This is a genomic window from Pseudomonas sp. Ma2-10, from assembly GCF_054330215.1.
This window is the reverse complement of the sequence record NZ_JBTEYL010000002.1, coordinates 363,982-418,315: the sequence shown is the minus strand read 5'-3', so window position 1 is coordinate 418,315 and position 54,334 is coordinate 363,982. Positions and strand designations below refer to the sequence as shown.

At 59.7% G+C, this 54,334-nt stretch carries 55 protein-coding genes and 2 pseudogenes (2 of these 57 running past the window's edge); 33 read left to right on the top strand and 24 right to left on the bottom strand.

Going from position 1 to position 54,334, the window contains the following annotated elements; genetic code table 11:
- On the bottom strand, positions 1-1,432 hold the 5' portion of the coding sequence (locus ACXPVS_RS04575; protein ID WP_458508863.1) for an aminotransferase-like domain-containing protein. The gene continues 2 nt to the left of window position 1, outside the view; 1,432 of the gene's 1,434 nt are visible here — the first part of the coding sequence; its start codon is at positions 1,430-1,432; the stop codon is cut by the window's left edge — 1 of its three bases falls inside, at position 1.
- Positions 1,433-1,611: 179 nt separating this feature from the next.
- Between ACXPVS_RS04575 and ACXPVS_RS04570 the strand changes: the two genes are divergently transcribed.
- Positions 1,612-1,857 carry a DUF1127 domain-containing protein gene (locus ACXPVS_RS04570; protein ID WP_458508862.1) on the top strand — a complete coding sequence of 82 codons (246 nt, stop codon included), beginning with the start codon at positions 1,612-1,614 and terminating at the stop codon, positions 1,855-1,857.
- Between the two features lie 43 nt (positions 1,858-1,900).
- Here ACXPVS_RS04570 and ACXPVS_RS04565 read toward each other — a convergent pair whose 3' ends face one another.
- Complete coding sequence (locus ACXPVS_RS04565; RefSeq protein WP_458508861.1) at positions 1,901-3,214, bottom strand: NAD(P)/FAD-dependent oxidoreductase; 1,314 nt, start codon at positions 3,212-3,214, stop codon at positions 1,901-1,903.
- Between the two features lie 147 nt (positions 3,215-3,361).
- Between ACXPVS_RS04565 and ACXPVS_RS04560 the strand changes: the two genes are divergently transcribed.
- Complete coding sequence (locus ACXPVS_RS04560) at positions 3,362-3,715, top strand: YkgJ family cysteine cluster protein (protein ID WP_458508860.1); 354 nt, start codon at positions 3,362-3,364, stop codon at positions 3,713-3,715.
- A gap of 35 nt (positions 3,716-3,750) precedes the next feature.
- On the opposite strand, the gene ACXPVS_RS04555 is transcribed toward ACXPVS_RS04560, so the two are convergent.
- Positions 3,751-4,239 (bottom strand): Lrp/AsnC ligand binding domain-containing protein, encoded by a 489-nt coding sequence (locus ACXPVS_RS04555; RefSeq protein ID WP_003206849.1) that lies wholly within the window; start codon positions 4,237-4,239, stop codon positions 3,751-3,753.
- A gap of 157 nt (positions 4,240-4,396) precedes the next feature.
- Here ACXPVS_RS04555 and dadA point away from each other — a divergent pair, with 157 nt between their 5' ends.
- The 6 genes from dadA to ACXPVS_RS04525 all read left to right on the top strand — a co-directional run bounded on the left by dadA (position 4,397) and on the right by ACXPVS_RS04525 (position 10,498).
- Entirely contained in the window at positions 4,397-5,701 is a 1,305-nt protein-coding gene (gene dadA / locus ACXPVS_RS04550) for a D-amino acid dehydrogenase (protein WP_458508859.1), read from the top strand.
- Positions 5,673-6,026: a RidA family protein gene (locus tag ACXPVS_RS04545; RefSeq protein WP_458508858.1), complete on the top strand. Its 354-nt coding sequence runs from the start codon at positions 5,673-5,675 to the stop codon at positions 6,024-6,026. Before dadA ends, ACXPVS_RS04545 begins: the two co-directional genes overlap by 29 nt.
- 64 nt (positions 6,027-6,090) lie before the next feature.
- Positions 6,091-7,164 (top strand): alanine racemase, encoded by a 1,074-nt coding sequence (gene alr / locus ACXPVS_RS04540; RefSeq protein WP_458508857.1) that lies wholly within the window; start codon positions 6,091-6,093, stop codon positions 7,162-7,164.
- Between the two features lie 127 nt (positions 7,165-7,291).
- The gene (locus ACXPVS_RS04535) at positions 7,292-7,840 is read left to right on the top strand and encodes a cupin domain-containing protein (protein WP_008150195.1); all 549 of its coding nucleotides are present in this window, start codon (positions 7,292-7,294) and stop codon (positions 7,838-7,840) included.
- A 181-nt stretch (positions 7,841-8,021) separates the two neighbouring features.
- The gene (locus tag ACXPVS_RS04530; protein ID WP_458508944.1) at positions 8,022-8,438 is read left to right on the top strand and encodes a c-type cytochrome; all 417 of its coding nucleotides are present in this window, start codon (positions 8,022-8,024) and stop codon (positions 8,436-8,438) included.
- A gap of 134 nt (positions 8,439-8,572) precedes the next feature.
- The gene (locus ACXPVS_RS04525; RefSeq protein WP_458508856.1) at positions 8,573-10,498 is read left to right on the top strand and encodes an acetyl-CoA hydrolase/transferase C-terminal domain-containing protein; all 1,926 of its coding nucleotides are present in this window, start codon (positions 8,573-8,575) and stop codon (positions 10,496-10,498) included.
- A gap of 38 nt (positions 10,499-10,536) precedes the next feature.
- On the opposite strand, the gene ACXPVS_RS04520 is transcribed toward ACXPVS_RS04525, so the two are convergent.
- Together ACXPVS_RS04520 and rep are read right to left on the bottom strand one after the other, a co-directional pair.
- Positions 10,537-11,109 (bottom strand): xanthine phosphoribosyltransferase, encoded by a 573-nt coding sequence (locus ACXPVS_RS04520; RefSeq protein WP_020799401.1) that lies wholly within the window; start codon positions 11,107-11,109, stop codon positions 10,537-10,539.
- Between the two features lie 57 nt (positions 11,110-11,166).
- Entirely contained in the window at positions 11,167-13,176 is a 2,010-nt protein-coding gene (gene rep, locus ACXPVS_RS04515) for a DNA helicase Rep (RefSeq protein WP_458508855.1), read from the bottom strand.
- Between the two features lie 263 nt (positions 13,177-13,439).
- On the opposite strand from rep, the gene ACXPVS_RS04510 reads away from it, so the two are divergent.
- Positions 13,440-15,113 (top strand): putative bifunctional diguanylate cyclase/phosphodiesterase, encoded by a 1,674-nt coding sequence (locus ACXPVS_RS04510; protein WP_458508854.1) that lies wholly within the window; start codon positions 13,440-13,442, stop codon positions 15,111-15,113.
- Between the two features lie 42 nt (positions 15,114-15,155).
- Here ACXPVS_RS04510 and ACXPVS_RS04505 read toward each other — a convergent pair whose 3' ends face one another.
- The gene (locus tag ACXPVS_RS04505) at positions 15,156-16,553 is read right to left on the bottom strand and encodes a NorM family multidrug efflux MATE transporter (protein ID WP_458508853.1); all 1,398 of its coding nucleotides are present in this window, start codon (positions 16,551-16,553) and stop codon (positions 15,156-15,158) included.
- A 158-nt stretch (positions 16,554-16,711) separates the two neighbouring features.
- On the opposite strand from ACXPVS_RS04505, the gene ACXPVS_RS04500 reads away from it, so the two are divergent.
- The 3 genes and pseudogenes from ACXPVS_RS04500 to ACXPVS_RS04490 all read left to right on the top strand — a co-directional run.
- Complete coding sequence (locus tag ACXPVS_RS04500; protein WP_458508852.1) at positions 16,712-17,632, top strand: LysR substrate-binding domain-containing protein; 921 nt, start codon at positions 16,712-16,714, stop codon at positions 17,630-17,632.
- Between the two features lie 183 nt (positions 17,633-17,815).
- Positions 17,816-19,792, top strand: coding sequence for a methyl-accepting chemotaxis protein (locus ACXPVS_RS04495; protein WP_458508851.1), 1,977 nt, complete (start codon positions 17,816-17,818; stop codon positions 19,790-19,792).
- A gap of 242 nt (positions 19,793-20,034) precedes the next feature.
- Positions 20,035-20,217 (top strand): annotated as a pseudogene (locus tag ACXPVS_RS04490) (DUF4432 domain-containing protein); the annotation flags it as partial.
- 31 nt (positions 20,218-20,248) lie between these two features.
- Here ACXPVS_RS04490 and ACXPVS_RS04485 read toward each other — a convergent pair.
- Positions 20,249-21,742, bottom strand: a complete 1,494-nt coding sequence (locus tag ACXPVS_RS04485; protein WP_458508850.1) for a YifB family Mg chelatase-like AAA ATPase — start codon at positions 21,740-21,742, stop codon at positions 20,249-20,251.
- A 215-nt stretch (positions 21,743-21,957) separates the two neighbouring features.
- A complete protein-coding gene (locus ACXPVS_RS04480; RefSeq protein ID WP_008076132.1) occupies positions 21,958-22,218 on the bottom strand; it encodes an accessory factor UbiK family protein in 261 nt (86 codons plus the stop codon).
- A 419-nt stretch (positions 22,219-22,637) separates the two neighbouring features.
- Between ACXPVS_RS04480 and glnK the strand changes: the two genes are divergently transcribed.
- From glnK to sutA, 4 genes are all read left to right on the top strand, one after another.
- Positions 22,638-22,976, top strand: a complete 339-nt coding sequence (glnK, locus tag ACXPVS_RS04475; RefSeq protein WP_002555808.1) for a P-II family nitrogen regulator — start codon at positions 22,638-22,640, stop codon at positions 22,974-22,976.
- Positions 22,977-23,011: 35 nt separating this feature from the next.
- Entirely contained in the window at positions 23,012-24,349 is a 1,338-nt protein-coding gene (locus ACXPVS_RS04470; RefSeq protein ID WP_458508849.1) for an ammonium transporter, read from the top strand.
- 213 nt (positions 24,350-24,562) lie between these two features.
- Positions 24,563-24,988: a secondary thiamine-phosphate synthase enzyme YjbQ gene (locus ACXPVS_RS04465; RefSeq protein ID WP_458508848.1), complete on the top strand. Its 426-nt coding sequence runs from the start codon at positions 24,563-24,565 to the stop codon at positions 24,986-24,988.
- A 101-nt stretch (positions 24,989-25,089) separates the two neighbouring features.
- Positions 25,090-25,410, top strand: coding sequence for a transcriptional regulator SutA (sutA, locus tag ACXPVS_RS04460; RefSeq protein WP_458508847.1), 321 nt, complete (start codon positions 25,090-25,092; stop codon positions 25,408-25,410).
- Positions 25,411-25,543: 133 nt separating this feature from the next.
- On the opposite strand, the gene ACXPVS_RS04455 is transcribed toward sutA, so the two are convergent.
- From ACXPVS_RS04455 to lptM, 6 genes are read right to left on the bottom strand one after another with little or no spacing between them, the layout of a single operon-like run.
- A complete protein-coding gene (locus ACXPVS_RS04455; RefSeq protein WP_458508846.1) occupies positions 25,544-26,248 on the bottom strand; it encodes an HAD family hydrolase in 705 nt (234 codons plus the stop codon).
- Positions 26,245-27,144, bottom strand: a complete 900-nt coding sequence (gene xerC, locus ACXPVS_RS04450; RefSeq protein WP_458508845.1) for a tyrosine recombinase XerC — start codon at positions 27,142-27,144, stop codon at positions 26,245-26,247. The genes ACXPVS_RS04455 and xerC overlap by 4 nt, the downstream gene beginning before the upstream one ends.
- Before the next feature lie 2 nt (positions 27,145-27,146).
- Positions 27,147-27,872, bottom strand: a complete 726-nt coding sequence (locus tag ACXPVS_RS04445; RefSeq protein WP_458508844.1) for a DUF484 family protein — start codon at positions 27,870-27,872, stop codon at positions 27,147-27,149.
- A gap of 13 nt (positions 27,873-27,885) precedes the next feature.
- The gene (gene dapF, locus ACXPVS_RS04440; protein WP_458508843.1) at positions 27,886-28,716 is read right to left on the bottom strand and encodes a diaminopimelate epimerase; all 831 of its coding nucleotides are present in this window, start codon (positions 28,714-28,716) and stop codon (positions 27,886-27,888) included.
- Between the two features lie 4 nt (positions 28,717-28,720).
- Entirely contained in the window at positions 28,721-29,968 is a 1,248-nt protein-coding gene (lysA, locus tag ACXPVS_RS04435; protein ID WP_458508842.1) for a diaminopimelate decarboxylase, read from the bottom strand.
- A 9-nt stretch (positions 29,969-29,977) separates the two neighbouring features.
- On the bottom strand, positions 29,978-30,160 hold the full coding sequence (lptM, locus tag ACXPVS_RS04430; protein ID WP_131060735.1) for an LPS translocon maturation chaperone LptM: 183 nt from the start codon (positions 30,158-30,160) through the stop codon (positions 29,978-29,980).
- A gap of 239 nt (positions 30,161-30,399) precedes the next feature.
- Here lptM and cyaY point away from each other — a divergent pair, with 239 nt between their 5' ends.
- The 3 genes from cyaY (at position 30,400) to rnk (ending at position 31,498) form a co-directional block, all read left to right on the top strand.
- Positions 30,400-30,732 carry an iron donor protein CyaY gene (gene cyaY / locus ACXPVS_RS04425; RefSeq protein ID WP_458508841.1) on the top strand — a complete coding sequence of 111 codons (333 nt, stop codon included), beginning with the start codon at positions 30,400-30,402 and terminating at the stop codon, positions 30,730-30,732.
- A 4-nt stretch (positions 30,733-30,736) separates the two neighbouring features.
- A complete protein-coding gene (locus tag ACXPVS_RS04420; RefSeq protein ID WP_458508840.1) occupies positions 30,737-30,961 on the top strand; it encodes a DUF1289 domain-containing protein in 225 nt (74 codons plus the stop codon).
- Positions 30,962-31,087: 126 nt separating this feature from the next.
- A complete protein-coding gene (gene rnk / locus ACXPVS_RS04415; RefSeq protein WP_123365074.1) occupies positions 31,088-31,498 on the top strand; it encodes a nucleoside diphosphate kinase regulator in 411 nt (136 codons plus the stop codon).
- A 7-nt stretch (positions 31,499-31,505) separates the two neighbouring features.
- On the opposite strand, the gene ACXPVS_RS04410 is transcribed toward rnk, so the two are convergent.
- The 3 genes from ACXPVS_RS04410 to ACXPVS_RS04400 all read right to left on the bottom strand — a co-directional run bounded on the left by ACXPVS_RS04410 (position 31,506) and on the right by ACXPVS_RS04400 (position 35,276).
- The gene (locus ACXPVS_RS04410; RefSeq protein ID WP_458508839.1) at positions 31,506-34,352 is read right to left on the bottom strand and encodes a class I adenylate cyclase; all 2,847 of its coding nucleotides are present in this window, start codon (positions 34,350-34,352) and stop codon (positions 31,506-31,508) included.
- 206 nt (positions 34,353-34,558) lie between these two features.
- Positions 34,559-34,804 (bottom strand): TIGR02647 family protein, encoded by a 246-nt coding sequence (locus ACXPVS_RS04405; protein ID WP_458508838.1) that lies wholly within the window; start codon positions 34,802-34,804, stop codon positions 34,559-34,561.
- 175 nt (positions 34,805-34,979) lie between these two features.
- Positions 34,980-35,276, bottom strand: coding sequence for a hypothetical protein (locus ACXPVS_RS04400; RefSeq protein WP_458508837.1), 297 nt, complete (start codon positions 35,274-35,276; stop codon positions 34,980-34,982).
- A 125-nt stretch (positions 35,277-35,401) separates the two neighbouring features.
- Between ACXPVS_RS04400 and ACXPVS_RS04395 the strand changes: the two genes are divergently transcribed.
- Positions 35,402-36,061, top strand: coding sequence for a glutathione S-transferase family protein (locus ACXPVS_RS04395; RefSeq protein WP_458508836.1), 660 nt, complete (start codon positions 35,402-35,404; stop codon positions 36,059-36,061).
- 114 nt (positions 36,062-36,175) lie between these two features.
- On the opposite strand, the gene argH is transcribed toward ACXPVS_RS04395, so the two are convergent.
- Entirely contained in the window at positions 36,176-37,570 is a 1,395-nt protein-coding gene (gene argH / locus ACXPVS_RS04390; protein ID WP_458508835.1) for an argininosuccinate lyase, read from the bottom strand.
- Between the two features lie 143 nt (positions 37,571-37,713).
- Between argH and ACXPVS_RS04385 the strand changes: the two are divergent.
- The 8 genes and pseudogenes from ACXPVS_RS04385 to rsd all read left to right on the top strand — a co-directional run.
- A pseudogene (locus tag ACXPVS_RS04385) lies at positions 37,714-38,033 on the top strand (sensor histidine kinase); the annotation flags it as partial.
- Positions 38,030-38,776, top strand: a complete 747-nt coding sequence (locus ACXPVS_RS04380; RefSeq protein ID WP_046045093.1) for a LytR/AlgR family response regulator transcription factor — start codon at positions 38,030-38,032, stop codon at positions 38,774-38,776. The pseudogene ACXPVS_RS04385 and the gene ACXPVS_RS04380, both read left to right, overlap by 4 nt.
- A 137-nt stretch (positions 38,777-38,913) precedes the next feature.
- Positions 38,914-39,855: a hydroxymethylbilane synthase gene (gene hemC / locus ACXPVS_RS04375; protein ID WP_458508834.1), complete on the top strand. Its 942-nt coding sequence runs from the start codon at positions 38,914-38,916 to the stop codon at positions 39,853-39,855.
- Positions 39,852-40,619, top strand: a complete 768-nt coding sequence (locus tag ACXPVS_RS04370; protein WP_458508833.1) for a uroporphyrinogen-III synthase — start codon at positions 39,852-39,854, stop codon at positions 40,617-40,619. The genes hemC and ACXPVS_RS04370 overlap by 4 nt, the downstream gene beginning before the upstream one ends.
- A gap of 16 nt (positions 40,620-40,635) precedes the next feature.
- Positions 40,636-41,790 carry a uroporphyrinogen-III C-methyltransferase gene (locus tag ACXPVS_RS04365; protein ID WP_458508832.1) on the top strand — a complete coding sequence of 385 codons (1,155 nt, stop codon included), beginning with the start codon at positions 40,636-40,638 and terminating at the stop codon, positions 41,788-41,790.
- A complete protein-coding gene (locus ACXPVS_RS04360; RefSeq protein ID WP_458508831.1) occupies positions 41,787-43,025 on the top strand; it encodes a heme biosynthesis HemY N-terminal domain-containing protein in 1,239 nt (412 codons plus the stop codon). Before ACXPVS_RS04365 ends, ACXPVS_RS04360 begins: the two co-directional genes overlap by 4 nt.
- A gap of 229 nt (positions 43,026-43,254) precedes the next feature.
- Complete coding sequence (locus ACXPVS_RS04355) at positions 43,255-43,806, top strand: disulfide bond formation protein B (protein WP_458508830.1); 552 nt, start codon at positions 43,255-43,257, stop codon at positions 43,804-43,806.
- A 179-nt stretch (positions 43,807-43,985) separates the two neighbouring features.
- Positions 43,986-44,444 carry a sigma D regulator gene (gene rsd / locus ACXPVS_RS04350; RefSeq protein WP_458508829.1) on the top strand — a complete coding sequence of 153 codons (459 nt, stop codon included), beginning with the start codon at positions 43,986-43,988 and terminating at the stop codon, positions 44,442-44,444.
- Between the two features lie 62 nt (positions 44,445-44,506).
- On the opposite strand, the gene ACXPVS_RS04345 is transcribed toward rsd, so the two are convergent.
- A complete protein-coding gene (locus tag ACXPVS_RS04345; protein ID WP_458508828.1) occupies positions 44,507-45,172 on the bottom strand; it encodes an FKBP-type peptidyl-prolyl cis-trans isomerase in 666 nt (221 codons plus the stop codon).
- Positions 45,173-45,364: 192 nt separating this feature from the next.
- Between ACXPVS_RS04345 and ACXPVS_RS04340 the strand changes: the two genes are divergently transcribed.
- Entirely contained in the window at positions 45,365-46,327 is a 963-nt protein-coding gene (locus tag ACXPVS_RS04340) for an AlgP family protein (protein ID WP_458508827.1), read from the top strand.
- On the opposite strand, the gene ACXPVS_RS04335 is transcribed toward ACXPVS_RS04340, so the two are convergent.
- Positions 46,324-46,788, bottom strand: a complete 465-nt coding sequence (locus ACXPVS_RS04335; RefSeq protein ID WP_458508826.1) for a TIGR02444 family protein — start codon at positions 46,786-46,788, stop codon at positions 46,324-46,326. The two genes, ACXPVS_RS04340 and ACXPVS_RS04335, sit on opposite strands and share 4 nt — an antisense overlap.
- 50 nt (positions 46,789-46,838) lie before the next feature.
- Between ACXPVS_RS04335 and ACXPVS_RS04330 the strand changes: the two genes are divergently transcribed.
- From ACXPVS_RS04330 to ACXPVS_RS04320, 3 genes are all read left to right on the top strand, one after another.
- Positions 46,839-48,749 (top strand): ATP-binding cassette domain-containing protein, encoded by a 1,911-nt coding sequence (locus tag ACXPVS_RS04330; RefSeq protein WP_458508825.1) that lies wholly within the window; start codon positions 46,839-46,841, stop codon positions 48,747-48,749.
- Entirely contained in the window at positions 48,749-49,330 is a 582-nt protein-coding gene (locus ACXPVS_RS04325; protein ID WP_458508824.1) for a mechanosensitive ion channel domain-containing protein, read from the top strand. Before ACXPVS_RS04330 ends, ACXPVS_RS04325 begins: the two co-directional genes overlap by 1 nt.
- Before the next feature lie 115 nt (positions 49,331-49,445).
- On the top strand, positions 49,446-50,078 hold the full coding sequence (locus ACXPVS_RS04320; protein WP_458508823.1) for a LysE family transporter: 633 nt from the start codon (positions 49,446-49,448) through the stop codon (positions 50,076-50,078).
- A 53-nt stretch (positions 50,079-50,131) separates the two neighbouring features.
- On the opposite strand, the gene ACXPVS_RS04315 is transcribed toward ACXPVS_RS04320, so the two are convergent.
- Genes ACXPVS_RS04315 through ACXPVS_RS04300 form a run of 4 tightly spaced genes read right to left on the bottom strand, consistent with a single transcriptional unit; the run spans position 50,132 to position 53,287 of the window.
- Positions 50,132-50,875 carry a penicillin-binding protein activator LpoB gene (locus ACXPVS_RS04315; RefSeq protein ID WP_458508822.1) on the bottom strand — a complete coding sequence of 248 codons (744 nt, stop codon included), beginning with the start codon at positions 50,873-50,875 and terminating at the stop codon, positions 50,132-50,134.
- A gap of 3 nt (positions 50,876-50,878) precedes the next feature.
- A complete protein-coding gene (lpoB, locus tag ACXPVS_RS04310) occupies positions 50,879-51,466 on the bottom strand; it encodes a penicillin-binding protein activator LpoB (RefSeq protein ID WP_282376149.1) in 588 nt (195 codons plus the stop codon).
- Between the two features lie 39 nt (positions 51,467-51,505).
- Positions 51,506-51,877 (bottom strand): DUF1425 domain-containing protein, encoded by a 372-nt coding sequence (locus ACXPVS_RS04305; protein WP_458508821.1) that lies wholly within the window; start codon positions 51,875-51,877, stop codon positions 51,506-51,508.
- Between the two features lie 15 nt (positions 51,878-51,892).
- Entirely contained in the window at positions 51,893-53,287 is a 1,395-nt protein-coding gene (locus ACXPVS_RS04300) for a COG3014 family protein (protein ID WP_458508820.1), read from the bottom strand.
- A 330-nt stretch (positions 53,288-53,617) separates the two neighbouring features.
- On the opposite strand from ACXPVS_RS04300, the gene ACXPVS_RS04295 reads away from it, so the two are divergent.
- A protein-coding gene (locus ACXPVS_RS04295) for an FTR1 family protein (protein ID WP_458508819.1) crosses the window boundary here: on the top strand, positions 53,618-54,334 show its beginning. It continues 1,182 nt past the right edge of the window; 717 of the gene's 1,899 nt are visible here — the first part of the coding sequence; the start codon lies at positions 53,618-53,620; the stop codon falls past the right edge of the window.

Sequence of the window (54,334 nt, the reverse complement as noted above, 5' to 3'; positions counted from 1 at the left end):
AGCTGCTCACACCGTCGATGTCTGCCAACAGCCTGATAGCTGCCGCGCCGACCTTGCGCACCGCGTCTTCGATCTGCGGTGTGGGCTTGGCGGCGTAGTTCATCCGCAGGCAATTGCGGTATTTGCCGGAGGCGGAAAAGATGCTGCCGACGGCAATCTGTACGCCTTGGTCGTGCAACGCACGATTCAGTTTCAGGGTGTCGAAGCCTTCTGGCAGTTCCACCCACAGCATGAAACTGCCTTGAGGGCGGCTGGCGCGAGTGCCCGGAGGGAAGTAGCGACTGACCCAATCGATCATCACGTCGCGATTACGCTGGTAATGCGAACGCATCCGTCGTAAATGCGGCTCGAAGTGCCCTGCTTTGAGGAATTCGGCGATGGCAATCTGCGGCTGCGGCGCGGTGGAGCCGGTGCTGATGTATTTCATGTGCAGCACACGTTCCAGATAGCGACCCGGCGCCACCCAACCAATGCGCAGTCCCGGCGCCAATGTCTTGGAAAACGAGCTGCAAAGCAGGACCCGGCCGTCTTCGTCGAAGGATTTGATCGTGCGCGGGCGCGGGTAGGTGTAGGCCAGTTCGCCATACACATCGTCCTCGATGATCGCCACGTCGAAGCGCTGTGCGAGTGTCAACAACGCGCGTTTGCGCGACTCCGGCATGATGTAGCCCAGCGGGTTGTTGCAGTTGGGGGTCAACTGTATGGCCTTGATTGGCCATTGTTCCAGGGCCAGCTCTAGGGCATCGAGGCTGATTCCGGTGAGCGGGTCGGTGGGGATTTCCAGGGCTTTCATGCCCAAGCCCTTGAGGGTCTGCATGGCGCCGTGAAAGCTCGGCGAGTCCACAGCCACAATATCCCCCGGCTCGCAGATGGCGCGAATACTGGTGGACAGCGCTTCGTGGCAACCGGTAGTGATCACCAGATCGTGGGCCGTCAATTGGCAACCGGAATCCAGCATCAGGCGGGCGATCTGTTCGCGCAGTTCGAGGGTGCCGTAGATGTTGTCGTAATACAGGCCGGGCATGTCCTGCCGGCGGCTGATCCGTGCCAGGTTGCGCAGCAACGGTTTCATGGTCGGCGTGGTGATGTCCGGCATGCCGCGGCCCAGTTGCACGACGTCTTTGCGTGGCACGGCGCGAATCAACTCCAGCACCTGATCCCACTGGGAAATATCCACCGGACGCTGGGCCGGGCGACCAATGGCCGGCAGCTCCGGCAGCTCGCGACCCACCGGAACGAAGTAGCCGGATTTGGGTTTAGGTGTTGCCAACCCGCTGTCTTCCAGCACGCGATACGCCTGTTGCACCGTGCTCAGGCTGACGCCGTGTTCAACACTCAACGCGCGCACCGACGGCAACCGGTCACCTGGGCGATAGAAGCCCTGTTCGATACGCGTGCCGAGTAGTTCGGCGAGGTTGACGTAAAGGGTCATGGCGCAGTCTCAGTGTGGGTGAGTCGATTAACCAGTACAGATTGGATGAAAATACGCGATTCAGACACTGAAATGCAAAATCTGTATGGAACTAATACATCACCGTTGAATCTGTAATGCTTTTTGCCGTCGACGCATCATGAAAGCTCTGGCGACCCAAGTAAACAGGAGCAATCAAAATGAACGGCTTGAGCGATGTGCGGCTGACGTTACACAGTCAGGAACTGGCGGCAGGGCAAAACAGCGGTGCACGCGAGGCGGTCATGCGTAACGCACCGTCAGGCCTGAGCCGCTGGGGTCTGTTCTGGCATCGTCTGCACACGCGCAAGGCATTGCTGGAGCTCACGACTGAGCAGCTTAAGGACATCGGATTGAGTCGGGAGCAGGCGCGGGAGGAGGGGCTTAAACCGTTCTGGCGGATCTGATGTCTGATGATCGTTCCCACGAGCGTGGGATCGATCGTCTCCCTCAAGCCAACGCTTTAAGCCGATGCCACAACATCCCAAGCGCCAACAACGGCGAGCGCAAATGCTTGCCGCCAGGGAACGTGATATGCGGCACCTTGGCAAACAGATCGAACCCTCCACTCTGCTGGCCACTGATAGCCTCAGCCAACAACTTTCCCGCCAGGTGCGTGGCATTCACGCCATGACCGGAATAAGCCTGGGCGTAATACACATTCGGTTGGTCCTTGATCCGGCCGATCTGCGGCAGACGGTTGGCGCCGATGCCGATCATCCCGCCCCATTGATAGTCGATCTTGACCCCGGCCAGTCGCGGAAAAACCTCCAGCATCTTCGGCCGCATGTAGGCGGCGATGTCTTTCGGGTCGCGACCTGAATAGTGACAGGCGCCACCAAACAGCAAGCGTCGGTCCGCCGAGAGCCGGTAGTAGTCCAGCGCCACCCGTTGATCGCAGACCGCCATATTCTGTGGCAGCAGCGAGTGAGCCAGCGCTTCACTCAACGGTTCGGTGGCGATGATGTAGCTGCCAGCGGGCAGCACCTTGCCGCCGAGTTCGGGATTGAGCTCATTGAGGTAGGCGTTGCAGCCCAGCACCAGCGTCTTGGCGCGGACCGAACCCTGGGCGGTGTAGACCTTGACCTCGGGGCCATAATCGATGCGGGTGACTGCCGATTGTTCGAACAGCTTCACCCCGAGTTGCTGGGCCGCAGCCGCTTCGCCCAGTGCCAGATTCAGCGGGTGCAGATGCCCTGAGCCCCTATCGATCAAACCGCCGACGTAGCGATCGGACCCCACAACGGAGTGCATTTCACTGGCTTGCAGCAGGCGAGTTTCGTAACGGTAGCCGAGGCTGCGCAGCTCTTCGGCATCTTCAGCGAAACCTTCGAGGTCTCGAGGTTTGTTGGCCAGATCGCAGTAGCCCCATGTGAGGTCGCAAGGGATCTGAAAACGCTCGACGCGCTGTCGGACGATTTCCACCGCTTCCAGGCCCATGAGTTTCATCTGACGCACGCCGTCCGTACCGATCACGTTAGCGAACTGATCGAGGCCATGGCCGACGCCACGAATCAACTGTCCGCCATTGCGTCCGCTGGCACCCCAACCGATTTTGTGGGCTTCGAGCAGGATCACACTGAAACCGCGTTCGGCCAGCTCGAGCGCCGTGTTCAACCCGGAGAACCCGCCACCGACCACGCAAACGTCAGCCATCTGGTCGCCTGTGAGCAGCGGATGATCGGGCTGCGGCAGGCTGCTGGCGGCGTAGTAAGAAGCAGCGTGCTGATGGTTCGGGGCAGGTTGCTGAGCACGGGCATTCATGTGCGTGTTCCTGATTCGTGTGTTTAGAAAATTTGACGGAGCATAAGCCGGACCTTCGGACACGGGCAACACTGGTCGGTTGGTGCTGTCTGGATCGTGGCTTTTGCGGCAGAATCCCACTCTATTCCGCTTTTGGTTACCGCTTCGATGAGCTGCAACAGTCAGAAAGTTCGTACGCTACGGCAGCAAATTCCCTCGTTCGAGTGCGTGCCCGGCTGCCATGACTGTTGTGGGCCGGTGACCACCTCACCGGAAGAGATGTCCCGCCTGCCGCGCAAGACCCGGGCCGAGCAGGACGCTGCAATGGACGAACTCAATTGCGTGCACCTCGGACCCAGCGGCTGCACCGTGTATGACGAGCGGCCGTTGATCTGTCGACTGTTCGGCACCACCAAGACCTTGCCATGCCCGAATGAGCGGGGGCCGGTGGAGCTGATTCATCCGCGGGTCGAAAAGCAGATTCATGAGTACATGGCCAGCACCCGGCAGGTGCTGGTTTGATCGTTCCCACGCTGCGTGGGACGATCTGTGTAGGCTCAATCCGGAATCGGCAGATTCAAGCTCTCTTTCACTTCTTCCATGACGATGTAGCTCTTGGATTCGCGCACATGCGGCAGCTTGAGCAGAATGTCGCCCAGCAGTTTGCGGTACGAGGCCATCTCGGAAATCCGCGCCTTCACCAGATAGTCGAAATCCCCTGACACCAAATGGCACTCCAGCACGTGGGGAAGTTTCAGGACCGCGCGTCGGAACTCTTCGAAAGTATCGCCGGATTTGTAGTCGAGACTGATCTCGACGAATACCAGAAGACTACCCTTGAGGTGCTGCGGATTGAGCCGGGCGTTGTAGCCCATGATGATCCCTTCGCGCTCCAGCCGCCGGACCCGCTCGGTACACGGCGTGGTCGATAGCCCGACCTTTTCCCCCAGTTCAGTGAAGGAGATGCGTCCGTCCGCTTGCAAGATCCGAAGGATGTTGCGGTCGATCTTGTCCAGCTCACGTTTGGTCTGAGTGTTGGTACGCATAGGGGATGCGCCTCCGTGAAAAGCGTTTTTGCCGAGAATACTCGCCAAATATAGGCACTTATATAGTGAAAAGCACTGCCTAATCTTTTTTACACTGCGAACATCAATGCTCGACAACTGCGAACGTCAGCGGCACGCCGCGATGAGGGATATGAAAATGCGCGTTATGGTTTTGGGTAGCGGCGTCATCGGTACCACCAGTGCCTATTATCTGGCACGTGCCGGGTTTGAAGTAGTGGTCGTGGACCGTCAGCCGGCCGCTGCCATGGAGACCAGTTTCGCCAACGCCGGGCAGGTTTCGCCGGGTTATGCCTCGCCGTGGGCTGCGCCGGGTGTTCCGCTTAAAGCCATTAAGTGGTTGTTGCAGCGGCATGCACCGCTGGCGATCAAGGCCACCGCCGACATCGACCAATACCTGTGGATGGCGCAGATGCTGCGTAACTGCACCGCCAGTCGTTATGCGGTGAACAAAGAGCGTATGGTCCGTCTGTCCGAGTACAGTCGTGATTGCCTCGACGAATTGCGCGCCGAAACCGGCATTGCCTACGAAGGCCGTAGCCTCGGTACTACGCAGCTGTTCCGCACCCAGGCTCAACTTGACGGGGCCTGGAAAGACATCGCCGTGCTGAAAGAGTCCGGCGTGCCGTTCGAACTGCTCGACCGCGCCGGCATTGCCCGCGTTGAGCCGGCGCTGGCCAGCGTCACCGACATCCTCGCCGGTGCCCTGCGCCTGCCGAACGACCAGACTGGCGATTGCCAGATGTTCACCTCCCGCCTGGTCGAAATGGCGACCAAGCTAGGTGTTGAATTCCGCTTCGACCAGGACATTCAGCGCCTCGACTATGCCGGTGATCGCATCAACGGCGTATGGATCGACGGCAAGCTGGAAACCGCTGACCGCTACGTGCTGGCCCTGGGCAGCTATTCGCCGCAACTGCTCAAACCACTGGGCATCAAGGCGCCGGTGTATCCGCTCAAGGGGTATTCCTTGACTGTGCCGATCACGAACCCGGCGATGGCCCCGACTTCGACTATTCTCGACGAGACTTACAAGGTCGCGATCACCCGTTTCGACAACCGCATCCGCGTCGGTGGCATGGCTGAAATAGCCGGTTTTGACCTGTCGCTGAACCCGCGTCGGCGTGAAACCCTGGAGATGATCGTCAACGACCTCTATCCTCAGGGCGGCGATCTGGCCCAGGCGAGTTTCTGGACCGGTTTGCGTCCGACCACCCCGGACGGCACGCCGATCGTGGGGGCTACGCCGTTCAGCAATCTGTTTTTGAACACGGGTCACGGTACGCTTGGTTGGACCATGGCGTGCGGTTCCGGTCGCCTGCTGGCTGATCTGATGGCGAAGAAAACGCCGCAAATCAGCGCCGAAGGCCTCGATATTTCCCGTTACGGCAAAAAAAATCAGGAGTCTGTAAAACATGTCAATCCAGCGCCAGCTCACCAATGAGCGCATGAGCCAGATCGTAGTCCACAGCGGTACCGTGTATCTGGCAGGGCAGGTCGGCGACGATATGAACGCCGGGATTGAACAGCAGACCCGTGAAACGCTTGCCAACATCGAGCGTTTGCTGGATCTGGCCGGGACCGACAAGAGCCGTTTGCTGTCGGTGACGATTTACTTGAAAGACATTGATGCACACTTTGAAGGCATGAACGCGGTCTGGGACCAGTGGCTGCCAAAAGGCCTCACACCGGCCCGTGCCACCGTTGAATCGAAGCTGTGCGAGCCGCAAATCCTGGTTGAGCTATCGGTTGTCGCTGCTCTGCCATAAGCCAGCCCAAAAGATCCCTCTCCCGGTTTTTCTTCCCCAATGACCCGACCAGAAGTCTGCCGCCATGCGTCCTGCCCATGCCCTGATCGACCTTCAAGCCCTGCGTCACAACTATCAAATCGCCCGTGAAGTTACAGGGGCCAAGGCCCTCGCGGTGATCAAGGCCGATGCCTACGGTCATGGCGCTGTGCGTTGTGCCCTGGCGCTGGAGGCCGAAGCAGACGGTTTTGCCGTGGCCTGTATTGAAGAGGCCCTGGAGCTGCGAGCCGCGGGCATTCGTGCGCCGGTGTTGCTGCTCGAAGGTTTTTTCGAAGCCGATGAGTTGTCGCTGATCGTCGAGCATGACTTCTGGTGTGTGGTGCATTCGCTGTGGCAGCTCGAAGCCATCGAGAACGCGGCACTGAGCAAGCCGATCACCGTCTGGCTCAAGCTCGATTCGGGCATGCATCGGGTGGGCTTGCATCCAAAGGATTATCGGGCGGGCTATCAACGGCTGCTGGCCAGCGGCAAGGTGGCGAAAATTGTACTGATGAGCCACTTCGCCCGGGCCGATGAGCTGCACAGCCAGGCCAGTACCGAGCAGGTCGCGGTGTTCGAAGCGGCGCGCCAGGGTTTGTCGGCCGAGGTCAGCCTGCGCAACTCGCCGGCTGTGCTCGGTTGGCCGCAGATTCCAAGTGATTGGGTTCGCCCGGGCATCATGCTCTACGGCGCGACTCCGTTTGAAGAAGCCAATGCCGTAGCGTCCCGCCTGCAACCGGTGATGACCCTTGAATCGAAAGTGATTTGCGTGCGCGAACTGCCGGCCGGCGAGCCGATCGGTTACGGCGCCAGATTCATCACCCAGAAACCGATGCGCGTGGGCGTGGTGGCCATGGGGTACGCCGACGGCTACCCCCGTCAGGCACCGACCGGCACGCCCGTGATGGTCGCCGGGCAGCGCAGCCAGTTGATTGGCCGGGTGTCGATGGACATGCTCTGCATCGACCTGACCGATGTGCCGCAAGCCGGCCTCGGTTCGATCGTCGAGTTGTGGGGCAAAAATATCCTCGCCAGCGATGTGGCTGCGGCTGCGGACACCATTCCTTACCAGATATTCTGTAACCTGCGCCGGGTGCCAATGCTCTATTCCGGGGCTTAGGTCAGCGCGCTCCGACCGAAAGTCGCTTCGCCTAACAGGATTCAGGTCCAAGTGTTGTAAATACTGAACGCTGTCGCCATGATATCGCTCATTATTCCAACAACCTGAATCCCTGGAGGCTCCAGCATTGGACGTCGGTGAACGACTGCAATCCATCCGTAAGCTCAAAGGACTTTCCCAGCGTGAACTCGCCAAACGCGCGGGCGTCACCAACAGCACCATTTCGATGATCGAGAAGAACAGTGTCAGCCCCTCGATCAGTTCGCTCAGGAAGGTACTGGGCGGGATTCCCATGTCCATGGTCGAGTTTTTTTCCGAAGAGATCCTGCAGGAAAAACCGACTCAGATCGTCTACAAAGCCAACGAACTGATCGATATTTCCGACGGTGCAGTGACCATGAAACTGGTCGGCAGGGCTCATCCGAGCCGGGCCATCGCGTTCCTTAACGAAATTTACCCGCCAGGCGCCGACACCGGTGACGAGATGCTTACCCATGAGGGCGAGGAAACCGGGATTTTGCTCGAAGGGCGACTTGAACTGGTGGTGGGGCTTGAAACGTTTGTGCTCGAAGCCGGCGACAGCTACTACTTTGAAAGTACTAAACCGCACCGTTTCCGTAATCCGTTCGATGCGCCCGCGCGACTAATCAGCGCAGCTACTCCCGCGAATTTCTAAGAAAAGAGGCGTCCCGCCAGCATTGCGGAGGGGGCCGAGTTGTTTTTCCGCCACGCATAAGACCCCTGCGATTTTAGGGTTGTTTCAGTGTGGCGGGCTTCCCGTTATACTTGCGCCCGCCTGCGAACCGTGGCCGTGGGCGTGACTAGCCACCATTGAGGGTGAACGCGTGAATCTAATTATGAAAATGCTGGCCGTACCAGCAACCGTATTGGCCCTTTGGGCAGTCAGCGCACAAGCGGCGACCAACGACGATATTGCTAAACGCCTTGAGCCAGTCGGCCAGGTTTGCGTTCAGGGTAAAGAGTGCAAGGGGATGGAAGTCGCTGCTTCTGCGGGTGGCGGTGGTGGTGCCAAAACCCCTGACGAAGTGATTGCCAAACACTGCAATGCTTGCCACGGTACCGGCCTGTTGGGCGCGCCGAAAATCGGTGATGCCGCCGCTTGGGGCGAGCGCGCCAAGAAAGAAGGCGGCCTTGACGGCTTGTTGGCGAAAGCCATCTCCGGCATCAATGCAATGCCTCCAAAAGGTACCTGCGCCGATTGTGCGGACGCCGAGCTCAAAGGCGCCATCGAGAAGATGTCCGGCCTGAAATAAGCCTTCATCTTCATCAGAAAGCCGCTTTCGGGCGGTTTTTTTGTGCCTGCGATTGACGCCTGAGACTGTTCATTGCAGCAAAGACCCGGCAAGCTCGGTCCAACCCCAGTTCACGGAATGTAAGGGAGGATCAGATGGTGCAGCTATGTTCTATCGAGCAAGCGGTCGATGATGTCTTGGCACGGTTGCCGACGCATATTCACATGGGCGTGCCCCTTGGTCTGGGCAAACCCAATCACTTCGTCAACGCGTTGTTTCAACGCGTCGCGCAGTTGCCTGAGCGGCAGCTGACAATTTACACCGCGCTGTGCCTGGGCCGACCTCCCTTGGGCGACGGTTTGCAAAAGCGCTTCCTCGCGCCCTTCATCGAGCGGGTTTTTGGCGATTATCCGGAACTGGATTTCCTGGCCGACCTGCATCGCGACAGCCTGCCGCCCAACATCCATGTTCAGCAGTTCTTCATGCAGCCCGGCAGCCTGCTCCACAGCGCACAGGCCCAGCAGGATTACGTCAGCAGCAATTACAGTCACGCGGCTCGAGACATCAACGCCGCCGGATTGAACCTGGTGGCGCAATTGGTGGCCAGCCACAGCGAACATCCCGACCGCCTGAGCCTGAGCTGCAACCCGGACATCACCCTCGACCTGTTCCCCATGATCGCCAAGCGTCGGGCGGCGGGGGAGACGATCCTGCTGGTGGGCCAGGTCCACAACGACTTGCCGTACATGCCCGGCGATGCCGAAACAGGTATCGACACGTTCGACCTGCTGATCGACGAGAAGGACAGCACCACGCTGTTCTCCACGCCGAACATGCCGGTCGGTTTCCAGGATCACTTCATCGGGCTGCACGCCAGCACGCTGGTGCGCGATGGTGGCACCCTGCAGATCGGCATCGGTGCCATGGGTGATGCCCTGACCGCTGCGTTGCTGTCGCGGCAGGCTGACAATGACGGTTACAAGGCGTTGCTGGCGGACGTAAATCTCAGCCAGTGGGCGCAACTCATCGACCGTGAAGGGGGGGTCGAACCTTTCGCCAAAGGCCTTTACGGTTGCAGCGAAATGTTCGTCAACGGGTTGCTGGTGCTGGCCGACGCCGGGATCGTGCGGCGTAAGGTCTACCCCGATGTACCGACCCAGCAACAGGCGAATGCCGGCACGCTGGACGAAGCTGCGCAGACTGACGGCATCTTGGTGCATGGCGGTTTCTTCCTTGGGCCGCGCAGTTTCTATGAGCGCCTACGCGAGCTGCCGCACAGCAAGCGGCTCGAGTTCAACATGACCCGCATCAGCTACATCAATGAGCTCTACGGACAGGAAGAACTCAAACGCTTGCAGCGCCTCGATGCGCGTTTCATCAACACGGTGTTCACCATGACCTTGCTGGGGGCAGGCGTGGCCGATCAGCTCGAAGACGGGCGAGTACTCAGTGGTGTCGGTGGGCAATACAACTTCGTCGCCCAGGGTCATGCGCTGGAAGGCGCGCGTTCGGTGCTGCTCCTGCGCAGCTGGCGCGAGTCGGGCGGTGAAGTGAGTTCGAACATTGTATGGGAGTACGGCCATTGCACGATCCCGCGACACCTGCGAGACATCGTGGTCACCGAGTACGGTATCGCCGATCTGCGGGGCAAGACCGATGCGGCGGTGATTGAGGCGTTGCTGAACATCAGTGACTCACGTTTCCAGCCGGGGTTGATAGAACAGGCTCAGGCAGTCGATAAGTTGCCGAAGAATTTCCGTATTGATCCACGGTTCGCCGACAACAGTGCGCAGCGTTTGCAAGCCATCCAGGCGCAACATCCGCAGTTGTTTGCGGAGTATCCGTTGGGCAGTGATTTCACCGCCGAGGAGAAAGATCTATTGCGGGCGCTGAATTGGCTGAAGAGCAAGTTCAAGCTGAGCGAAATTCTGGGACTGGGCAAGGCAGCGCTGGACGCGCCGCAGGCTTCGGAGTTTCCCGAGCATCTGGAGCGGATGCAACTGAGCAACCCGGAAGGTTTGAAAGAGGACTTGTTTCAACGATTACTGCTCACCGGCCTGAAAGCCACTGTGCAAACCTGATCGTTCCCACGCGAAGTGAGAACGATCATTGCTCAGGGTTACTCGATGAAGGTTACGACGCCACCAGCCAGCGACTGCACGCGGGCCAAGGACTCAACGCGATAACCCTGGGCATCCAGTTCCGCACGACCGCCCTGGAATGACTTCTCGATCACGATACCCAGACCCGCGACGGTGGCGCCGGCCTGTTTGATGATTGAGATCAGTGCTTGCGAGGCTTTACCGTTGGCCAAAAAGTCATCGATGATCAGCACGCGGTCGCTGCTGGTCAGGTGGCGCGGGGAGATCGCCACGGTGCTTTCGGTCTGCTTGGTGAACGAGTAAACGGTCGCCGACAGCAGGTTTTCGGTCAGGGTCAGGGACTGATGCTTACGCGCAAAAATCACCGGCACGCCGAGGTTCAGACCGGTCATGATTGCCGGAGCGATGCCCGAGGCTTCGATGGTGACGATCTTGGTGATGCCAGAATCTTTGAACAGCGTGGCGAATTCGTCGCCGATCAGCTTCATCAGGGCCGGGTCGATCTGGTGGTTCAGAAAGGCATCGACTTTCAGGACCTGGTCGGAAAGCACGATGCCTTCTTCGCGAATTTTCTTGTGCAGTGCTTCCATGAAGCTTTCCTCTACGGGCGGCTTATGCGCCTAAGGCTGGTTAAAAAGTAGTCGATTCTAGCGCTTTAACATCGCGCGTATATCCGCCAATGCGGTATTGCCGCGAACGGCTTTGACTTCAACGGGCGTGTCGTCGGTGCCTTCCCAAGCGAGGTCGTCTGGCGGTAGCTCATCAAGAAAACGGCTCGGCGCGCAGTCGATGATCTCGCCGTATTGCTTACGCTTGGCGGCGAAGGTGAAGGCCAGCGTCTGCCGCGCTCGGGTAATGCCGACGTAGGCCAGCCGGCGTTCTTCTTCGATGGTGTCGGCTTCGATACTGGAGCGGTGCGGGAGGATTTCTTCTTCCATGCCCATGATGAACACGTAAGGGAATTCCAGGCCTTTGGAGGCGTGCAGGGTCATCATCTGCACACCTTCGGCTCCGTCTTCCTCTTCCTGCTGACGCTCCAGCATGTCGCGCAGGACGAGTTTGCCGATGGCGTCTTCGACGGTCATCTCGCCTTCTTCGTCTTTTTCGAGGGTGTTTTTCAACGCCTCGATCAAGAACCAGACGTTACCCATGCGGTAGTCGGCGGCTTTGTCGCTGGAGCTGTTGGTGCGCAGCCAGTTCTCGTAATCGATGTCCATGACCATGCTGCGCAGCGCCGAGATCGGGTCTTCGCCGGCGCACTGCTCGCGGACCTTGTCCATGAAGCGCTTGAAGCGCGACAGTCGATCGGTGAAGCGCGTATCCAGATGCTCGCCCAGGCCGATTTCGTCGGTGGCGGCGTACATCGAGATTTTGCGTTCGGTGGCGTAGTTGCCAAGCTTTTCCAGCGTGGTCGAACCGATCTCCCGGCGTGGGACGTTGATCACTCGCAAGAAGGCGTTGTCGTCGTCGGGGTTCACGATCAGGCGGAAGTAGGCCATCAGGTCTTTGACTTCCTGACGTCCGAAAAAGCTGTTACCGCCGGACAGGCGATACGGGATCTGGTGGTGTTGCAGCTTCAGCTCGATCAGCTTGGCCTGGTAGTTACCGCGGTACAGGATCGCAAAATCGCTGTATGGCCGATCCGTGCGCAAGTGCAGGGTCAGCAGTTCCACGGCCACGCGTTCGGCTTCGGCGTCTTCGTTGCGGCAACGGATCACGCGAATCTCGTCGCCGTGGCCCATCTCGCTCCACAGCTGCTTTTCGAATTCGTGCGGGTTGTTCGAGATCAGCACGTTGGCGCAACGCAGGATGCGGCTGGTGGAGCGATAGTTTTGCTCCAGCATCACCACTTTCAGGGACGGATAATCATCCTTGAGCAGCATCAGGTTTTCTGGACGGGCACCGCGCCAGGCGTAGATCGACTGGTCGTCGTCGCCCACCACGGTGAACTGGTTGCGTATGCCGATGAGCAGCTTCACCAGCAAATACTGGCTGGCGTTGGTGTCCTGATATTCATCCACCAGCAGGTAGCGGACTTTGTTCTGCCATTTTTCGAGGATGTCGGCGTGTTCCTGGAACAGCTTCACCGGCAGCAGGATCAGGTCGTCGAAGTCCACGGCATTGAACGCCTTGAGCGTGCGTTGATAGTGGGTGTAGACGATGGCGGCGGTCTGTTCCTTGGGGTTTCGCGCGTTTTCCAGGGCTTCGGGCGGCAGGATCAGGTCGTTTTTCCACGAGCCGATCATGTTCTTGATCTCGTCGACGCCGTCGTCGCCCGAGTATTCCTTCTGCATGATGTCCGTCATCAAGGCTTTGACATCGGTCTCGTCGAAGATCGAGAAACCTGGCTTGTAGCCCAGCCGCACGTGTTCCTTGCGGATGATGTTCAAGCCCAGATTGTGGAAGGTGCAGACCGTTAGGCCGCGCCCTTCGCCGCCCTTGAGCAAGGTGCCGACCCGTTCCTTCATCTCGCGCGCGGCCTTGTTGGTAAAGGTCATGGCGACGATGTACTGGGCGCGGACGCCGCAGTTCTGGATCAGATGCGCAATTTTGCGCGTGATCACACTGGTCTTGCCGGAGCCTGCGCCGGCGAGCACCAAAAGAGGGCCGCCGACGTAGCTCACGGCTTCTTGCTGCCGGGGATTGAGTCGGGACATACGAAATCAGGGAGTCGTTTGCGAAATGGGCCGGCATTTTAACAGGCTCAGCGAATTGTGCTGCTCTCTCCGACTTGTGACGCAGCACGCTATCTATATTTGCCGGTTTTGATACTTTCACGCAGGATGCGTGGTGAATGTGCGTCTATTGTTCGTTATTCAAGATACAACGCCGCGTTTGATAACCGAGGTCATTTGGTCATTGGTTACCGGCGCTGCATAATGCCCGCCGCCTACATCTTTGCAGAGTCTAGGGAGCTAGCTTGTCTACGCCTGTCGAACCCTTGCGTTTGCTGCTACTGGCCGAAGAGCCAGCATGGGCAGCGTTGTTGCGCGAGTGTCTGGCTCCGATGGGGAGCTCGACCGTGCTGATCAGCGCACCGAGCTGGGAGTCGGTCAGCAGTTTGTTCGATGACAACCGCAACGCGGTGTTGTTGACGATTCCAGCGCTTCAACCTCCACCTGGCCGCTGCAGCCTGCCGACGGTATTGCTGCTCGAGCACGAACCCCTGGCGCCGCCCGATGGGGTGAGCGACTGGCTGGTACGCGATCACCTCGATCCCGGGATGTTGCGCCGGTGCCTGCGGCATGTGCGCGAGCGTGGCGTACTGGAAAACACACTGCAGCGTCTGGCCGAGCAAGACCCGCTGACCGGCATCGCCAATCGCCAGGGTTTCCAGACCTTGCTGACGGCACGCCTGGCGGAAAACGACGGCCGCGGTCTGGCCCTCGGTCACCTCGACCTCGACAACTTCCGTCACGCCAACGATGCCCTTGGCCACCAGGCTGGCGACCGGTTGATCCTGCAAGTGGTCGCGCGGCTGAAAAGCCAGCTTGAGGCCGGCGATCAACTGGCTCGACTGGGCAGTGATGAGTTCGCCTTGCTGATCGACACCCGCCGCGCGCCTCAGCGCGCCGAATGGATGGCCGAGCGCATTACCGAAGCGCTGGCCGAGCCTTACTGGGTCGACGGCGAAAGCCTGTTGATCGGTTCCAGCCTCGGAATTGCTCACGCCCGGGCCCAGGCCGGCGCCGACCCGCTGATGTGGCACGCACACATCGCCATGCAACAGGCCAAAAGTACTCAGGGCTGCACTTTTCACATCTTCAACGAACGCATCAACCGCAATGCCCGCAGCATGGCCGACCTCGAAAGCGAGCTGCGCCGGGCGTTGCGCCGGGATGAACTGGAACTGCATTACCAGCCACGCCTGAACCTTGAGGACGGGCAGATCGTCGGCCTCGAAGCCTTGGTGCGCTGGCGTCATGGCGAGCGCGGCTTGCTGCCACCCAGTGAGTTCGTGCCGCTGGCCGAGCAGAGCGGTTTGATCGTGCCGCTGGGTTACTGGGTGATTTCCCGAGCCTTGCGCGATATGCAGGCGTTGCGCGAACGGGGTTTGCCGGCGTTGCACATGGCGATCAACCTGTCGTTCCGGCAGTTTCAGGACAGCCAGTTACTGTCGACGCTGAGCCGGTTGATTGCCGAGCGTGGCGTCGAGGCGCAATGGCTGGAATTCGAACTGACTGAAACCGCGGTGATGCGCCGCAGTGATCTGGTGAAGCAGACCATGGACGCGCTTGGCCGCTTGGGCGTGCGCTTCTCGCTGGATGACTTCGGCACCGGGTTCTCGTCCTTCGTGCACCTCAACAGCCTGCCGATTGCCTTGTTGAAGGTCGACAAGAGCTTTGTCGGCGGCATGGAACAGCGCGAAGAGAATCGCAAACTGGTCCACGCAATGATCAACCTGGCGCACAACCTCAATCTCGAAGTGGTCGCCGAAGGCGTAGAAACGCAGGAGCAACTGGATCTGTTGCGCGGGTTTGGCTGCGACCAGGTGCAGGGATATTTGATCAGCAAGCCGTTGCCGTTGGCGGAGCTGGTTCAATACCTAACCTTCGGCAGCAGGCAGCAGCCGATGATGGAAGGGGTGAATTAACCACATACCAAAGATGTGGGAGCGCGCGCTCCCACAGGGGTTTCAGTCAGGCTGAGCCATCTGGAAGCCAGTCTGAGGCGACGGCTCCTGCCTGATCATCCGCTTCATCTTCCACTCAAATGCCCACGTCAGGCTTACCGCCGCGCACGCCAGCCCCAGCGCCAACCCCCACCAGACGCCTGTCGGCCCCCAATCCAAATGGAAGGCCATCCACCAAGCGGCGGGCGCGCCAATCAGCCAATAGCAGCCCAAACCTACCAGGAACGTAGTCTTGGCATCCTTGAGCCCGCGAATGCAGCCCATGGCGATGGTTTGCGTGCCGTCGAACAGCTCGAACCACGCGGCGACTGCCAACAGGCTCACGGCCAGGTTGATGACGTCGCGAAACGCCGGGTCGTTGTGGTCCAGGAACAAACCGATCAACTGATTCGGCAGCAACCAGAAGACCATGGCGAAGGCAAGCATCGCCGCCGCGCCAAAGGCGATGCCGACCCGTCCGGCCAGCCGCGCCTTCAGCAACTGCCCAGCGCCGTAGTGCTGCCCGATGCGCATGGTGATCGCATAGGAAATCCCCGCCGGAACCATGAACGCTACCGAGACGATTTGCAGGGCGATCTGGTGCGCGCCCATTTGCGTACTGCCCATGGTGCCCATGCAAAGCGCGGCGAACGCAAACAGTCCGACTTCCACCGCGTAGGTGCCACCAATCGGCAGGCCCAGGCGCCACAGTTCCTTGAGGTATTGACGGTTAGGTCGCGACAGGCCCTGACGCAAGGGATAAGCGTCGTAGGCCGGATGCCGACGGATGTGCCAGGCCAGCGCCAGCGCCATGCAGTTGGCAACAACAGCGGTAACTAGCCCGATGCCCATCAACCCCAGTTTCGGCAGGCCGAACATGCCGGTAATCAATGCGTAATTGAGCAGGAAGTTAGCCACGGTGCCGCCGAGGCTGATGATCATCACCGGTGTTGCCCGTCCGATGGCGCTGGTGAAACCGCGCAGGGCCATGAAGCTCAGGTAGCCGGGCAGGGCGAACGGCAGAATCAGCAGGAACTGCCCGGCCGCCTGGACGTTGGTTTCGGTCTGGCCGAACAGCAGCAACACCGGTTTGAGGTTCCACAGCAGCAGCCCGGCCACCAACGCCATCAGCCACGCCAGCCATAACCCGGCCTGGGTCAGCCTGGCGGCGCCGACGATGTCGCCGGCACCCTGGCGGATAGCCACGAGGGTGCCGACCGCGGCGATCACGCCAATGCAGAAAATCGATACGAACGAGTAAGTTGCTGCGCCCAGACCGCCACCAGCCAGCGCCTCTGGGCTCAGGCGCGCCATCATCAAGGTGTCGGTGAGGACCATCAACATGTGCGCCAACTGCGAGGCAATCAACGGCCCCGCCAACCGCAGAATGGCCCAGAGTTCGGTACGTGCTGGATGCTGCATGGTCATCACGCTCGAGTATCAGAGAGGACAGGAAAGCGTCGATTCTCGGCGCTCCAGGGGGTTTGCACAAAGGGATAAAAAGGATGGGTTACATGATTCAAACTCATGCTGGAGAGTTTCTGCTAGGGTGACCGAGTCCCGCTATAGGAGCTTTCCGAATGTCCCGTCGTCTTCCTCCCTTGTATGCCCTGCGCGCATTCGAAGCGGCGGCGCGGCATAGCTCGTTTACCCGAGCGGGCGAAGAGTTATCGATTACTCAAAGCGCGGTCAGCCGGCACATTCGTACGCTCGAAGAGCATTTTGCCTGTCGGCTGTTTCATCGCAGTGGACGCAATCTGCAATTGACCGAATCGGCGCGGTTGATCCTGCCCGGCATTCGCGAAGGCTTCACTGCCCTGGAGCGGGCCTGCAATACCTTGCGCGCCGAAGATGACATCCTGCGCATGAAAGCGCCGTCGACCCTGACCATGCGCTGGCTGCTGGCGCGGCTCAGCCGATTTCGGCACCTGCAACCGGGCAACGAGGTGCAATTGACCAGCGCCTGGATGGACGTCGACTCGGTGGACTTCAACCATGAACCGTTCGACTGCGCCATCATCCTCAGCAACGGGCATTTTCCGCCGGACTGGGAGGCGAGTTTCCTGTTCCCGGAAGAGCTGATTCCAGTCGGCGCGCCGAATCTTCTGCAGGATCAACCGTGGGATGTCGCACGGCTGGCCAATGCCGAACTGCTGCACCCGACGCCGGATCGTCGCGACTGGCGCAGTTGGCTGGAACGCATGGGGCTGACGGATCAGGTGTCGCTCAAGGGTGGGCAGGTGTTCGATACCCTGGAACTGGGCATGATCGCCGCCGCCCGAGGTTATGGCGTGTCCATGGGTGATCTGCTGATGGTGGCGGAAGATGTGGCTCAGGGACGTCTGAGTCTGCCGTGGCCGACGGCCGTTGCCAGCGGTGAGAAATATTACCTGGTCTGGCCAAAAACCCGGCCCGGAGGTGAACGTTTGCGCAGGCTCAGCGACTTCCTGCAAGGTGAAGCCCAAGCAATGGAATTGCCCGACGTTCAGCATTTGAGCTGAATCGATAGAGCCGCCGAAATAGCGGCTTTGAGCCATATCCTGGTTAATTACTCAAGTATTCAGTTCTTCCGCCGAAAATGCAGGTGGAACCTTCGTGCAGGTTCGACGCCATTCCCATTATTAGAATTTTGCTGAGTGTGCAGCCAGATCAAGGAGGATCCGGTCGCTCGGCCAGGAGCTGTCATGCCTCAACCTCGTGCCCGGATCGCCTCACAGCTTGGTCTTGCGCTTGCCGTGATACTGGCGATCGTCATCAGCGGCAGCACTGTGTTCGCACTGCGCTCGCTGGATACCGCCAACCTCGCCACCCGCGAAGAACACCTGGCCAGTGAAGCCCGGTTGCTGGCTGATCAGTTGAGTACTTTTCATGGCACGTTGCGTGAAAGTACCCAGCGCCTGAGCGGTCTGTTCGAGAAGCGTTTCAGCGCCGGTTTGAGCGTGCTTCCGGATGAGCCGGTGGCGGTAGCGGGCACGCAGACGCCGGGCCTGCACTTGGGCCGCGAAGTGCTGAACAACAATTTCAAGGAAGTGGACGAGTTCAAGCAAATGACCGCCGGCGTTGCGACGGTGTTTGTGCGCAGCGGCGAAGACTTCATTCGGGTCAGTACGTCCCTGAGCAAACAGGACGGCACCCGAGCCATCGGCACGTTGCTCGATCACACGCACCCGGCCTATGCCCGCTTGATGGCGGGGCAGGCCTACGTCGGTCGCGCCTTGTTGTTCGACCGCTCCTACATGACTCAGTACACCCCCGTACGTGACAGCGGCGGTAAGGTGATTGCCGTGCTGTTCGTAGGATTCGACTACACCGACGCGCAGAACGCGCAGTTCGCCAACCTCAAGCGCTTCCGTATCGGCCAGACCGGTTCTCTGGCGTTGCTGGATGAGCAGAGCAAATGGCTGGTGCCGATCGCGGGTGTACAAGCGCTGGATCAGGCGACTCCGACCATCGTTGGTTTGGCGAAAACGCCGGGCAAGGGCGAGTTCTGGAGTGACAAGTCCGAAGATTTCTACAGCATTGCCGTACCGTTTGAAGGCGGCCCATGGTCGGTCGTGGCGAGCATGCCGAAAACCGAGATCCGTGCGGTGACCTGGAGTGTCGGCATTCAATTGGCCATTGGCAGTTTGCTGGCGATGTTGATCGCTGTGGGTTCGGCGGTCTGGCTGCTGCGCAGCAAACTCGCGCCGCTGGGCGATTTGGTGCGTCAGGCGGAAGCCTTGGGCGCCGGTGATTTGAGCGTGCGTCTGAACGTATCGAGCAATGACGAAATCGGTCAACTGGCCCGCGCGTTCAACCAGATGAGCCAGGCGCTGTCGACCATGGTCGAGCACATCCGCAAGGCCTCGCAAGAGGTCAACAGCCGCGCCCAGGCCTTGTCCGGTCTTTCCGGTGGCGCCTATGAAGGGATGGAGCAGCAGTCGGGCGAAATCACCAGCATGGCCGGCGCCGTGGAAGAGTTCAGCGCAACGTCCCTGAACATCGCCGACAACATGGGCAACACCCAGCGGCTGGCCCAGGAAAACGCGCAGCAAACCCAGATCGGTCGTACGTCGATGGACGAAGCGTCCTCGTCTCTGGAGCAAATCGCGGGTGCGCTGAACAGCACGGCGACAGTGATCAATACCTTGGGTCAGCGCTCCCAGGAAATCGGTGGCATCGTCGGTGTGATTACCTCTATTGCCGATCAAACCAACCTGCTGGCGCTCAACGCCGCCATCGAAGCCGCTCGTGCCGGTGAGCAGGGGCGTGGTTTTGCCGTGGTTGCCGATGAGGTTCGCAACCTGGCTTCGCGTACCCGCCAGGCGACAGATGAAATTTCCGGAATGATTCAAAGCATCCAGCAGGAAACCGGCAACGCCATCAGCACCATGGAGCAGGGCAAGGTGTTGATGCAGGAAGGCCTGTCACGTAACGCCAATGTTGCGTCGGCCCTGGCGAGTATTGATGAGCAGAGCCGCTCGGCGGGTCAGCAGTTTGCGGCGATCACCACCGCCACTCAAGAACAGAGCAGTACCGCCACCTTGCTCAGCAGCAACCTGCAAAGCATTGCTCTGGCGAACAGTGAGCAGCGTGAAGTGGTGTCCAATCTGGCGATCACCGCCAAAGAGCTGGAGAAGCTGGCGGCGGATTTGCGGCATGAGGTTGACCGGTTCCGTTGAGGCACTGCCGCATTCTTTCTCTGCCGTGAGCTGAGTTGTGTTGTTTTTAAGCTGAATGAACCGTTTCGGCAAGTCTATAAAAATGGCACAACTCCAAGAAAGGCTCCTGTCATGACCGCGCTCAAACTCATCATCGCTGTCGGCTACCTCCCACGCCATGGCTTGGGATTACGTCCTGCTCGACACCGACAAAGCGGCTCAGAACCGGCAGATCACCAGTCAGCATCGTCGATGTCGATAACGGCAAGATGCATCTGTCGGTGGGGTTCAATACCCAGCAGTTGCTGGTGTTCTCGTTGTGGAAAAACAGGAACCGCCGGTATCAACGGCCGCTTGGTTTGGTGCCGACGATTGGGGTGAAAGAGCAGAAGCAGTTCCAAATCAGCGACAGCTTGCTGGCGGACAAGGGGGCTGTGGATAACGCCGAGGGTGGATCTTACCAAGGAGTAATCCCTGCTAATTTGTGCTCGGCCGGTATTGCAGTGCTTCGGCCAAGTGCTCGCGGGTGATGCCATCGACTTGCTCAAGGTCCGCCAGGGTGCGCGCCACTTTGAGCAGTCGATGGGCTGACCTTAGCGACAAGGTCAGTCGTTCACACGCAGTTTCCAGCCAGGTTTCGTCGGCTGTGGATAAGTTGCAGTGGCGGCGCAGGCCTGGCAGATCGAGAAAGGCGTTGGCGCAGCCCTGGCGTTTGTGTTGCCGTTCGCGCGCGTCGGCGACCCGAACAGCTGCAGTGGCCGTGTCGTCGCCGGCCTTCAACGCAGGATTCAACGCCGTAGCTTCCCGCGCTACGGTCAGGTGCAGGTCGATGCGATCCAGCAGTGGCCCCGACAACTTGTTGCGGTAGCGCTGGACCATGTCGGGTGTACAAGAGCAGCGACCGCTTGGCTCGCCAAGATATCCACAGGGGCACGGGTTCATGGCCGCCACCAACTGGAATCGCGCCGGGAATCGTACGCGGTCCTTGGCGCGGGAAATCACGATGCAGCCCGACTCCAATGGCTCTCTCAGAACCTCCAATACCTTGCGATCAAATTCCGGGAGTTCATCGAGGAACAGTACGCCGTGGTGGGCGAGGGTGATTTCGCCGGGTTGCGGTTTCGATCCGCCGCCAACCAGCGCCGCGCCTGAGGCAGAGTGATGGGGCTGTCTGAAGGGTCGTTGCGGCCAATGACTCAGCGGCACGCAGCTAGCGACCGATTGAATGGCCGCGACTTCCAGCGCTTCGCTCTCCGCCAGGGGTGGCAAGAGCCCCGGCAGACGGCTCGCCAGCAGGGTTTTTCCGGTGCCTGGAGGTCCGCTGAATAACAGGTTGTGAGCGCCCGCAGCGGCAATCAGCAACGCACGCTTGGCCGAGAGTTGGCCCTGCACTTCATTCAAATCGGGGTAGGGTTTGCTGGCATAGAGCAATCCATTGGAAACATAAGGTTCAACCGGCGTGTGGCCATTGAAGTGCGCGACCGCTTCGAGCAAATGATCCACCGCGATCACCTTCAACCCCGATGCCAGGCACGCTTCTTCGGCATTCGCCCGTGGCACCATCAGCGAGCGTCCGGCCTTGCGTGCGGCCAGTGCTGCTGGCAGTACCCCCCGAACTGCCCGCACGGCGCCTGAGAGCGCCAACTCCCCCAGGCACTCCACATCATCCAGCGTCAGAGTCGGCACCTGCACACTGGCTGCCAGAATACCCAAGGCAATCGCCAGGTCGAACCGCCCACCGTCCTTTGGCAAGTCGGCAGGTGCGAGATTCAAGGTGATGCGGCGTGCCGGGAATTGCAGTCCCGAATTGATGATCGCACTGCGTACTCGATCTTTGCTTTCCTTCACTGCCGCTTCGGGCAAACCGACCATCGTCAGCGACGGCAAGCCGTTGGCCAGATGGACTTCGACGGTGACGGCGGGCGCATCCACGCCAATCTGGGCGCGGCTGTGGACGATAGAGAGGGACATGGTCGTTCCTTGAGCTGAAGAGCACCGCTTCCTGCGGTTTTTTAAAGGGTAGCCGGATGGTGGGTTTCCAGCCTTGGGGCTGAGGCGCAAAACGTTCGCAGGATGTTGCGAGGTCATTGCGCGGGCGAAAAAAACCGCCATTCAGGCGGTTTCTTCAAAACAATCCTCACGCTCTTCCACCGGCGAGCAAGCTCGCTGACCGTTGAGCGGTGGTGTTACTCGGCAGGCGGATTCAGCTTCGCCTCAAGCTCCGCCACTTTCGCCTCAAGACTCTCCAGCCGTGCCCGAGTGCGTGCCAGCACAACCATCTGGCTATCAAACTCTTCCCGGCTCACCAGATCCAGCTTGCTGAAGCCGCTCTGCAGCAGCGCCTTGAACTGGCTTTCGATTTCGCTTTTCGGCAGAGGGGTGTCGCCGCTGAAGAGGCGGGAGGCGGTGCCGCTCAGGGCATCGAGGAAGTCTTTGGGCGCGAGCATAGGGAATGTCCTGTCAACAATGGCGGACAGTGTATCACGCAGTGTCTATAGTCAATTTCGCGCTCAGGGGTGCACGCTTTTCGAGCATGGGGGCGGACGGTTGCGCACTGTTGTTGTGCGTATCCGTGGGGGCCCTTTGCGCGAAGCAGCATGCGGCAGCGGGCAAAGGCTTGAAATCAATGGGTTTTGGCGAGATGGCAAGCTTTCTGCTTAGTCGGTAGTGCCCCATGCACTGATGCAGTCGCTGTGACGAATGCAGTGCGCCAAGCGGAACGGGGGAAGTGTTTCGTGCGGAGTGGTTAGCAGGCGTCGGACGGGCAGGTAAGGCCGACGATGCGTTACAAAGCCAGGCACTGCGCTTAGACTTGAGTCGGGTTTGTTTTCCTGGGGCAAGTCCACCAATTCGGGAGAGAGTTTTCATGAAGCTAGTCACTGCCATCATCAAGCCGTTCAAACTGGACGACGTACGCGAGTCGCTGTCCGAGATCGGCGTGCAGGGCATTACCGTTACTGAAGTCAAAGGCTTCGGTCGGCAGAAGGGTCACACCGAGCTGTATCGCGGCGCGGAATACGTGGTCGATTTCCTGCCAAAGGTGAAGATCGATGTCGCCATTGACGACAAGGATCTTGACCGGGTTATCGAGGCGATAACCAAGGCGGCCAACACCGGCAAGATCGGTGACGGCAAGATCTTCGTGGTCAATCTGGAACAGGCGATTCGCATCCGTACCGGCGAAACCGATACCGACGCAATCTAAGCCGCCACAAACCCAACGCCCCAGGAGAAAACAATATGACTCTGCGTAAATTCGCAGGGCTAGGAGCCCTGTTGTCCCTCGTAATGCCCAGCCTGGCTATGGCGGCAGACGAAGTGGCGGCCCCAGTCCTCAACTCAGGCGACACCGCCTGGATGTTGACCTCGACAGCCCTTGTACTGTTCATGACCATTCCCGGCCTCGCGCTGTTTTACGGCGGCATGGTTCGCTCCAAAAACATTCTTTCCGTGATGATGCAGTGCTTTGCCATTACCGGCCTGATCAGCATCCTGTGGGTCATTTATGGCTACAGCATCGCGTTCGACACCACCGGCATGGAACAGGGCGTCGTCAACTTCAATTCATTCTTCGGCGGCATGGGCAAGGCTTTCCTCGCCGGTGTCACTCCATCGAGTCTGACCGGTCCCGCGGCGCTGTTCCCTGAGGCGGTGTTCATCACCTTCCAGATGACCTTCGCCATCATCACCCCTGCGCTGATCGTCGGTGCCTTCGCCGAGCGGATGAAGTTCTCTGCGATGCTGATCTTTATGGGCGTCTGGTTCACCCTGGTTTATGCACCGATCGCGCACATGGTCTGGTCCGGTGACGGCGGCCTGATGTGGGACTGGGGCGTGCTGGACTTCGCCGGCGGCACCGTGGTGCACATCAACGCCGGCGTGGCCGGTCTGATTGCCTGCCTGGTACTGGGCAAACGCAAAGGTTTCCCGACCACGCCGATGGCGCCGCACAACCTCGGCTATACGCTGATGGGCGCGGCGATGCTGTGGGTAGGCTGGTTTGGTTTCAACGCCGGCTCGGCTGCTGCAGCAAACGGCACCGCAGGTATGGCGATGCTGGTGACCCAGATCGCAACCGCCGCCGCGGCATTGGGCTGGATGTTTGCCGAGTGGGTCACTCACGGCAAACCAAGTGCATTGGGTATTGCTTCGGGTGTTGTGGCCGGTCTGGTTGCGATCACGCCTGCCGCTGGCACCGTGGGCCCGATGGGTGCGCTGGTAATCGGTCTGGCAGCGGGTGTGGTGTGCTTCTTCTGCGCTACCACGCTGAAACGCAAGCTCGGTTATGACGACTCCCTCGATGCCTTCGGTGTACACGGTATCGGCGGTATCCTCGGCGCGATCCTGACCGGTGTATTTGCTGCACCGTCCCTGGGTGGTTTCGGCACCGTCACGGACATCGCCGCACAAGTCTGGATTCAGTGCAAAGGCGTGGGCTTCACGGTGATCTACACCGCGATCGTCACCTTCATCATCCTCAAGGTCCTGGACGCCGTCATGGGTCTGCGTATCACTGAGGAAGAAGAAGCCGTCGGCATCGATCTGGCACTTCACAACGAACGCGGCTATAACTTGTAAGTACGCGCACAAAAACTTGCCCGGCTTGCCGGGCATTTTATTGTCTGGAGTTTGTCAGTGAAGGAACTGCTGAAAGGTTTTTTCGTACACGTTTAGTGGCGTTTACGACGAGCGTTTTTCTGCGGCTAATGGCTTACATGATTGAAGGAATATTAGGGCCTTTGCTTTTTCCCAGAGCGCGCTAGAATGCGCCCCGAACGTGCGGAGAACTGTATGTGGCAACAGACTCTGATTACCCTGCGGGCGAGGCCTCGGGGCTTTCATCTGGTAACGGACGAGTTACTCGCCGGCCTGCCTGAACTCAAGGCATGTCGGGTCGGTCTGGTGCATTTGTGGCTGCAGCATACCTCGGCGTCGTTGACCATCAACGAGAACGCCGATCCGGCGGTACGTCGCGACTTCGAACGATTTTTCAATCGTCTGATCCCACAAGGAACAGACGGCTATGAGCATAACGACGAAGGCCTGGACGACCTCCCGGCGCACTTCAAGGCCAGCGTACTTGGCTGCCAGCTCAGTTTGCCAATCTCGGCAGGCCGACTGGCGCTGGGAACCTGGCAAGGCGTTTATCTGGGCGAGCACCGTGATAATGGCGGTGCCCGTAAAGTCCTCGCTACCGTATACGGTGAAGGGGCATAAACCGCTGGTTACCAGCGGTTGTAGAATTTTTCCGGCGGCCTTCGACAGATGGCGAAGCTGGGCTATAACTAATCTGCTTTTCGCAAGTCATGAGGTAGAACATGAGCGACGATGATCTGGAAAACGACGACCTCGAAGTAGGCGACGACGAAACCGAAGAAGGTCTGGAAGCAGCGACGGACGACGTTGCTGAAGACGATGGCGGTGAAACGCCCGTTCCGACCGCCAAAGGCAAGGCAAAGGCCGCGGTATCGGCTGATGAACTGCCGAGCGTCGAAGCGAAAAACAAGGAGCGTGATGCGCTGGCGCGGGCTATGGAAGAGTTCCTGGCCAAGGGTGGCAAGGTCCAGGAAGTGGAGGCCAATGTGGTCGCCGATCCGCCCAAGAAACCTGATAACAAGTACGGCAGCCGGCCTATCTGAGCCTGCTACTTGCTTGCTGAAAAAGCCTGCCGTCGCTGCGGGCTTTTTCATGGGCGAAGAACAGGTCTTGGGCTTGGCGCGATACCTTGTGGGAGCGAACTCGCGCCCACAAGGTATGTGTGTGATCTCAGGATCAGTGTTGGGCGTTCCAGAGGGCCAACAACGCCGGCAACTCGCTCAAGCTGCGAATCTCGGCATCCGGTGCCTTCTCGGCTTCCCAGACTTTGCCCGCCGGGTTAAACCAGATCGCCCGCAATCCCGCCTGCTGGGCGCCTGCAATGTCGTCACCCGGATGATCGCCGATATGCACGGCCGTCTCGGCCATCGCGCCGCCCCGTTGCAACGCCTCATGAAACAGTCGCGCATCCGGTTTGCCGATGCCGATGTCTTCGGCGCACAAGGCAAACTTGAAGTAATCCGCCAGCCCTAACCGACGCACATCGGCGTTGCCATTGGTGACCACGCCGAGGGCGTAGTGATTGGCCAGTTTCTCCAGGGTCGGTTGCACCTCCGGGAAGATTTCCAGCTGATGTCGCGCATGCAGAAACACTTCAAAACCCTTGTCGGCCAGATCCGAAGCTTGACCATGGTCGTAACCGACCTCTTCCAGCGCGTGGAACAAGACTCGTCGGCGCAGGGCGCTGATGCGGTGCTTGAAGCCCGGCTCACGGCTCAGGATCTGCTCACGAATCGCCCACAAATGCTCCACCGGCACGGCGCCCAGATTCGGTGCATGCTCGGTCAGCCATTCGCGCAATATGGCTTCGGCGCTGACGATCACCGGGGCGGTATCCCACAGGGTGTCGTCGAGGTCGAAGGTGATCAATTGAATTCTCATGACTCATCGCCTTTGATGCGTTTGGCCCTTGGATGGGCACTGTCGTAAACCGTCGCCAGGTGCTGGAAGTCCAGGTGGGTGTAGATCTGGGTGGTTTTGATGTCCGAGTGACCGAGCAGTTCTTGAACCGCCCGCAAGTCTTGGGAGGATTCCAGTAAATGGCTGGCAAAGGAGTGCCGCAGCATGTGCGGATGCAGGTTCTGCCCCAGTTCACGCGCGCCAGCGGCTTTAACCCGCACCTGAATTGCCCGTGGGCCCAGGCGCCGGCCTTGCTGGCTGACAAACACCGCGTCGTCCGCCGGATTGGTCATGGCCCTTAGCGGCAGCCACAGCTCCAGTGCTTCGCGAGCTTTTTTGCCGACCGGCAGCAGTCGGGTCTTGCTGCCCTTGCCGAGCACTTGAACCATGCCGTCGGCCAGGTCCAGCTGACCCAGATTGAGCCCGGTCAGTTCCGACAGTCGCAAACCTGAGGAATAGAACAGCTCCAGAATCGCCTGATCCCGACGCGCCAGAAAATCATCCTCCACCGCGCCCTCAAGCAGTTGCAGCGCACGATCGGTGTCGAGGGTTTTTGGCAGACGACGCTCGCCCTTCGGCGGCGCCAGGCCGTTGGCCGGGTCGTGGTCGCAGAGGCCTTCGCGGTTCAGATAGTGATAGAGCCCGCGCACCGCCGACAGCAGCCGCGCGAGGCTACGCGAAGATTGGCCTTGAGCATGCAAGCGCGCGATCAGGCTGCGCAGGCGCTGAATGTCCAGGCCCGCCCAACTGCTGATGTTCTGTTTGACGCACCAGCCCAGCACTTTGTCGAGGTCGTGACGGTAAGCGTACAGCGTGTGAGGCGACACCTGTCGCTCACTGCGCAGGTGTTCGCAGTAAGCGTGCAGTTGCCGCTCCATTATCAGCGTACCGAGCGCAGAGAGGTGTTGACCCGTGGCAGCACGCGGCCCATGACTTCGGCGATGTAGCTGAGGAACAGCGTGCCCACTGAGCTCTTGTAGTGCTGCGGGTCGCGGCTGGCGATGGCCAGGACGCCGTGGATGCCTTGGTAGTTGATGGCGACAACGGCGGTGGAACCGATCTGTTTGCGCTGTTCTTCGCCAAACAGGAAGTCCAGTTCGTGTTCACGCAGGCTACCACTGACGCTCTTGTCTTCCGAGAGCAAGCCACCGATGGCCGTTTGCGCATCAGCATGCGTGACCCAGCGGCCCACCGGCATCGGGTTGTCACCCAGTAGGATCAGGCTGACGAAGGGCACCTGGAAGTCCTGGCGCAGACTGTCTTCGACACTGATCACCACGTCTTCCAGGGTGGTGGCGTCCATCAGCGTGAGAATCAGGCGGCGGGTCTTGTCGAAAAGGCGATCGTTGTCACGGGCTACGTCCATCAAGTGCGAGAGGCGATGACGCAACTCGATATTGCGGTCGCGCAGGATGGTCATCTGGCGTTCGACCAGCGAAATGGTGTCGCCGCGCTGATGCGGAATGCGCAAGGTGGCGAGCAATTCTTCATGCTCGACAAAGAAATCCGGATGAGCCTCCAGGTAGGCGGCAACCGCCGCCGCCTCAAGGCTTTCGGAAAGCGATTCGTCGGGCTGTAGGGCGGGAACCTGGGGCTTATCGGTCATGGGTTTGGCTCACTCAAAGACGCACTTGTCCTTCATATACGCGCACTGCCGGGCCGGTCATCATGACCGGTTGGCCAGGGCCTGCCCATTCAATGGACAGACGCCCGCCGGGCAGGTCGATCAATAGCGGCGAATCCATCCACCCCTGGCTGATCGCAGCCACTGCGGCAGCGCAAGCGCCGGTTCCGCAAGCCTGGGTTTCCCCGGTCCCGCGTTCCCAGACGCGCAACTGCGCGCGGCTTCGGTCGATGACCTGGAGAAAACCGACATTGACCCGCGCCGGGAAGCGCGGATGGTTTTCGATTTTCGGCCCCAGTTCATGCACCGGTGCATTGTTGATGTCGCTGACCCGCAGCACTGCATGGGGGTTGCCCATGGACACGGCGGCCAGGTCGACCAGATTGCCGTTGACGTCGACCTGATAGCTCGTGGCTTGCTCCGGCGCTTCAAAGGGAATATCGGCTGGCACCAGGCGCGGTGCGCCCATGTTGACACCGATCTGCCCGTCGCTGCGGATATCCAGTTCGATGATGCCGCTTTTGGTTTCGACGCGGATTTGCCGCTTGGCGGTCAGGCGTTTATCGAGCACGAATCGTGCGAAACAGCGCGCACCGTTGCCGCACTGTTCCACTTCGGAGCCGTCGGCGTTGAAAATCCGATAGCGGAAATCCACGTCCGGATTGCTTGGCGCTTCGACGATCAGCAACTGGTCGAAACCGATGCCCGTATGCCGATCGCCCCATTGCTTGGCGTGTTTGGGCAGGATGTGCGCATGCTGGCTGACCAGGTCAAGGACCATGAAGTCATTGCCCAGGCCGTGCATCTTGGTAAAACGCAGCAGCATGGTTTTACTCCGGCAGCAGGCTTTCGCCAGCAAACAACTCGGCTACCGTCTCACGGCGACGCACTTCAAATGCCTGATCACCGTCCACCAACACTTCAACGGCGCGGCCGCGGGTGTTGTAGTTGGAACTCATGACAAACCCATAGGCACCGGCCGAATGCACGGCCAGCAGGTCGCCTTCTTCCAGCGCCAGTTCACGATCCTTGGCCAGGAAGTCGCCGGTCTCGCAGATCGGCCCGACGATGTCGTAGGCACGGGCAGCGCAATTGCGCGGGCGCACGGCGGTGACGTCCATCCAGGCCTGGTATAGCGCCGGGCGGATCAGGTCGTTCATGGCTGCGTCGACGATGGCGAAGTCTTTGTGTTCGGTGTGCTTGAGGTACTCGACCTGGGTCAGCAGCACGCCGGCGTTGGCGACGATAAAGCGGCCCGGTTCGAACACCAGCGCCAGATCACGACCGTCGAGACGCTCGCGCACAGCGTTGATGTAGTCGGCAGCCAATGGCGGCTCTTCATCGCGGTAACGTACGCCCAAACCACCACCGAGATCGATGTGGCGCAGGTAAATGCCGCAATCGCCGAGGCGGTCGACCAGGTCCAGCAGGCGGTCGAGGGCGTCGATGAATGGCGCCAGGGTGGTCAGTTGGGAGCCGATGTGGCAATCGACGCCGACCACTTCCAGGTTGGGCAGTTGGGCGGCACGGATGTACACGTCTTCGGCGTCGGCGATGGCGATGCCGAACTTGTTCTCTTTAAGACCGGTGGAAATGTACGGGTGGGTGCCGGCGTCGACATCCGGGTTCACGCGCAGCGAGATCGGCGCGCGAACGCCCAGCTCGGCGGCGACCACTTGCAGACGTTCCAGCTCATCGGTGGATTCGACGTTGAAGCAATGCACGCCGACTTCCAGGGCACGACGCATGTCCTCACGGGTCTTGCCGACACCGGAGAACACGATCTTGTCGGCGCTGCCGCCAGCGGCCAGTACGCGATCCAGTTCGCCACGGGAGACGATGTCGAAACCGGCGCCCAAACGCGCCAGGACATTCAGTACACCCAGGTTGGAGTTGGCCTTGACCGCAAAGCAGACCAGGTGCGGCATGCCGACCAGCGCATCGGCGTAAGCCAGGTACTGGGCTTCGATGTGCGCGCGGGAGTAGACGTAGGTCGGTGTGCCAAAGCGTTCGGCGATGGCGGACAGGGCAACACCTTCCGCGAACAGCTCGCCGTCACGGTAGTTAAAAGCGTCCATGGCGTTCCCTTATTGGTAGACGTCGTGCTTGTGTGCTTTCGACGGCTGCTTTTGCGAGGACTGGGCCTGCTCGGCAGGGTCCTGGGAATCGTCGGGCAGGTACAGCGGGCCTTTTTGACCGCAGGCCGATAATAAGCTGGCAAAAGCGACGAGCGAAGCGAGCGCAGCAAGGGAAGAGATCAGGCGCTTCATGGCGAAATCCTTGAAAATGCATTAATTGCGCCGGAGTATACCGGCCACCCGGCAGCTTGCCTATGCGACGGGGCTCCCGTCCGGCGGGGCTTGGACCTTGGAGCGGTAACTTGTCCTGCGCGGTACACGGATATTTCATAACGCTATCGGGCCCTTGGTCGTTATCCTTTGCAATCACCGGGGCTCGCCCGTATCTTGCGGCGCTTGAGCGTGAGTAGACACTTTTTGAGGTTCCCGCAATGAGTTTGACTGAAGCCCGTTTCCACGATCTGGTCGATGCCACCCAGCAAACGCTGGAGGATATTTTTGACGAGTGTGACCTGGATATCGATCTGGAGAGCTCGGCCGGTGTGCTCACCGTCAAGTTCGAAAACGGCAGCCAGTTGATTTTCAGCCGTCAGGAGCCGCTGCGGCAGCTGTGGTTGGCGGCTGTGTCCGGCGGGTTCCACTTCGATTACGACGAAGAGAGCGAGCGCTGGATGTGCGACAAGAGCGAAGAGCAGCTGGGCGAAATGCTTGAGCGCATCGTCACGCAGCAAGCTGACGCCGAGCTCGATTTCGAAGGCCTGTGAGATCGTGACCCAGCCTGCGCCCGTTCGTCCGCCCAAACCGCTCTACAGCAATGTCAGCCCGGCGGTGGCTTCGCCATGCAGTGGGGTGTGTCGGCTGGATGAGCAGAAGGTCTGCCTTGGGTGTTTTCGCCATGTCGAAGACATCCGCGAATGGCGCTCGGCCGATGACGATCGTCGCCGTGTCATCTGCACGCAGGCCGCACAGCGCAAACAGGTCGGTGGCGCCTGACTTGTATATTTATTGAGCTGTGATAGTGTCCGGGTACGCCTCAACTCATCGAGGTTCGTGAAAACCCCGCCTTCTTCTGGCGGGGTTTTGCTTTTTCTGTGCAGAAGAAAGGAGTCTGCCCAAATCATGACCGCACCTTCAATCACCCTTACCCGTCTGGACGTGCAACGTCTGGAGCGCCTGATCGATAGCCTGGATGACACGCTGCCGGGCGTTATCGCGCTGCAAACCGAACTGGACCGCGCCGATACCCTGGTCGGTCACGATGAAGTACCCGCCGATGTCGTGACCATGAATTCCCGTGTGCACTGCCGTGAAGAAATCAGTGGCAAGGACTATCACCTGACGCTGGTTTACCCGAAGGAAGCCAATGCCGACGAAGGTAAAATTTCCATTCTTGCGCCAGTGGGCAGTGCTTTGCTCGGTATGAAGGTGGGTCAGCACATCGACTGGCCTGCTCCGGGCGGCAAGACCCTCAAACTGACGCTGCTGGAAGTCGAATCGCAGCCTGCCAATGGTGGCGCCTTCCCGGAATGACGTCCCCTCAAGCCTGCTCGAGCGCCTCGTTCAATGCGCGCTCCAGGTCAGCCTTGTAGCGCAAATACAAAATGCTAGAACTCTGACCATCACCGAGCAGGCCCGACAGGTCCAGGTCGGTGATGTAACAGCGATAGCGTTCGGTTTCACGGCGCTGCTCGACGATTTCCCGGGCGACCACGCTGAACAGTTGGTCGCCATGTTCCAGTTCTGAAAACTCCCGCTGATTGCAATACAACGTGACCTGCCCCTGTCCCGGTGCGGCTTTGCCGACAATCGCCTGCACGTCGTAGAACGGTTTGTTAACCGGGGTTTGCGGCGCTGGCCGAGCTTCGACCCGACGCGCCCGTACGGGACCGGAGGGCAGCAGTTGGTAATACAAGGTGTCCAGGCTCAGCGGCTGGGTGACGTCCATCGGCAGCAAGGCGTCGCGCCGGTACTGAATCGATTGCAGGAAACGTTGCAGCGGCACCAGCAGGCTTTGCTCGTCGTGGTAGGGCAAACGCTGCTGCCATAAGGCATTGAATTCATCCAGTACGTACAGGTCGGCGTGGTATTCGTTGATCCGGTAGAACACCTGAATGCAGTCGGGCTGGCCCATCGGCAGGACCAGCGCCAGGTCGTGGTCTTCCAATGCCATCGGGTCCCGGTGCAGCGGGCTGTAGCGTGTCCGCTCTTCGCCCAGGTAATCGACCAGTGCCGGCAGCGTGGCGAGGGCGACATGATTGACTTGACCGGGCACCAATTCCAACACGTGGTAGTGCTGCTGGACCTGAATCAGGTAGCGATGATTGAGTTTGCTCAACAGCAGATTCTGCGCGGTGTCGAGGATTTCCTCGACTCGCCGGGCGATGAATTGTGCGCGGTTGTGGCAAAAGCAACGAACCCGCAACGTGGGTTGTTGTAGCCCGCCGGGCAGGTTGTTGAGGTAATCGCGCACGCAATCGAGCAGCGCGTGAGGGCCGTCGAAGCGGCTGACCAGCACTTCGTTCCAACTATTGAGCGTGACTTGATCCAGGGTCAGCACCAGGTTTTCCCGGACGCCGGCGTAACTGAGGGAATCGGTGCGCTCGGTGGTCATCAGGATGTTCAGGTCGCGGTGGTGCTTGAGTGGATCGACGCCGACGTTCACCAGAATCAGTACTTCACTCGGCACACTGGCGCGCAGTAACGGTTCTTCGGCGACAGTCGTCAGCGGCAGGACGATGCTCTGTTGCAGGCTGGCGAGCAGGTTGAACAGTTCGAACTCGCTCAGGTCGCTGCTGCCGGGATGCAAGGCCAGGCGAGTGCTGCTGTCGATCACACCATTGCGGTGGCACCAGGTCAGCAGCTCCAGCAGTTGGCGGCCGCGCTTGATCGGTGCGAAATGCTCCCATTCGAGGGCCGTCAGGCTGCCGTTGTACAAACCCCACTGAGTTTGACCCGACTCTTTTTTGTTCGGCGCATGCACCAGCGTGAGGGTGTCTTCGGCCAAGTCCGGGGCAATGCCAGGGTTGATGAACTCGACCTTGTCGGCCTTGCGCTCGAAGGCCGCATACAACCGTCGACCCAGCACGTTGAGGTCGCGCTTGTTGATCAGGCTGACGGTCTGTTCGTTGCGGGCGAACTGGGTCAGGAAACGATAGCTGTAATTGAGCTCGTTGACCAAGGCCCTGCGTTCAGAGCTGACCTGACGGACTTTCCACTGGCTGCGGCTATCGAGCAGGGCCAGTTGACGATGGTCCCACTGCCATTCGTGGGTCAGGCGTTTGAGCAACGACCGCTGCCAGCTCTGAGTGCGACTGTTGCTGCCGGTGAGTTTGCGATTGACCTTCAGGTACAACGCCCGGCGTACCAACTCCAGTCGTTGCGGCTCACCGCGGGCAGTCAGGTATTCCTCGATGCGCCGGTAAACCACGACGTACGGGTCCAACTCGTCAAGGTCGAGCCGATTGGCAAACACCGCTTGCTTGAAGCGCAGGCTCAGGCAATGGACCTTGGGGTGTTCGCTGGCGTAGACCTCGGTCAGCAGCAGTTTGAGGACCGATTTGTACGGCGACTCGATGCCCTTGAACAGCTGCCAGAGCCCGGCGCCGATGTATTCGCCAGGCGGGATATAGGCCAGATGTCCCAGGTCCAGCGTTTCGTCGGCACGGATGAAGCGCTTGGACATCAGGGTGTGGGTGTAACGGTCGTAGCTCGCTTCTTCGTAGACCGGCACCAGCCACCAGACGGGCGTGCGTCCGGCCAGCCAGATTGCGGTGCGATAAAACTCATCCAGTAGCAGATAGTGTTGGGTGGTGCCGCAGTCTTCCGAGCTCAATTGCGTATCACGTTCTCCGCGCACGAAACGGGTCGGGTCGATCAGAAAGAAATGCGCTTCGGCGCCCTGGCTGGCGGCCCAGGTTTCGAGGAGTTGGCATTTTTTGCGCAGTTCAGCGAGCTCGCTTTCGCTCAAGTCCGACCCGTGACAGACCCACACGTCCATGTCGCTTTGGTCTGCCTGGGCGAGGGTGCCGAGGCTGCCCATCAGAAACAGGCCGAGAATCGGTCGCGGCGGGTTGCTGCCATGGCGGGGCTTATAGGAAAACGAGCGGGTCAGGCGTTGGGCTTCGGAGAGGGTGTTGGCGTCGGGTTCGTAATTCGACAGCCCGGCCGGCGTGCTGCCCGAAACGTACCCCGGCAACAGCGGATGATTGACGTGGAAAAACAGCGGCAACAGGGTCAGCACCGCTTGCTGGCGGGTCGACAACCCTTCCATGGCGCGGGCCATACGGCCTTCGTTGAGCTTCAGAAACCGTGCGCGCAGTTGGCTGAGAACCTTGCGGTCGATTCCCTCGTCCAGGTCGGGGCGGATTTCATGGGTGCGGGTCATGTCAGCTCAAACCGGCTCGCGGGGCTCAGACGTGGGTGTCTGCGGATGAGGGGCAGTTTAGCGCCTCGGCTCCAGGACTTTTAAGCTGATTTTGTTTTTCTGGCGTCAGAGTTTTATCGCGGGGCGACGGCAGGTAACAGGACTGGTAACGAAATGTGCCCGCGGAAATCCCATAGCAGGAGTTTCCGTGGGCGCTACGGTAATGCTCAGGCAGTTTCCCGGACGTTGAGAATGGTCAGAACGGTTTGCACACTTTGCGCGGCGTCACGACCCAGGCTGGTCAGATAACCACCATCTGGCTGGGTGATCAGTTCTTTGTCGAACAGTCTTTGGGCGGCGGTGATGGCTTTTGGGGCAGCGGTCTGATGAATTTTCAAACCTTCCTGGGAACTGTCCAGGTTGAAGAGCGCGAGGATTTCCAGTTCGGCAACCAACTCAGGGGTAAGCGACATAAGGACTCCAGACTTTCTAGGAATTGGACGACAGCGCCCCTAAGGTGATCCCACTCGGGCGGCATGTCCAGTGCTCGCCACAGGGTTTTTTCGCTTTGGCAAGCATTCCCCGGTGGGTGGTGCGGCGTTCCGCTAAATCCCCTCGCCACAGAAGCCTGCGCTCTACAGGCCGGAGTTATTTCTTTTCGGGCGGCAACTCTGGCAATGCACGCAACGCGGCTTCATACCATTGAGTGTTGAACGCGCGGTCTTCTTCAAGGATCGCGTCGATTTCCACCGCCAGAACGTGGGCCATCAGATTGAGAATTTCTTCACGCTCGTAACCCACCAATGTCAGCTTGTTGAAGGTGGCCTTGGCGGCAGGCGGATTGTCGCTTTCGATCTGGTTTTCGATGGCTTCGACCAGGGTGTTTTCGGCGAACTCTTCTTCGTCGATGTCGTCGTTGTTGGTGCCGGGGGTTGGCTCGCTCATGGCAGGCTCCTCAAGTTAAGGCGGCCAGTTTACCTGCATTCAGCGCTGTGATGCTGCTGGCAAGAAACGTCGCGGCGTTCTATAAATAGGCACCTGCCAACCCCGCACGGCCTGGAGGCTATGTGATGCTCAAACTTTACGGGTTTTGCGTCAGCAACTACTACAACATGGTCAAGCTGGCGCTGCTCGAGAAGGGACTGCCGTTTGAAGAGATACTGTTTTACCCGGGGCCGAGCCCCGAGGCATTAGCCATCAGCCCGCGCGGGAAGGTGCCGGTGCTGGGCGTCGAACAGGGTTTCGTCAACGAAACCAGCGTGATTCTCGAATACCTCGAACACCGCCAGAACGGCACGCCGCTGTTGCCAAGTGATCCCTTCGAGCGGTCGCGGGTCCTGGCGCTGGCCAAGGAAATCGAGCTGTACATCGAATTGCCAGGGCGTGCCTGCTACGCCGAAGCCTTTTTCGGCATGACTGTGCCGGATGCGATCAAGGACAAGACCCGCGCCGAGTTGCTGCTGGGGTTTGCCTCGCTGGGCAGGCACGGCAAGTTCGCCCCTTATGTGGCAGGCGACAGCCTGAGCATTGCGGATGTGTATTTCCTCTACAGCGTGCCGTTGGCCTGTGCGGTGGCGCAGAAGCTGTTTGACCTGGATTTGCTGGCGGAGATGCCGGCGGCCAAGGCGCTACTGGAGCGTCTGGGACAAAATCCGAATGTGCAGCGGATCGCAAAGGACAAGGACGCGGCAATGCCCGCGTTTTTGGCGATGGTCACGTCCAAGAAGTAGGTTTTACAGCGTCTTCAAGAGCGCTTTCGAGCAAGCTCGCTCACACAGGGGAACGTATTCCAAGGGTGGGAGCGAGCCTGCTCCGGGCGGCGTTCCGACGAAGCTTTTGACGGCTTAGCGGCTGGCGAGCAGTGCCTGGCCGCGAGCCACCGCTTTCTTGACCTGTGCCGGCGCAGTCCCGCCGATATGGTCACGGGCATTCACCGAGCCTTCCAGGGTCAGCACGGCAAACACGTCCTGATCGATTTGGTCGCTGAACTTGCGCAGCTCTTCCAGGCTCATTTCCGCCAGGTCTTTACCGCTTTCCACGCCGTACTTCACGGCATGGCCAACGATTTCGTGGCAGTCACGGAACGGCAGGCCGCGGCGAACCAGGTAGTCGGCCAGGTCGGTGGCCGTGGAGAAACCGCGCAGGGCGGCTTCACGCATCATCGCGTGTTTGGGCTTGATCGCCGGGATCATGTCGGCAAAGGCCCGCAGCGAGTCACGCAAGGTGTCGGCGGCGTCGAACAGTGGCTCTTTGTCTTCCTGGTTGTCCTTGTTGTAGGCCAGTGGCTGGCCTTTCATCAGGGTCAGCAGGCCCATCAGCGCGCCGAATACGCGACCGGTCTTGCCACGCACCAGCTCTGGAACGTCCGGGTTTTTCTTTTGCGGCATGATCGAGCTGCCGGTGCAGAAACGGTCCGGCAGATCGATGAACTGGAATTGCGCGCTGGTCCACAGCACCAGCTCTTCGGAGAAGCGCGACAAGTGCATCATCGCGATACTCGCCGCCGAGCAGAATTCGATGGCGAAGTCACGATCGGACACGTTGTCCAGTGAGTTACCGCCAACAGCGTCGAAGCCCAACAGTTGGGCGGTGAATTCGCGGTCGATCGGGTAGGTGGTGCCCGCCAGTGCGGCGCTGCCCAGTGGCATGCGGTTGGTACGCTTGCGGCAGTCGACCAGGCGCTCGTAGTCGCGGCTGAGCATTTCGAACCAGGCCAGCATGTGGTGCCCGAAGGTCACCGGCTGCGCGGTTTGCAGATGAGTGAAGCCCGGCATGATGCTGCCGGCTTCGCGCTCGGCCTGTTCCAGCAAGCCTTTTTGCAGGCGGGTGATTTCGCTCAGGATCAGGTCGATCTCGTCACGTAGCCACAGGCGGATGTCGGTGGCGACCTGGTCGTTACGGCTACGACCGGTGTGCAGCTTTTTACCGGTGACGCCGATGCGGTCGGTCAGACGCGCCTCGATGTTCATGTGCACGTCTTCGAGGTCGATGCGCCAGTCGAACTGGCCGGCCTCGATTTCAACCTGGATGGTCTTCAGGCCATCAATGATGCTGTCGCGCTCGGCATCAGTCAGCACGCCGACCTTGGCCAGCATCGTGGCGTGAGCGATCGAGCCCATGATGTCGTGGCGATACAGGCGCTGGTCGAAAGTGACGGAGGCGGTGAAGCGGGCGACGAAGGCGTCGACGGGTTCACTGAAGCGGCCGCCCCAGGACTGATTGGTCTTGTCAGTGCTCATGAATTCGCTCGTGTCGGCTGAAGAAAGATGGCGTAGAAAGCTGTCGCGGATAATAACAGGGTTGCCAATCCTGTCGCTGACACTGGCCGATACGTTTTTTTCTCAGGTGGCGGTCCATACTCGAATCAACGCCGAGGGGATTTGCGCAACGATATTTTTCAATTGAGCAATATCGTGCCGGCAACCGTCTACAGTTGGACAGTAGGATCAGCGCACTTCCAGACGCTGCAGCAGACTATAAGAAGAGGGGGTGTTCATATTGTGTATCAACAAACCCTACGGCGATGCCTCGCCAACGCGGGCCTGGGCCGCCAAACGCACGACAGATGAAAATTTAGCCGTCGGTCGGGCGGCACTTTTTGGCCCTCGCGCTAGTCTTAGCGTGGATCGCGGTGACGGACGTCACTTCACCTGTCTACGCTATCCTTGTGCGAGACTCACGCAGGAATCCAGCGCAATATGAATGTCCTGATCGTTGATGACGAACCCCTTGCCCGCGAGCGCCTGAGCCGAATGGTTGGCGAACTCGAGGGATACAGTGTCCTGGAGCCTAGCGCCACGAACGGCGATGAAGCGTTGGCTCTGATCGACAGCCACAAACCCGATATCGTGCTACTCGATATTGGCATGCCGGGTCTCGATGGCCTGCAAGTGGCTGCACGATTGTGCGAACGCGAAACCCCGCCCGCCGTGGTGTTTTGCACAGGGCCCGATGAATTTGCCGTGGAAGCCTTACAGGCCAGCGCCGTAGGCTATCTGGTGAAACCTGTGCGTACAGAACAATTGCATGAAGCGTTGAAAAAAGCCGAGCGGCCCAACCGCGTCCAGCTCGCGGCCCTGACCCGTCCCGCCGCCGAAAGTGGCAGCGGTCCGCGCAGCCACATCAGCGCCCGTACCCGTAAAGGTATCGAACTGATTCCGTTGGGTCAGGTGGTCTACTTTATTGCGGATCACAAATACGTGACCTTGCGCCACGAAGGCGGCGAAGTATTGCTGGATGAGCCACTCAAGGCCCTTGAAGATGAGTTTGGCGACCGCTTCGTCCGAATCCACCGTAATGCACTGGTCGCCCGCGAGCGCATCGAACGCCTGCAACGCACGCCTCTGGGGCATTTTCAGCTATTCCTCAAAGGCTTGAATGGCGACGCCCTGATCGTCAGCCGACGGCATGTGGCCGGCGTGCGCAAGATGATGCAACAGCTTTAATCCGTCATTTACGAGCGGGTTTCATCCAGATTGCTGGATGTCTGAGGCCAGGGAGGCCACGCGTTTTCTGATACAAGTCAAAGTGGATTTGGCTGAGCTGTTATTATCCGCCGTATCTATTCAGTACGGATTGATCCATGTCCTCTCGCGAAATCCGCATCGCCACCCGTAAAAGTGCACTCGCCCTGTGGCAGGCCGAATACGTCAAAGCCCGTCTTGAAGAGGCCCATCCGGGTCTGCTCGTGACGTTGGTGCCCATGGTCAGTCGCGGTGACAAATTGCTCGACTCGCCACTGTCGAAAATCGGCGGCAAGGGCCTGTTCGTCAAAGAGCTGGAAACCGCGCTGCTGGAAAACAAAGCCGACATCGCCGTGCACTCCATGAAAGACGTACCGATGGACTTCCCTGAAGGCCTCGGTCTGTTTTGCATCTGCGAGCGAGAAGACCCACGTGATGCCTTCGTTTCCAATACCTACGCCAGCCTGGACGAATTGCCGCAAGGCAGCATCGTCGGCACCTCCAGTCTGCGCCGTCAGGCCCAATTGCTGACCCGTCGTCCGGACCTGGAAATTCGCTTCCTGCGCGGCAACGTCAACACTCGGCTGGCCAAGCTCGATGCCGGCGAATACGACGCCATTATCCTCGCCGCCGCCGGCCTGATTCGTCTCGGCTTTGAAGATCGCATCACCTCGGCCATCAGCGTCGACGACAGTCTGCCGGCCGGTGGCCAAGGGGCGGTGGGTATCGAATGCCGCAGCGTCGACAGCGAAATTCACGCGCTATTGGCACCGCTGCACCATCAGGACACCGCCACCCGTGTGACTGCCGAGCGTGCTCTCAACAAACATTTGAATGGCGGCTGCCAAGTCCCCATCGCCTGCTATGCCGTGCTTGAAGGCGAGCAGATCTGGTTGCGTGGTCTTGTCGGTGATCCGAACGGCGGTCTGCTGCTCATCGCCGAGGCTCGTGCGCCACGCCGTGACGCCGCCGCCTTGGGTGTGCAAGTGGCTGAAGACCTGCTGAGTCAAGGTGCCAACGACATTCTGAAAGCAGTCTACGGCGAGGCAGGTCACGAGTGACGGGTTGGCGCCTGCTGCTGACGCGTCCCGCGGATGAGTCGGCGGCGCTGAGCACGCTTTTGGCCGAAAAGGGGATTTTCAGCAGCAGTTTGCCGCTTTTGGAGATCGAGCCGATTCCTGCCTCTGACACAATGTGCGAGGTGATTCAGGGGCTGGATCGCTATTGCGCGGTGATCGTGGTCAGCAAGCCGGCCGCCAGAATCGCTATGGATCTGCTCGACAGGTATCGACCGCAACCCCCTCGTTTGAGGTGGTTCAGCGTGGGCGCAGCCACCGCGCAGATCCTCCAGGATCGCGGGCTGGACATCAGCTTCCCGGTGGATGGCGATGACAGTGAAGCCTTGCTTGCGCTTCCTCAGTTGCGCGAGGCAATCGCGCGGCCCGGTTCGCGCGTGCTGATCATGCGCGGGGAGGGCGGGCGCGAGTTACTGGCTGAGCGTTTGCGCGAGCTTGGTGCTAGTGTCGAGTATCTGGAGTTGTACCGCCGCGACCTGCCGCACTACCCGCCGGCAGCGCTGCCTGACCTGATCGAAGCGGAACGCTTGAACGGGCTGGTGGTCAGCAGTGGACAGGGGTTTGAGCACCTGCATCAATTGGCCGGCGATGCCTGGCCGCAGTTGGCGCGGTTGCCGTTGTTTGTTCCAAGCCTCAGGGTCGCCGAGCTGGCACGTGCCGCCGGGGCCCAAACAGTTGTGGATTGTCGTGGCGCCAGTGCCGCGGCTTTGCTGACGGTGTTACGGGAGCATCCCGGGCCCGTTCTCTAATGCAAAGGATGGATACGTGAGCGAAACAGCCTTGCCTAAAGATGACGTCCAGCCAGTGCTCGATGCACCGGTTGAAGCACCGGTTGAAGCCGGACCACCTGCTGCAGCGCAGCGCCGGAGCAATGGGCTGGCAATCGTCGCGCTATTGCTGGGCGCCGCCGGTGTCGCCGTGGGCGGATGGGGAGTCTGGCAGGTGCGTCACCTGCAAGCCAATACTCAACTGCAGTTGAGTCAGGTCCAGGCATTGAACGATCAGGCGCAGGACCTGAAGCTCAATGAACAACGCCTGACTGCTCGCCTGGAACAAATGCCTGTCGCCGCTGAGTTCGACGCGCGCAGTCGTTTGGTTACCCAACTTCAAGGTGATCAGCAACGCCTGAATCAACGTCTGGAAACGATTCTCGGTGCCAGCCGCAAGGATTGGCGTCTGGCCGAGGCCGAGCACCTGCTGCGGCTGGCCAGCCTGCGTCTTTCCGCGCTGCAGGACATCAGTAGTGCCCAGGCTTTGGTGCAGGGCGCCGATGAAATTCTGCGCGAACAGAACGACGCGGGCTCGTTTGCCGCTCGCGAGCAAGTGGCCAAAACGCTGGTGGCATTGCGTAGCACCCAACAGCCGGATCGCACCGGTTTGTTCCTGCGACTGGGAGCGCTGCGCGATCAGGTGATCAGCCTCACCGAGCTGGCACCCGAGTACAAGGACCGTGGTGAATCCCTGTTGGGTCTCACCGCCGATGGCGACGGCGCCAGTCGCTGGGCGCAATGGTGGGATCAGGTCTCGCGCTACATCCGCATCGACTTTAACGCCGACAAGAATGTGCGTCCGTTGCTGGCCGGGCAGAGCCTGAGTCAGGTGCGCCTGGCTCTGAGCCTGGCGCTGGAGCAGGCGCAATGGGCCGCACTCAATGGCCAGGCCGCGGTTTATACCCAGGCGCTGGCCGAAGCGCGGGACGTGCTCAAGGGCAACTTCAACCCGGACAACCCTCAGAGCAAAGTGATGCTTGAGCAGGTTGGCGAGTTGAGCCAGCAACCGGTCACCGTTGTCACGCCAGACCTGACTGGCACGCTGAGCGCGGTTCAGGGGTATCTGGAGCGGCGTAATGTCAACGCCGAGGACTCGATCAAGCCGATGGCCAAGCCTGCCGCAGACACCGCTCAGGAGGCGACGCCATGAAACGCCTCTATGTGATCGTGTTCCTGGTGATCGCCGCCGCTGCCGTGCTGGGGCTGGCGATTGCCGAGCATTCCGGTTACGTGCTGATCGCCTACAACAGCTTCCGTTACGAATCGAGCCTGTGGGCGACCCTGGCGTTGGTCATCGTGATCTGGCTGGTGTTCTGGGGTATCAAGGCGTTGATCGAATTGGTGACGACCTCCAGCGGCGTGGTCAATCCCTGGTCGCGGCGCAATCGCAGTCGCCGTGTGCAGGTAGCCATTGAACACGGTCAGCTGGATCTGGCCGAAGGTCGCTGGGCCAGTGCACAGCGCCATCTGCATCGGGCTGCGGAAGCCGAGCGACAGCCGTTGCTTTACTACCTCGGCGCTGCCCGGGCCGCGAACGAACAAGGTCAATACCAGGAAAGCGACAACCTGCTGGAGCGCGCTCTAGAGCGACAGCCCCAGGCAGAGTTGGCAATTGCCCTGAGCCACGCACAATTACAGACCGACCGTGGCGATACGGCAGGCGCCCTGGTGACGCTGCAAGCCATGCACGAGCGTCATCCTCATAACGTCCAGACCTTGCGCCAGTTGCAGCGCTTGCACCAACAACGGGGCGACTGGTCGGCCTTGATTCGTCTGCTGCCGGAGCTACGCAAGGACAAGGTCCTGCCTCCGGTCGAACTGGCGGAACTGGAACGCCGAGCCTGGGGTGAGAACCTGTCCCTGGCGGCGCACCAGCAAGAAGAAGGGACGGTCGGCTTGCAATCGCTCAATCGCGCCTGGCAGCAGTTGACCTCCGCTCAGCGTAAGGAGCCGCAACTGGTGCTCGCTTATGCCGAGCAACTTCGGCAACTGGGTGCTCAGGTCGAGGCCGAAGAGATCTTGCGGACGGCGCTCAAGCGCAACTACGACAGTCATCTGGCGCGCCTCTACGGACTCGTTCGCGGTAGCGATCCGTCACGTCAACTGCACACCGCCGAGAGCTGGCTCAAGGAACATCCGGCCGACGCCAGTCTGTTGCTGACCCTGGGGCGTTTGTGTCTGCAAAGCAGCCTTTGGGGCAAGGCCCGGGACTATCTGGAAAGCAGCCTGCGAGTGCAGCGCAACCCGGAAGCCTGCGCAGAACTGGCGCGGCTGCTGGCGCAGTTGGGTGACACAGAACGCAGCAATCAGTTGTTCCAGGAGGGCTTGGGCTTGTTGGACGAGCGCTTGCTGGCGGCACCGTTGCCGGTTCCTGTTCACGCTTGAAGAGCGGATGACGGGTCGCTCGAAGGAGCGATCCAGTCGCCTGCAAACTGCCGGAGTTTTACCTTTGTAGTCCGTCAGCGGCATAGTCCTACATAGGACTACGCCTAATCCTCTCGCTCTTGTCGGGATTTCCCTACACCTCTGTTGAAGTGTCCCCGCCGGCCTGCCTTGAAAGGCTGGCGCGCTTTCCTCTACCGTAACCGCCTGTCTCTACTGTTACGGAAATGCCATGTCTTTGGCCTGCTCACGCTCCTTGTTTTTCATGGCTTTCATTGCAGGTGCCCTGGCCTTGGGCGCGTCCTATTACCTGGAATATACGGTCGGCCTCAAGCCTTGCGGGTTGTGCCTGTTGCAGCGCTTTTGTCTCGCGTTGCTCACGGGTATCTGTCTGGTGGCTTCGGTGCATGGGCCGGGCCGCATCGGGTCTTTCCTGTATTGGATGCTCGGGCTTTTTTGCAGTCTGGCGGGTACGGTCACGGCGTGGCGGCAGGTATTGCTGCAGAGCGATCCAATGCACCAGCTGTTGATGTGCTCGCCCAATCTGGTAGTTCAGGACGAGGACAGGCCTTGGTTGTGTCAGGCCTCGCAGATGTTCAACGGGGAGGCGGAGTGCGCGCAGATTTCCTGGACGCTGTTCGACCTGAGCATTCCTGAATGGAGTCTGCTGTTCTTCATGGCGATGACAATTCTGGGGGTTTATCAACTGCTGCGCGTTGCCTGGAAAGCCTGTCCGCGGCCGCTCAGCGGCGGTTCGTCGCACCGGGTGCTGGCGGGTGATTAAACACTTGTATGAACTTTATCTCCTGCGTACCTTGAAGCCATTGTCGCGCGGGCATAATCTGGCCCGCACGTGTCATTGGAATTATGTTGCTCGAATGACGCTCTGCCTGGCCGATACTTGACCTTCAAGTGTGGCGACGGGTGTAGGGCAGCATGACCCACAAGGGAAGAGAGATCACCATGCTCGAAAGTTGTCAGAATGCTCAGGAACGTTGGGGTGGAGTGCATCTGCTGATCGATCGCTGGTTGCAGGAGCGTCACGAACTGGTTCGGGCCTATGATGCTCTCGGCGCCAAGCCTGAGGCACTGGGTGAGAACCGTAAGCCGTTGCAGGAATTCTGCGGCGTGCTGGTCGATTACGTGTCTGCCGGACACTTCGAGATCTACGAACAACTGACCGGCGAAGCGAAGGCGTTTGGTGACACTCGCGGGCTTGAGTTGGCCGAGACTATCTACCCTCGCATCGATGTCATCACCGAGAAGCTGCTCGCGTTCAATGACCTGTGTGATGCAGGTCAATGCGTAGCAGAGAAATTCAAAGAGCTGGGAGGCCTGTTGCACGAGCGCTTCGAATTGGAAGACTGCCTGATCGAAGTGCTGCACACCGCTCACAAGGAAGTGGACTCGGTTCAGGCCTGAACCCCTTCCTGCAAGACCTCTAAAAACGGTGCGCTATGCGCGCCGTTTTTCGTTTCCGGTATTCAGCTCGTGGCACCGCGTAATTCGACTTCGAATACCAGCGGTGTGAACGGCGCAATCAGGTCGCCGGCACCCTCGGCGCCATAGGCTTCGGCCGATGGAATCACCAGGCGCCATTTCGCGCCGACCGGCATTTGCTGCAACGTGCTGCGCCATCCGCTGATCACACTGTCGAGGCTGAACCACTGCGGTTGACTGTTCTGATCGAACACTGTGCCGTCGGGAAGGCGACCGATATACAGCACCTGGACTTTGCCGTTGGGGCCAGGTTTGGCGCCAGTGCCTGGCACTAACTCCGTTAGCAATATTCCATCTGCCAGTTCACGAACGCCCGGTCTGGCTTTTTCCTCGGTGAGAAAGGCCTGCTCTTTTTCGAGGGCGACTTCGCTTTGCGGCATGCTCGGTTGCAACGCGATCCGGGCTTCGTGCTCGGCAAGAATCTGTTCGATCTGCTCATCTTTCAGCGCCAGGGGTTTGCCTTGATAGGCTTGTTGCAAGCCTTGGATCAGCGCCTGAAGTTGCAGTTCGGGAACCTCCTGGCGCAGGCGTTCACCGAGGCTTGCGCCCAGGCTGTAAGAGAGATCATGAGTGTCATTTGCTTTGGTTTTTTCGGCGGCCTGAGCCACGGAAAAAAACACGCACAGTGATAAAAAAAGGTAGCGCGACATGGGCACTCTCCGACCTGAGATGCGGAGGATTATGCCAGTGTGAATGCGCTCTACGGTGAACTGGTTTTGCGCACGCTCAGAAGAATTTCAATCCATTGCAACGTAGCGCTTTGGATACTGTCAACATGCCCTAGCGGCAGTAGCAGCAGAGGTCTAGTATGAGCCGCACCCACGTCAGCCAGGAGGTAAACCATGTCGGCCACCAAGAAGCCTGTAAATACTCCGTTGCACTTACTCCAACAACTCTCGGGCAGCTTGCTCGAGCATCTGGAAAACGCTTGTTCCCAAGCCTTGGCTGATGCTGAAAAACTGCTCGCCAAATTGGAAAAACAACGCGGAAAAGCGCAAGAAAAATTGCACAAATCTCGTACCAAATTGCAGGACGCTGCGGCGGCCGGCAAGGCCAAGGCACAAGCCAAAGCCAAGGGCGCGGTGAAGGAACTTGAGGACTTGCTCGATGCCCTCAAGGATCGTCAATCCGAAACTCGCAGCTACATTCTGCAGCTCAAGCGCGATGCTCAAGAAAGCCTGAAACTGGCCCAGGGCATCGGTCGTGTACAAGCGGCTGTCGGCAAGGTGTTGTCCCTGCGTTCGGCCAAGCCTGCTGCGGCTCCTGCCAGGAAAGCCGCTGCCAAGCCGGCTGCTGCAAAAGCCCCCGCCAAGCCTGCTGCGACTCCTGTTAAAAAAGCTGTCGCCAAAGCACCGGTGAAAGCTGCGGCTAAACCTGTCGCTAAACCTGCGGCAAAAAAACCAGTCGCTGCAAGGGCCGCAAAACCAGCTGCAAAAACAGCCGCCGCCAAACCTGCTGCCAAAACAGCTGCTGCTAAACCTGCTGCAAGAACCACGGCTGCTAAATCGGCTGCTGCGAAACCTGCTACCAGGCCTGCCGCGAAATCAGTCGCGACTAAAGCTGCAGCCAAACCTGCTGCTGCGAAGTCTGCAGCCAAACCCGCCACGGCCAAACCGGCTGCCAAACCGGCTGCCAAACCAGCCGCCAAGACAGCCGCAAAGCCCGCCGTGAAAAAACCGACCGTCGCTGCCAAACCAACCCCGGCACCCTCTGCTTCGGCCGCTCCTGCGCCAGCAGCGACTACCTCGACGCCAACGCCAGTAGCACCGTCGAGCATCAGCTCCACCCCAACCAGCGCTTCCTAAGTGCCGGTTACCGCGACGCGCAGCTGATGCAGCGCGTCGCGGTCCAGGTGGGCGGCGTCTGCCGTTACACCTTCCAGCCAGGCCGATAGATCGGTCGCCTCACCTTCAGGCCAGCTCTGCGCCGATTGCTCCAGTCGCAACAACAGATGTCGCTCGGCTTCCATTTCCAGCGTTTTAACTTGTTCGCGCAAACTATGCAGCTCGGCATCTTCGGCCGCGGCGGCTTTCCATTGCAGGCGCAAAGCGCGCAACGGTTGCACGACATCTGCGTCCCAAGGCTCGGCTACGTTGCGAAGCAACTGCAATCGTTGCTCGTTGCAGGTGACGCCACGTTCTCCCAGCCACAACCCGCACAGCAGCAGGCACACGTTCGCACCCGCCGATTGCAAGTGCAGGCACGCCCGTTCAACGCCGCGACGGGAGTAAGTGATAACGGAAAAGCTCCACAGGTCAGAGGACATAGTGCTACTCGCGCCAGTTGCGAGCGAAGCTGGTAGACTCCGCCGCCATTATGATTCGACTTCAGAACCTGACTTTACAGCGTGGCCCTCAACGTCTGCTAGAAGACGCTGAGCTGACCCTGCACTCCGGCCACAAAGCCGGCCTCATCGGTGCCAACGGCGCCGGCAAATCGAGCCTGTTCGCCTTGCTTCTGGGCGACCTGCACCCTGACTCGGGTGATTGCTTTCTGCCGGCGGACTGGCGCATCGCCCACATGCGCCAGGAGATCGACACCCTCGATCGGGTGGCGGTCGACTATGTGCTCGATGGCGACCTGCGCCTGCGTGAGGTGCAGCGCGACCTCGCGACAGCCGAAGCGGCCCATGACGGTACCGCTCAGGCCCGCCTGCACTCGGAACTCGACAGCGCCGACGGTTACACCGCCGATGCCCGGGCCCGCAAGTTGCTGGCCGGCCTTGGGTTCACCAATGAACAGATGGATCGCCAGGTAGGAGATTTCTCTGGTGGTTGGCGAATGCGTCTGAACCTGGCGCAGGCTTTGATGTGCCCCTCGGACCTTCTGCTACTCGACGAACCGACCAACCACTTGGACCTCGACGCCATTATCTGGCTCGAAGAATGGCTCAAAAGCTATCCCGGCACCTTAATGCTGATTTCCCATGACCGGGACTTCCTCGATGCCGTGGTCGATCATGTGGCCCACGTCGATCAGCGCAAGATCACCCTGTATCGCGGTGGTTATAGCGCCTTCGAACGCGCCCGTGCTGAACGTCTGGCCCAGCAACAGCAGGCCTACGAGAAGCAGCAGGCGCAACGTGCGCACATGGAAAGCTACATTGCCCGTTTCAAGGCCCAGGCCACCAAGGCCCGTCAGGCCCAGAGCCGGATCAAGGCGCTGGAGCGGATGGAAGAGCTATCCGCCGCGCACGTCGATTCGCCGTTCGATTTCGTTTTCCGCGAATCAGTAAAAATATCCAGCCCGCTGATTGACCTCTCCGACGCCCGACTGGGTTACGGCGAGCGAGCGGTGCTGGAGAAGGTCAAGCTGCAACTGACCCCCGGCGCGCGGATCGGTTTGCTTGGCCCTAACGGTGCCGGTAAATCGACCCTGATCAAAAACCTTGCCGGTGAACTTGAGCCGTTGTCCGGCCGCCTGACGCGTGGCGAGAACACCGTCGTTGGCTACTTCGCCCAGCATCAACTGGACTCACTCGACTCCAAGGCCAGTCCGTTGCTGCACATGCAGCGCCTGGCGCCGACCGAGCGCGAGCAGACGCTGCGCGACTTCCTCGGTGGTTTCGACTTCCGCGGTGCGCGGATCGATGAACCGGTACTGAACTTCTCCGGTGGCGAGAAGGCTCGTCTGGCGCTGGCGTTGATCGCCTGGGGCCGGCCGAATCTGCTGCTGCTCGACGAACCGACCAACCACCTGGACCTGGAAATGCGCCTGGCGCTGACCATGGCCCTTCAGGAATTCAGCGGCGCGGTACTGGTGGTCTCCCACGATCGTCATTTGCTCAAAAGCACCACTGACAATTTTTATCTGGTGGCGGACGGCAAGGTCGAGGAATTCGACGGCGACCTGGAAGACTACACCCGCTGGCTGGTGGACTACCGTCAGCGCAACGCCCCGGTCAGCAATACGCCGGCCAATCCAGACAAGACCGACAAGAAGGCCCAGCGCCAGGCCGCCGCTGCGTTGCGTCAGCAACTGGCACCGCACAAGCGCGAGGCTGACAAGCTCGAAGCCGAGCTGGGCAAACTGCACGAGAAACTGGCGAAGATCGATACCAGCCTCGGCGACAGCGATATTTACGAGCCGGCTCGCAAGAATGACTTGCGTGATCTACTGGCCGAACAGGCCAAGCTGAAGGTCCGTGAAGCCGAGCTGGAAGAAGCCTGGATGGAAGCGCTGGAATTGCTTGAAAGCATGCAGGCGGAGCTGGAGGCTCTGTCCTGATGGATGCCTTCAAGCTGCCATTCCCTGCTATGTGGATCGAGCCGATCTGGCTCTTCGTGCAGATTCTGCTGATTCTGTTAGCGGGATATGTTGCCCAGCGTTGCGTCGCCAAGTGCTTGACTCGACTGGGTGAGCGTTATCCGTTTCCGCCACAATTGCTGATGCCGCTGCGCGGTGGCCTGCGCTGGCTGATCATGGGCAGCGCGCTGATTTTCGTGCTGGAGCGCCTCGGGGTGTCGGCGACGGTACTCTGGACCGCGTTGTCCGGGTTTGTCGCGGTAGCGGCAGTGGCGTTCTTCGCCATGTGGAGCGTGCTCTCGAATCTGTTGTGCGCCATCCTGATTTTCACCGTCGGCCCGTTTCGCCTCGGCGACGTGGTCGAGTTGGTGGACACCACCGACAAGCCTGGCGTCAAAGGCCGGGTCGTTGCGATCAATCTGCTCTATACCACGCTGATCGAAGCCGAAGAGCTCGGCACCGGCAGTGCCATGGTGCAAGTGCCCAATAGCCTGTTCTTCCAGCGTGCGGTCCGACGCTGGCGCGGCAGCGATGTATTCCCTTCCAACGGTTTCGAAAAGTAGCCTGAACGCCGACCACGCGGGTCGGCAGCTGTTCTGTCCTGCAAAAAATCGGTAGTCATCGGCCCAAAGCCGCATTAGCTTAGACGTCTGTCACGAGTCTGAGTCGAGGTGTGCGATGGTGCTTCAAACATGGCTGGCGTTTTTTGCCGCCTGCTGGGTGATCAGTCTGTCGCCTGGTGCCGGCGCCATTGCGTCGATGTCCAGCGGTCTGCGATACGGATTCTGGCGCGGTTATTGGAACGCCTTGGGCCTGCAACTGGGCCTGGCGTTACAAATTGCGATTGTCGCCGCCGGTGTCGGTGCAATCCTCGCGGCGTCGGCCTCCGCTTTCTACGCGATCAAATGGTTTGGCGTGGCCTATCTGGTTTACCTGGCGGTCAAGCAATGGCGCGCGCTGCCCAATGAAATGAGCGACGACGCGGCAGTCCGGCAAATCGGCAAGCCGATGGCGCTGGTGTTCCGGGGGTTCCTGGTGAACGTCAGCAATCCCAAGGCGTTGGTGTTCATGCTCGCGGTGCTGCCGCAATTCATCGATCCGCATGCACCGCTGGTGGCGCAGTACCTGATCCTCGGTGTGACCATGATCTGCGTCGACCTGATCGTCATGGCCGGTTACACCGGGCTGGCTTCCAAGGTGTTACGCCTGTTACGCACGCCCAAGCAGCAGCGACGCATGAACCGCACGTTTGCCGGGTTGTTCATTGGTGCGGCGGCGTTCATGGCGACCCTTCGCAAAGCAGTGGTGTAAAACCGTCAGGCACAAAAAAGGCGACCCCAGGGTCGCCTTTTCAGTTTCCGGAATCAGCGCAGAATGACCGGCGCTGTGTCCGCTGGCAGGTTATTGCGCAGTGGGGCCTGCCCCGGCTGCTCGTAACCGCCGCCACCGAGCTGTTGGCTCAGTTGCCCCGCCACGTCTTCCCCTAAGGACTTGGACACCTCACGCACCACCCGCGGGCGGTTCAGCGAGACACGGATATCCCGACGGTTCATCAGTTTGGTGTCCTGACCCTCGCCCATTGCCGTGAAGGCCGAGGTGATTTCGAAGGTCTTGGTGTTGATCAGGCTGAAATCCGCAACCAGGGTCAACGCCAGCACCGCCGAATAGCTGTCGGTGTTGGCGAGCTCATTGATGTCCTTATTGAAGTCGATGTCCGACACGGTGCCGAACAACACGTAGTCGGCGCCTTTGAAGTTGCCGGCCTTGATTCGCTTGATCACGTCATAGACGTCACCCTTGGACGCCGATGTATAAGGTGTGCCCTGGACCAGTTGGAACATGCCGGTACGAAGAATCTCGCCCTTGATGTCGCCGGTGAATTTGCGCAATTCACCTTGTTCGATGTAGCTGCTGGTGGCTTCGATTTCGTTGTAACTCGAAGACCCGCTGGCGCCGTAGTAACTCTGGCGGTGGTTGCTCTGTGCTGAAACGATGTGGATGTACTGCTCCACTCGTTCCTGGTACGCCAGGTCCGTCACCGCGACTTTCGGGGCCGCTTGCACGCTGAACGCGCAAGCCAGGGCCATCATGCCAATCCATGCGCGCATTGATTAACGCTCCGTGGTCTTGCGGATCTCTTTCTCGTCCATCCACTCGGCCAGACCGCTTTCGACGTCAATCAATTGCAGGCTGAATTTGTAGAAGACGTCCTTGTAGTCGCTGCTGCGCTTGACGATCGAGCTGATCGAACCTTCGATACGGTATTTGGCGGCGATCATGTTGCCGGTCTTGGCTACCGTGTTCTTCTTGTACAGACCGCTCTGGTTTTGCAGCTTGAGCTGGTCGACCTGGCTTTGCATGGCGGTGTTGTCGCTGGCGAAACGGGCGGTGCCCGTCTTCATCAACTGAGTCTTGATGCTGGTGGTGATTTCACGAGTATCGATGTACTCGCTGGTCTTGTTCTTCACGTCGTAAACCTGAACCACCGGCCGGCCTTGCAGAATGCCGGACTGAGCCAGGGAGCGGGTCATGGATTCAGCGATCATCTGCAGGTCGGTGGAACCGAACTCGTTGGTCACGGTTTCCACCGCCTTGGTGTCACCGTAGCTGATGCTTTTGCTGCCCAGGGTTGGCGAAGTGTTGGCGCAACCGCTGGCCAGAAGGGCGATAACGGCAATGAACGAAAAGCGTGCAAACATGGGAATGCTCTCTAGAACTGAACGATTAGGGTGTCGGGCTTAAGGCGTTTTGATTTCGAGGCGGAAATCCACGGCTTTGGCGGTTGGCGCAATGGCCTGAATGAAGCGGGTCTGCTCGCCGTACATCATCTGGTTTTTCCAGGTTTCTTCTTCGGCGACAGGGAAGCCTTCAGGGCCGAGCCAGGCAAAACGGTAGTAGAAGGTCTTGTTGTTGAAGCTGGTGTTGCTCAGCTGCGCATTGACCGTCATGAAGCCGTTTTCCCGGGCGACGCGCATGGCGCCAACCACGATGTTCTTGAGCTTGCCCATGGCCACGACTTTGCTGGCGGCGCTGCCAGGTTCCGGTGGTGGCGGGGTGGCGCACCCCGCCAGAAAGGCCAGGGCGACAACAGCGATGAGTTTGAAGCGCATGTAAAGACTCCGTTCTTAAGGTTTGAGGTTAGCCACGGCGGTCGGGTTGGCGCTCGGGATCACGTGCGCGGCCAGGCCGCTGGCGAACACCTGATTGCCTACGGCGCGCAGGCTGATGACCTGGTAACGCTGATCGACAGTGACCTTGATCATTGAGCCGCCCACGGCGCTCGGCAGGGTGACATGGTGCTCACCTTTCTTGAGGCGTAGACGCACCACTTGGGTGTAGTCCGGCAGGGTGCGCCACGTACGGGTATCGGCACCTTCGAGCACGGCTGAAGAGATACCGACCGCCAGGCCCGCCAGCGGGTTGGTTTCATTGATCTGCTTCTGCACCACGCCTTTGGTCACGGCGCGCACGGTGGTGCGCAAGATGATGCCCGGCATGTCGTCACGCAAGGCGCGGCGGGACATGGCTGTGGTGCTGTTGAGTTGCGTCAAGCTCAGTTGCTGGCCGTCCACGCCAATCTGGGTGAGCGTGGCGGTGGAGGTGTCCGCCTTGATGATCGGGAACGACAGTGGGGTGATCACCAACTGGTTGCTGATCGGCAAGGGCAATGGGATGCGGATCGAATCGCGCGACGGCGCCAGACCACTTTGCACGACGATCAGAATATCGCTGTCCTCGTCCTTGCCACGTGGCTTGTCGAGGTTTATCAGCGCCTGTTCGAGCAGTGGAGTGTTCGGGCGCAGTTCGGCGGCTTTGCGATAGCCCGGCGCGGCCAGGTCTTTTTCACCCAGGGCCTCGTAGACGAAGCCGGCCAGGTAGTGGCTGAACGCACTCTGGTAGCTGTTTTTCAGGCTGACCACTTCCGGTGCGTCGAGGCTGGCGACCGGGTAACCCTGCAAATCCTTGTACTGGGTTTTGACGCCTTCTTTCTCGGCTTCCTCTTCGCTCTTGAGGTATTCCTTGTCGCGCAGGTCGGCGATGACTGCTTCGCGTTCGTGGGTCTTTTTGATCGACATGCGCGCGCCGTCGAAGTCGTTTACCGCCAGCAGGTTGAGGGCCATCTGCGTGGTCAGCATGACTTTTTCGTAGTCGTAGCCTTCGTAGCGACGGACCTTGTCGTTCACCACGAAACTGCCGAACTGGGCGAGGTATTTGCCGGTATCAAGCTTGACCGAATCTTCCCACTTGCCCACCACCTGATCGGCGCTGATCCAGGCGTTCTGGCTGCCGGACAGGTCACCTTTGGCGCGCAGCAATTCCCCTTTCTCGAAGTAATAGAGCAGGTCTTTGTCCGGGCTGGTGTTGTTCTTTTCCAGCAGGGTCAACGCGGCTTCGACATTGCCGGCGGCCAGTTGCTGGTTGGTTTGGGTCAGTTCGGAGTCGTAGTTTCGAAACGCCGAGCAGCCGGAGAGCAAGGTGACGGCGCTGAGCGCGATCGAGGTAAGGGCGCGGGATGCCATTGGAGTACTTCTTCCCTGAATGTAGCAGCCGCAAATGCTGGTCGGGCTGACGGGACCTACCGGCGGGAATGTTGGCTTCCTGCCAATTCCTCATAAAAAGAGGAGCTCTAATACTGCTTCGCAATAACGAAGGCGCGACATTATAAGCAAGGACGCTGGCTATGTAATGGCTTTTTAATTGCGCATTTTAACGGCGTGCCATCATGGCTCGGAAGTGCGAACCCAATGCGCCGATCACCAAGCCGTGCTGCTTATCTCATATCAACGCTTGAGTGAAAGTCATTGGAAGTGAACAATGTGTTACTTCGCATTTCCAATTGAGATTCATTCATGACTGCCCCGTCCCGTTTCCTGGCCTGGCTGATGTTGCCGTTGTTTGCCCTGTGCAGTTTCAACCTGCTGGCCGACACCGTGGAAGGCGCACCGCAAGCGCTGCATTTGCTCGATTACATCGGTGCGGATTACCCGGCAACGGTGCAAGCAGGCAAGGTCATCAATGAGGCCGAATACCGCGAGCAGCTGGAATTCATCAAGGTGTTGCAAGGCTTGATCGCCGCGATGCCAGCCAAACCGGAAAAAGCCGGGCTGGAGCAGGGCGTCAGCACGCTGCGCAACGCGATCACTGCGCGTCAGGACGGCGTGGAAGTCGGCCGTCAGGCACGGCAACTCGGCGCGAAGCTGGCGGTGGCCTATGAAGTCAGTCAGGCGCCGATCATTACGCCGGATCCGACCCGTGGTGCGCCGTTGTACGCTCAGCATTGTTCGGTGTGCCATGGCGACACGGGTGCCGGGGATGGCCCGGCGGGTATCGGTTTGACGCCGTCGCCGTCCAATCTGCGTGATGCGGCGCGGCTGGATCACCTGAGCCTCTACGCGATCTACAGCACCCTGGGCCTCGGTGTCGAAGGTACCGACATGCCGGCCTTCGCCGATCAGTTGGACGATCGTCAGCGTTGGGACCTGGCAACCTACATCGCCAGTTTCAGTGCCGATCCGGCTGCTGCAAAAGCCGAGAAAACCTACAACATCGCCGACCTGACCCGACAG

Bases quoted from the DNA above. Each gene is read 5' to 3' on its own strand.
- ACXPVS_RS04505 (WP_458508853.1), bottom strand. From the start codon at position 16,553: ATGCAGCATCCAGCACGTACCGAACTCTGGGCCATTCTGCGGTTGGCG.
- ACXPVS_RS04305 (WP_458508821.1), bottom strand. From the start codon at position 51,877: ATGCGCTTCAAACTCATCGCTGTTGTCGCCCTGGCCTTTCTGGCGGGG.
- ACXPVS_RS04500 (WP_458508852.1), top strand. From the start codon at position 16,712: ATGTCCCGTCGTCTTCCTCCCTTGTATGCCCTGCGCGCATTCGAAGCG.
- ACXPVS_RS04545 (WP_458508858.1), top strand. From the start codon at position 5,673: ATGTCAATCCAGCGCCAGCTCACCAATGAGCGCATGAGCCAGATCGTA.
- ACXPVS_RS04340 (WP_458508827.1), top strand. From the start codon at position 45,365: ATGTCGGCCACCAAGAAGCCTGTAAATACTCCGTTGCACTTACTCCAA.
- ACXPVS_RS04495 (WP_458508851.1), top strand. From the start codon at position 17,816: ATGCCTCAACCTCGTGCCCGGATCGCCTCACAGCTTGGTCTTGCGCTT.
- ACXPVS_RS04400 (WP_458508837.1), bottom strand. From the start codon at position 35,276: ATGAGCGAGCCAACCCCCGGCACCAACAACGACGACATCGACGAAGAA.
- ACXPVS_RS04465 (WP_458508848.1), top strand. From the start codon at position 24,563: ATGTGGCAACAGACTCTGATTACCCTGCGGGCGAGGCCTCGGGGCTTT.
- ACXPVS_RS04355 (WP_458508830.1), top strand. From the start codon at position 43,255: ATGTCTTTGGCCTGCTCACGCTCCTTGTTTTTCATGGCTTTCATTGCA.
- ACXPVS_RS04300 (WP_458508820.1), bottom strand. From the start codon at position 53,287: ATGGCATCCCGCGCCCTTACCTCGATCGCGCTCAGCGCCGTCACCTTG.
- ACXPVS_RS04315 (WP_458508822.1), bottom strand. From the start codon at position 50,875: ATGCGCGCATGGATTGGCATGATGGCCCTGGCTTGCGCGTTCAGCGTG.
- ACXPVS_RS04405 (WP_458508838.1), bottom strand. From the start codon at position 34,804: ATGTCGCTTACCCCTGAGTTGGTTGCCGAACTGGAAATCCTCGCGCTC.
- ACXPVS_RS04525 (WP_458508856.1), top strand. From the start codon at position 8,573: ATGGTGCAGCTATGTTCTATCGAGCAAGCGGTCGATGATGTCTTGGCA.
- dadA (WP_458508859.1), top strand. From the start codon at position 4,397: ATGCGCGTTATGGTTTTGGGTAGCGGCGTCATCGGTACCACCAGTGCC.
- dapF (WP_458508843.1), bottom strand. From the start codon at position 28,716: ATGCTGCTGCGTTTTACCAAGATGCACGGCCTGGGCAATGACTTCATG.
- ACXPVS_RS04560 (WP_458508860.1), top strand. From the start codon at position 3,362: ATGAGCTGCAACAGTCAGAAAGTTCGTACGCTACGGCAGCAAATTCCC.
- ACXPVS_RS04360 (WP_458508831.1), top strand. From the start codon at position 41,787: ATGAAACGCCTCTATGTGATCGTGTTCCTGGTGATCGCCGCCGCTGCC.
- hemC (WP_458508834.1), top strand. From the start codon at position 38,914: ATGTCCTCTCGCGAAATCCGCATCGCCACCCGTAAAAGTGCACTCGCC.
- lysA (WP_458508842.1), bottom strand. From the start codon at position 29,968: ATGGACGCTTTTAACTACCGTGACGGCGAGCTGTTCGCGGAAGGTGTT.
- ACXPVS_RS04445 (WP_458508844.1), bottom strand. From the start codon at position 27,872: ATGACCGATAAGCCCCAGGTTCCCGCCCTACAGCCCGACGAATCGCTT.
- ACXPVS_RS04320 (WP_458508823.1), top strand. From the start codon at position 49,446: ATGGTGCTTCAAACATGGCTGGCGTTTTTTGCCGCCTGCTGGGTGATC.
- sutA (WP_458508847.1), top strand. From the start codon at position 25,090: ATGAGCGACGATGATCTGGAAAACGACGACCTCGAAGTAGGCGACGAC.
- ACXPVS_RS04410 (WP_458508839.1), bottom strand. From the start codon at position 34,352: ATGACCCGCACCCATGAAATCCGCCCCGACCTGGACGAGGGAATCGAC.
- ACXPVS_RS04570 (WP_458508862.1), top strand. From the start codon at position 1,612: ATGAACGGCTTGAGCGATGTGCGGCTGACGTTACACAGTCAGGAACTG.
- ACXPVS_RS04330 (WP_458508825.1), top strand. From the start codon at position 46,839: ATGATTCGACTTCAGAACCTGACTTTACAGCGTGGCCCTCAACGTCTG.
- ACXPVS_RS04555 (WP_003206849.1), bottom strand. From the start codon at position 4,239: ATGCGTACCAACACTCAGACCAAACGTGAGCTGGACAAGATCGACCGC.
- ACXPVS_RS04530 (WP_458508944.1), top strand. From the start codon at position 8,022: ATGAAAATGCTGGCCGTACCAGCAACCGTATTGGCCCTTTGGGCAGTC.
- ACXPVS_RS04345 (WP_458508828.1), bottom strand. From the start codon at position 45,172: ATGTCGCGCTACCTTTTTTTATCACTGTGCGTGTTTTTTTCCGTGGCT.
- ACXPVS_RS04470 (WP_458508849.1), top strand. From the start codon at position 23,012: ATGACTCTGCGTAAATTCGCAGGGCTAGGAGCCCTGTTGTCCCTCGTA.
- ACXPVS_RS04325 (WP_458508824.1), top strand. From the start codon at position 48,749: ATGGATGCCTTCAAGCTGCCATTCCCTGCTATGTGGATCGAGCCGATC.
- argH (WP_458508835.1), bottom strand. From the start codon at position 37,570: ATGAGCACTGACAAGACCAATCAGTCCTGGGGCGGCCGCTTCAGTGAA.
- ACXPVS_RS04335 (WP_458508826.1), bottom strand. From the start codon at position 46,788: ATGTCCTCTGACCTGTGGAGCTTTTCCGTTATCACTTACTCCCGTCGC.
- ACXPVS_RS04565 (WP_458508861.1), bottom strand. From the start codon at position 3,214: ATGAATGCCCGTGCTCAGCAACCTGCCCCGAACCATCAGCACGCTGCT.
- glnK (WP_002555808.1), top strand. From the start codon at position 22,638: ATGAAGCTAGTCACTGCCATCATCAAGCCGTTCAAACTGGACGACGTA.
- rnk (WP_123365074.1), top strand. From the start codon at position 31,088: ATGACCGCACCTTCAATCACCCTTACCCGTCTGGACGTGCAACGTCTG.
- ACXPVS_RS04520 (WP_020799401.1), bottom strand. From the start codon at position 11,109: ATGGAAGCACTGCACAAGAAAATTCGCGAAGAAGGCATCGTGCTTTCC.
- alr (WP_458508857.1), top strand. From the start codon at position 6,091: ATGCGTCCTGCCCATGCCCTGATCGACCTTCAAGCCCTGCGTCACAAC.
- ACXPVS_RS04485 (WP_458508850.1), bottom strand. From the start codon at position 21,742: ATGTCCCTCTCTATCGTCCACAGCCGCGCCCAGATTGGCGTGGATGCG.
- ACXPVS_RS04480 (WP_008076132.1), bottom strand. From the start codon at position 22,218: ATGCTCGCGCCCAAAGACTTCCTCGATGCCCTGAGCGGCACCGCCTCC.
- rsd (WP_458508829.1), top strand. From the start codon at position 43,986: ATGCTCGAAAGTTGTCAGAATGCTCAGGAACGTTGGGGTGGAGTGCAT.
- ACXPVS_RS04395 (WP_458508836.1), top strand. From the start codon at position 35,402: ATGCTCAAACTTTACGGGTTTTGCGTCAGCAACTACTACAACATGGTC.
- ACXPVS_RS04455 (WP_458508846.1), bottom strand. From the start codon at position 26,248: ATGAGAATTCAATTGATCACCTTCGACCTCGACGACACCCTGTGGGAT.
- ACXPVS_RS04380 (WP_046045093.1), top strand. From the start codon at position 38,030: ATGAATGTCCTGATCGTTGATGACGAACCCCTTGCCCGCGAGCGCCTG.
- lptM (WP_131060735.1), bottom strand. From the start codon at position 30,160: ATGAAGCGCCTGATCTCTTCCCTTGCTGCGCTCGCTTCGCTCGTCGCT.
- cyaY (WP_458508841.1), top strand. From the start codon at position 30,400: ATGAGTTTGACTGAAGCCCGTTTCCACGATCTGGTCGATGCCACCCAG.
- xerC (WP_458508845.1), bottom strand. From the start codon at position 27,144: ATGGAGCGGCAACTGCACGCTTACTGCGAACACCTGCGCAGTGAGCGA.
- lpoB (WP_282376149.1), bottom strand. From the start codon at position 51,466: ATGTTTGCACGCTTTTCGTTCATTGCCGTTATCGCCCTTCTGGCCAGC.
- rep (WP_458508855.1), bottom strand. From the start codon at position 13,176: ATGTCCCGACTCAATCCCCGGCAGCAAGAAGCCGTGAGCTACGTCGGC.